Raw genomic sequence first — 57,671 nt, 5'->3', positions numbered from 1 at the left:
TGTTCCAGCAGCAGCCGACGCCGCGCGAGATCCTCGTGCAGCGCGTCGCCTTTCAGCGCAACGCCGAAGCCGAGCACCGCTTCGACGCGGCCGTGACGACCTTAAACGAGGCCGCTCTCAAGGCTCGCGCGGCGCAACGCTGAGGCCTGCCGCTCGCTCCGTATTCGTCGCGCTTCAATTGGGAGAAAGCCGATGCCGTTTGCCAACTTCAAGATCCCGCAAGGCATGATGGATGCTGCGCAGAAGGCGGACCTGATTCACCGCACGACGGATCTGCTGGTCTCGTATTTCGGTGAGGGCGCGCGCCTTCACACGATGATTCTGGTCGATGAGGTCGTGGATGGCGGCTACGGGCGCGCGGACGCGGTGTTCGACCTTGAGGCCCTCCGACGGATGCAGGCGCGATTGGAGCCGCGTTCGCGCTGACGGGGCACGTCTTCACGCGTCACGGAGAGTGGGCGGCAACGGCCGAGCGCCGCCGGCCCACTCCGGAGAGGAGCCGACGCATTGTCCCCGGAAGGCCCGGCTCATTTCGCCATCGCGGCCCGGGCGGCCTGGATCTTCGCCTTCACGGCATCAAGGTTGAAGCTCGCGCCCTTCTGCATCGGCGGGAACTCGACGGCGGTCATCGCCAGCTTCTCCACCTCCTGCTGGACGAAGGTGAAGCGCCAGAACTCGTACAGGAACCAGTTCATGTAGTTCTGCGTGCCGGTCTTGGTCCCATTGTCCGGCCAGCCCGTCCGCTCGAACGGGTCGAGCCGCAGGTTCGTGATGTAGGGGACATCAGGTTTGGTCTTGTCGCCGAGCCAGCCGGCAGGCTGGTCGATGAAACGATATTTGTAATCCCCGATCCGCACGGCTCCGAGCTCGCTCTCGCCAAAATACCAGATCTCGTTACGCCGTGACGGGCCCTTGCCGGTGATCAGGTCCATCTGATTGTAGCCGTCGAGGTGGACCTTGTAGAACTCGTCGCCGATCTTCTTGCCCGTCTTCAGTTCCGCGCCGATATCGGCGTTGCCCGCTGCGGCGACCAGCGTCGGGAACCAGTCGAGGCCGGAAATGACGCCGTTCTCGACCTTGCCGGCGGGCACTTTGCCCGGCCAGCGGATCATCGCCGGAGCCCGGAAGCCGCCTTCCATGACCGTGCCCTTCGACTGGGCGAACGGGGTCTGGCCGCCATCCGGCCAAGTAAAAACCTCGGTGCCGTTGTCGGTGTTGAAGACGACGATGGTGTTATCGTCCACGCCCAGTTCCGCCAGCTTCTTCATCACAGCCCCGACGACGTCGCCGAGCTGCGCCATGCCGGCCTCGTGGATGGTCCAGCCGTTCTTGGAATTGCGCAGGGCTTGATACTTCGGCGACAGGTGGGTGGTGACGTGCATCCGGGTCGGATTGAGCCACACGAAGAACGGCTTGCCGTCGGACTTGGCCTTCTCGATGAAGCCGAGCGCCAGGTCGCGGATCTCGTCGTCGACCGTCTCCATCCGCTTGGGATAGAGCGGTCCCGCATCCTCGATCCTCTGCTTGCCGACGACGCCCCAGCGCGGTTCGTCGGTAGGATCGGCCACGCTCGTCGCCCAGGAATGGATCATGTTGCGCGGGCCGACCTGACCCAGAAGCTCCTGCGGATAGCCGGGATGGGCCGGGTCCTCCATCGCGTCGAGATGGTAGAGGTAGCCGAAGAACTCGTCGAAGCCGTGCACGGTCGGCAGGAACTCGTTCTTGTCTCCCAAGTGGTTCTTGCCGAATTGCCCGGTGGCGTAGCCCATGCCTTTCAACACGGTGGCGATGGTGACAGCCTGCGCGGGCAAGCCGATGGGGGCGCCGGCACGGCCGACCGTCGTCATGCCGGTGCGGATCGGCAACTCGCCGGTGATGAAGGCCGCGCGCCCGGCCGTGCAGCTGGCCTCGGCGTAATAGTCGGTGAACAGCATCCCCTCGGACGCCAGCCGGTCGAGGTTGGGCGTCCGTCCTGCCATCATGCCGCGATGGTAGGCCCCGATGTTCCAGATGCCGATGTCGTCTCCCGTGATGACGATGATGTTCGGCTTCTGCCCCGACGACGCCGGCTGCGGAGCCTGCGCGACCGCCGTCGGTGTTTCCGCCATCAGTCCGGCGGTCGCCAGGAGCGAGGTGCCGGCGAGCAGCATGGTCCGGCGGCTGGGTGCGCGCTCCGGCCTGCAGCCCGTCTGATCCTCTTGGTGCGCGTCATCGTGCGTCATGACCGATCCCCCTCTCTCAGGATGCACCGGAAGCCGACATGGCTCATGGACGTGTCGACAGGCTGCGCGTGCCGGGCCGCCGGCCGATAGCGGCGGCAGTAATTCGGCGCGCACAGGTGCGAGCCGCCCTTCACGACCTTGCAGGGGATCGGAACCTGCGGATTGCGCGGGTCGACGCTGTCCTCCTCACGCCCGCCCTGCGGGTTTCGGGGGATGCAGCAGGCCTTCGCGGCCTCGGCCGGATGCGTCGCGCTGTACCAATCGGACGTCCATTCCCAGACATTGCCGATCATGTCGAACAGCCCGTAGCCGTTCGGGGGGAACGCGCCGACCGGCGTCGTGCGCTTGTCGGGCCCGGCGGCGGTGTTGAGGTGCGGGAAGTCGCCTTGCCACGTATTGGCCATCCGGCGTCCCGCGGGCGCGAACGCGTCACCCCAGGCGTACTCCGCGCCCTCGAGCCCCCCTCGGGCCGCGAACTCCCACTCCGCCTCGGTCGGAAGGGCCTTGCCGGCCCAGGCGACGTAGGCCTCAGCGTCGCGAAGCGCGACGTGCACGACGGGATGATCGTCGAGGCCCTTGATCGAGCTCCCCGGACCGTAGGGATGCCGCCAGTTCGCCCCCCGCAGAAACGTCCACCATCGCGTCCAGTCGCGCGTGTCGCCAGGCTCACGCGGCGGATGGAAGGTGAGTGAGCCGGCATAGAGCATCTCTGGCTGCGCGCCCGGATAGTTCGTCGGATCCGGGGGGCTCTCCGCGACCGTCCGGTAGCCGGTCGCGCGGACGAAATCCTTGAACCGACGGTTGGTGACCGGGACCGGGTCGATCCAGAAGCTGTCGACGCTGACACGATGCGCCGGCGCTTCCTCGGGATAGTGATCGTTCGACCCCATGCGGAAGGTTCCGCCGGGGATACGGATCATCCCTCCACCGGACTTCGAGGACGAGTCGGGAACACGTCGCGCCAGCGCGGAGAGCGAAGCACCCGCCATCGCATGCTCCTCATCCAAATGCCCCCCGTGCTTCCGATGGAGCAACGGAACCCTAGATTTATGCAGTCAATCGACTGTCAATACAGCCGCATCGATCCATGCGGACGCACCAAAGATCTACATCTGAAGACATGTCAGCAACGCTACGTAGCTCGGCGGCCCACCGATGCTCACTTCCTGAACGCAGGCGTTGCGGCGGTTCGTCTTGAAGCCTGGCCATTGCTGTTCAAGCTGTGTGCGAGCCTGAGTCTCGTCATGGATGCAGCCCCGATCGGTCGCCTGGGCGCTCTGCCCGATCGACGGTGCCGCGCCGCAGATTGCCTTGATGTCGAAGCGCGGCACCTCCTCGGCATACGCAGCCGTTGCGGCGGGAAGTGCCAGGACCAGCAGGCTCAACGGCTTCAACATCGACTGCCCCCTTCGCTGGACTTCGATGCAATGCGCGTTCTCATTCAACGCGGGATGGATCAGGCGGCCCGGCTCGGGTCCGGGCAAAATCAGGCTCCGCGTCAAGCAGTAGGTCGCCGCGCCACGTCTGTAATCGGCAGCCGACTCGCTGTTGAATCACCGATACAATAAACATTTGCTATCTAAATGTGTCAAGCGGACTCGTCGAAATGAATCGCCATGAAGAGCGACATCTAAGGGGTAGCGACCAGGCGATTTGAGACCAGAGCGAAGATCCGGAGCACGCCGCAGTCGATTTACACTGGTCATGTATGATTTTTATAAAATCAATATGAAATTTCGAATGAAAACGAACCGCAGTGTGCTTGCCGAACACTCAACATAATAAATGGTTCGCAGGATTGCTACGTGAAGGGTTGGAGTAGATCGCCGGCCCATATTCGGTGCACCGCTCGGTCCTAGCGCCGCTCCCGGTCACGTTGTGACGGCCGACGACACGGCACGGATCATTGCGCCGGATCGAGTCATCTCCACCGCGACCTCATCCTGAGGTGCCCGCGATAGCGGGCCTCGAAGAAGCGTCCCGCTGCGTTCCGGCGCCGCAAATGTTTTCCCGGCGGGCGCGCGTCTTGCGCCAGGACGTATAAGAAGCAGTTCCGGCACGCGTGACTTCACGATCCCCGATCCCAGCCGATCGCCATCGCGAGATGCCGAAACACAGTGTCACGGAATTCTGGTCCGTATCCAACACATCGAAATCGCCGTCATCCACAGAGAGTGTCGCAAAATTACATCAAACAGCCAGCATCTAGATATTTCGATCCGCTCGAACGCTTGTTTGCCGGCACATGTTGTGACAGCGTTGCTTCAAGTCTCAGCGATTCCCCTCGCCAAACCTTGGGAGCTGAAGATATGCAACGCCTCGGCACGCCCATCCGTTGGGCTGCGGCAGCTCTCCTAAGCGTATCGAGCCTGATGGTGGCCGAGGAGGCCCGAGCGGCTGAATATGCGCAGGGCGTCTACGTGCTCGGCAATCGCGGCCCGCTCGCGGGCGTAACGCCGCCGCCGGGCTTCTACTTCGAGAGCGAGACGTACTTCTATCAGGGCGACCTGGGGGCGAACCGTGTCTTCCAGGGCGGCGGTGTCGTGGCCGCGGGGGTCAAGAATTCCACCGTGGCGAACTTTGCGTCGCCGATCTGGGTGACGCCGGTCGAGATCCTGGGCGGCAATCTCGGCTTCTCCATCACAATCCCGTTCGGGACGCCGGATGTCAGCGCGGCCGCAGTCCTGTCCTCACCGCGCATCGACCGCATCGTCGCCGGCCGCGAGCACGATGCCGTCTTCAACGTCGGCGATATCTATCTCGCGTCCTTCGTGGGCTGGCATGCCGGCAATTTCCACTGGACCGCGACGGCGCTCGGCGTCGTCCCCTCCGGCTCATTCGAGAACGGCCAGCTATCCAACATCGCACTGAACCGCCCGGCCCTCGATCTCAGCGGCGCGCTTACCTACCTCGACCCGGTTCTCGGCTACGAGCTCTCGGTCGTGCCCGGCATCACGTTCAACTGGATCAACCCCGCGACGCGGTACCTGACCGGCACCGAGCTCCACCTGGAATGGTCGGCATCGAAGTACCTGAGCAAGGACTTGTCGATCGGCCTCGTCGGCTATTTCTACGACCAGCTGACGGGTGACAGCGGGTCCGGCGACCGGATCGGCCCGTTCAAGGGCCGGGTCGTGTCGCTGGGCGGCCAGGTCAGCTACACCTTTCACGCCGGTGAGATCCCCATCTCCACGAGCGTCAGGGTCTATCGCGAATTCGACGTCCGGAACCGGTTCCAGGGCACCGCGACGTACCTGACCATCTCGGCCCCGCTCTGGGTCGCGCCGCCGAAGGCCACCGCGGAGGCGAAGCCGGTTGTCGTGAAATATTGAGGAACGCGGGAACCGCCCTGCGCGCTGCCCGCGGCGGACCACCCGCCTCTGGCGCGCGGCCCGTTGGCGCCGGCAAAAGCCGGCCGGAAGCGGCGGGTCCGATTCGGACCTTACAGGCGTCCGGTATGGGCCCGGAGCCGCCGGCACGCGCTCCGGGCGTGATCGCGCTGGAGCCTGCAGCCGCAGGTATGCCCGACACACACCGACGCCGCGATGGGGCGCATCGCGCCCAATCCTGCGCCGCCGTCACCGGTGTATCGCGGCCGCGACACACGCGATCTTGTTCGCCGCCGCACCCGCCGGGGACACGCGCGTGCTTGCCTGATTGCTAGGCAGTCTGCTTGAGAGCGCGGCTGTTCCCAAGGGTGCCCCTCATGTTGTCGCTCTCCACGCGGGGCCTGTCCGGCCTCGCGCTCCTGGTCCTTTCCGCCACGCCCAGCACGGCGGCATCCCCCGCGCCCGACAGCGGCAGCACGGCCTGGATCCTGACAGCCTCCGCGCTCGTCCTGTTCATGACGCTGCCGGGCCTCGCCCTCTTCTACGGCGGGCTCGTTCACGCGCGGAACGTCCTGTCCGTGCTGATGCAGTGCTTCGCGATCTGCTGCATCGCCTCGGTGCTCTGGGCGATCTGCGGCTACAGCCTCGTGTTCGACGGGGACGGCGCGCTCATCGGGACGCTCCACAAGGCGTTCCTGGCTCATCTCGAGCCGCTGCGGACCGGAACGCTCCTGCCTGAGCCCGTCTTCGCGCTCTATCAGATGACCTTCGCGGTGATCACGCCGGCCCTCATCATCGGCGCCATCCCGGAGCGCGTGGCCTTTCCCTTCGTCGCCCTGTTCTCGGCCCTATGGCTGCTGCTCGTCTACGTCCCGGTGGCGCACTGGATCTGGGGCGGCGGCTGGCTGGCCGCGCTCGGAACCCTCGACTTCGCCGGCGGCATCGTGGTCCACACCACGGCGGGAATCTCGGCCCTGCTCCTCGCCATCCTCGTGGGCCGCCGTCGCGGCTTCCCGACGACGCTGACGCCGCCACACAGCCCCGGAATGACCATGATGGGCGCCGGCATGCTCTGGGTCGGCTGGTTCGGCTTCAACGGCGGCTCTGCCCTTGCCGCCGACGCGAGCGCGGCGAATGCCATCCTGGTCACGCATCTGTCGGCCGCTGCGGGCGCCATGGCGTGGACGGCGGCGGAATGGGTGAAGATCCGCAAGCCCACCTCGATCGGGATCGTCACCGGCTGCGTGGCGGGTCTGGCCACGATCACGCCGGGCGCGGGCTACGTCTCGCCGGCCGCGGCCCTGCTGATCGGGGCCGCCGGCGGTCTCGTCTGCTTCTTCGTCACCCTGTACGTGAAGCATCGCCTCGTCATCGACGATTCCCTCGACGTCTTCGCCGTGCACGGCGTGGGCGGCATTCTCGGTTCGCTCCTGCTCGCACTGTTCCTGCTGCCGGACCTCGGCGGCGTCGGCCTCAGCGAAGGCCGCACGGTCCTGGGGCAGCTCGCGGTTCAGGCGCTTGCCGTCGGGGTGACCGCCCTGTGGTCGGGGCTCCTCACATTCGGCCTGGCGCGGCTTCTCGGCGTCGTGACCCCGCTGCGCGTGGACCAAGAGGCCGAGCATGACGGGCTGGACACGGCGAGCCATGGCGAGCGCGCCTACGAGTACACCACCTGATCGGACGCCCCGCCTCCGACCCGCGACGGTGCGAGCGAACGGGATCGGCACTGCAACGTTAACGGCGGCGTGACGTTCACCCGCGGCGCGCGGTGCAAGGAGGCCTGGTGCCGGACTGGATCCAACACACTGTCTGGTGGCAGGTCTTCCCACTCGGCTTCGTCGGAGCCGAGCCCGAGGCTGCGCCCGCCGCGCCGGTCGTGCAGCGTTTGCCCCACCTGCACGGCTGGCTCGACTATGCCGTCGAACTCGGCGCTTCGGGATTGGCGCTGGGGCCGATCTTCGCGGCCTCGACTCACGGCTACGATACCGTCGACCCCTTCCGGATCGATCCGCGTCTCGGGGACGATGCCGATTTCGATGCGCTGATCGAGGCCGCGCATGCGCGCGGCCTGCGCATCCTCCTCGACGGGGTGTTCAACCACGTCGGCCGCAGGCATCCGGCTTTCCAGGAGGTCCTGCATCGCGGCCCGCAGGCAGAGCGGGCGAATTGGTTCAAGCTGTCCTGGCCGCGTGGCACCGCGCCCGGGTCCGAGCCGGACTATGCCTGCTTCGAGGGGCATCGGCAGCTTGTCACGCTCAATCACGACGCGCCGCAGGTGGCGGATTACGTCGCGGCGATCATGGACCACTGGCTCAACCGCGGCGCCGATGGCTGGCGCCTGGATGCGGCCTACGCGGTCCCGCGGCGGTTCTGGGCCCAGGTGCTGTCCCAGGTCCGCTCCGCGCACCCGGACGCCTACATCGTCGGCGAGGTGATCCACGGCGACTACGCCGGCATCGTGCGGGATACCGGCATGGATGCCGTGACCCAATACGAGCTCTGGAAGGCGATCTGGAGTGGCCTCAACGACCGCAATCTGTTCGAGCTCGCCCACGCGCTGGAGCGCCACAACGGCTACCTGGATGCCTTCGTGCCGCTGACCTTCGTGGGCAATCACGATGTGACGCGCATCGCCAGCCGCCTTACGGACGAGCGGCTCCTGCCCCACGCGCTCGCGATCCTGTTCACCTGCGGCGGCACGCCCTCGATCTACGCCGGCGACGAGCAGGCCTTCCGCGGCGTCAAGGAGGAACGGGTGGGTGGGGATGATGCGATCCGCCCACCGTTCCCGCCGACGCCGGCAGAACTCGCTCCCTATGGCTGGCCGATCTACCGGTTGCACCAGAGCCTCATCGCCCTGCGCCGCCGTCATCCCTGGCTGCATCGCGCCCGCACGCGGCAGGTCCATCTGGCCAACGCGCAGCTCGTGCTCGCGATGACAGAGGCGCCCCAGACGCTGTTCGTCGCGCTGAACCTCGCCGATGAGGCGGTCTCGCTGCCCGTACCGGAGGCTCGGCGCATCGAGGTGGGAGAGGGTCAACTCGTCAGCGAGGCGGGTGGCGTGCGGGTGAGCCTCGGCCCACAGGGCTGGGCGATCCTGACCGCCTGACCTGCGGTCCGAAGGAACCCCGCTCCGGCCCGGTCAACCGAGCGGGGCGTCGATCACGCCCAGATGATGCGGTGGCTGGACGCTGAGCGCGCCGCCTACGAAGCGGGTTGACCTTGCCACGATGGCAAGGTGCAGCGTTGCAGCTCGGACCGCTGAGCCGAGAGGAGACGTCCTGTGAAAAGCCTGTTCGCGACCACTGCCGCCCTGCTGATGCTCAGCGCGGCCCCCGCCTTGGCCATGAGCTGCTGTGGCGGAGGCAAGGGCGCGATGATGTGCGGAAAGAACAGCATGGCGACGAGCCATACCGCCAAGGCCAAGAAGGGCAGCTGTTGTTGTGAGGGCATGAATGGCCGCAACATGAGCAGGCGCATCTAAACGACGCCACGGCCCTCTGTATCCACGCCGGCCTGACCAGCGGTCTGCTTCACGGTGCGAGAGGCGGGTGGAATGAGCTGTGCCTCTCGCCCCTCATCCCCTCTCGGCCTCGTCGATACGCATGCTTCAACGTCCGGGGATGGTCGGGAACGGTCGCCACAGCGGCGTCCGCTTCATCCAGCACGCGCCGGGAAGCCGACAGGTGCACCACCACCTTCAACGGGTGGCAGCAGAACGCCGAACGCGTATGCGCAACTAGCCATACAGCAAACCTCTATCGTATACTCGCTGTACGATTTTGCATGGTGAGATCAGGATCAATCACCCCATGCCGCTCCATCCGGATACCCGTTCACGGCCCTGCGCTGATGAAAGCGGAACGGCGCCGCATCCGAAGGTCGAAGGCCGGCCGGACTCGCCGCGCGTCCAAACCTGCACCGCGGACCTTCGCCTGCACAGCCTGCACGGGCAGATCGATCGGGCGGATGCGGAGTCGTCGCAGGCGCCTGACCCGGACCTGTTTCGCGATGACCTTCTGCGGTTGCTGCCCGAACTGAGGCACTTTGCGAGATCGGTGACGCAGGCGGCAGAGCAGGCGGAGGACCTCGTCCAAGAGACGCTTCTCAGGGCTTGGCAGAGCCAGGATCAATACCGCCCGAGCAGCGACTTGAAGGCATGGGCCTTCGCGGTGATGCGGAACAGCATCTTGTCCCACAGGCGCGACACGGACCGCGAACTCCCCGATCTGGGCATGGCCGCTGCAGGGCGACCGGCCGGCTCCGTTGATTGAGGGTCCACATCCAGCCGGCCCTGAAGCTCCCGAGCGGTCGCGTGTTCGACCGCGCCATCAATGGTGCAGATCGATGTGGTGCGCGTTCGTGCCCTGATCCGAAAGCCCGATCAGCTCGACGTTGCCATGCGACCCAACCTCGGCCGGTGTGTGGCTCGGCGCGGCAGCATGCCCGCGCTGGCCATCGGATGAGAACACGAGATTTCCGGCTGGGTCGACCTGCGCTGCCGGCGGCTGCGCCTGACTCTGCCCACCGGCATGGGATGTCTGGCTGACGGAGGACGGCTGACCACCGCTCATGGCGGGCGATGCGCCCGAGCCTGGCGGATCAACCGGCTGCCCGGAGCTTATATGCGGCCCAGGATCTGCCGGCGCAGGAGTGTTGGCGTGAGGCGCGCCCTGAGCCTCGGTGCCGGGTTGGACGTGCCCTGGATCCGCGCCGTTCGCCTCAGCCTGCGATGCTCCGGACTGATGGCCCGCATTCGTGCCGTTGACGGCGCCCTGACCCTCGGCGCCCTGCGTGGCTGATCCGGCCTCCTTGAGCTGACCCGGTGCCTCGGCGCTGTTGCCGGGTGCCTCGCTGGCTTGAGCAGAGCCTGGTTCCGCGCCGCTCGCCTCGGCCTGCGATGCGCCGGACTGGTGGCCCGCGTTCGTGCTGGTGGCGGCGCCTTGACCCTCGGCGCCGTGCGTAGCCGATCCGGCTTCCTTGAGCTGACCCGGCGCCTCGCCGCTCTTGCCGGGTGCCTCGCTGGCCTGAGCAGGGCCTGGATCCGTGCCGGTCGCCTCAGCCTGCGACGCGCCGGACTGGTGGCCCACGTTCGTGCTGGTGGCGGCGCCTTGACCCTCGGCGCCGTGCGTAGCCGATCCGGCTTCCTTGAGCTGACCCGGCGCCTCGCCGCTCTTGCCGGATGCCTCGCTGGCCTGAGCGGGGCCTGGATCCATGCCGGTCGCCTCAGCCTGCGACGCGCCGGACTGGTGGCCCACGTTCGTGCTGGTGGCGGCGCCTTGACCCTCGGCGCCGTGCGTAGCCGATCCGGCTTCCTTGAGCTGACCCGGCGCCTCGCCGCTCTTGCCGGATGCCTCGCTGGCCTGAGCAGGGCCTGGATCCGCGCCGCTCGCCTCAGCCTGCGACGCGCCGGACTGGTGGCCCACGTTCGTGCTGGTGGCGGCGCCGTGACCCTCGGCACCGTGGGTGGCTGATCCGGCTCCCTTGAGCTGACCCGGTGCCTCGCCGCTCCTGCCGGATGCCTCGCCCGCCTGAGCAGGGCCTGGATCCGCGCCGCTCGCCTCGGCCTGCGATGCGCCGGACTGGTGGCCCGCGTTCGTGCTGGTGGCGGCGCCTTGACCCTCGGCGCCGTGCGTAGCCGATCCGGCTTCCTTGAGCTGACCCGGCGCCTCGCCGCTCTTGCCGGGTGCCTCGCTGGCCTGAGCAGGGCCTGGATCCGTGCCGGTCGCCTCAGCCTGCGACGCGCCGGACTGGTGGCCCACGTTCGTGCTGGTGGCGGCGCCTTGACCCTCGGCGCCGTGCGTAGCCGATCCGGCTTCCTTGAGCTGACCCGGCGCCTCGCCGCTCTTGCCGGATGCCTCGCTGGCCTGAGCGGGGCCTGGATCCATGCCGGTCGCCTCAGCCTGCGACGCGCCGGACTGGTGGCCCACGTTCGTGCTGGTGGCGGCGCCTTGACCCTCGGCGCCGTGCGTAGCCGATCCGGCTTCCTTGAGCTGACCCGGCGCCTCGCCGCTCTTGCCGGATGCCTCGCTGGCCTGAGCAGGGCCTGGATCCGCGCCGCTCGCCTCAGCCTGCGACGCGCCGGACTGGTGGCCCACGTTCGTGCTGGTGGCGGCGCCGTGACCCTCGGCACCGTGGGTGGCTGATCCGGCTCCCTTGAGCTGACCCGGTGCCTCGCCGCTCCTGCCGGATGCCTCGCCCGCCTGAGCAGGGCCTGGATCCGCGCCGCTCGCCTCGGCCTGCGATGCGCCGGACTGATGGCCCGCATTCGTGCCGTTGGCCGCACCGTGACCCTCGGCGCCGGGCCGGTTTTGATCCAGCTCGCTTCTGCCGGAATGAGCCGGATCACCAACCGCGTTCGGGGCACGCAAGGCCTCTCCCTCTGGAACGGGGCCGCCCCGCGCGGCGTGCTCCTGTCCCCCGGTCCCCTCCTCCCTCCGCGCAGGCGCCAAACGAGTCAGGTCGGCCTGCGTCGTCGCAGTGACCCCGTCGATCGGCGATGACGGCGTCTCGGGCGCTGAATGCCCGATTGTCTGCGTTGCGCTCTGATGCTGGGACACGGTCTCGCCATTTGTGGCGGGCGACGGGCCCGCCTGCCCCGCACCGTCGGCGCTGCCCGATGCGGCCGCACCGGCGTCCGACCGGGCCTCCGGCGTCGTCGACGACCCTGCGGTTCGGGGTGTGCCCGCCTCTGCCGCTTGGGCCGAAGCCTGATATGCGGGCTCCAGGCCTGCCCAGGCAGGAGCGTGCACGAGCGTCGGATGTCCGGGACCGATGGCTCTGACATCGGTGCTGCCCGGTTGGGAGGACGCGGCCGAAATCGGCTCGGCCGTCGTGGAACCGGCAGTCCCGTTCGCAGCCGGCCGCTCGCGCCGGACGTGAGCGGCACCCCCGCGCTCGCGGTGCGGATCGCCTCGCCTGCGGGCACCGGGACGCTGCCCTGCTCCCACATGGCGGCAGCGTTGCCGCCCGCTGAGCCGAAGGACAGGCCCGGCTCCGTCGCCGGCTCGCCATGGTCGGCCGCGAAGGCATCGGCCGCGAAGACCATCGCGGAGAACACGATGACGCCGAACTGCTTGCGATGGCTGTCGCGCTCATCGGCATCGCCGGAGTCTCCGCTGCCCGCCGCCCGGTGCTGGAGCGTCTGGCCCGATGGACCGGCCGGAACCGGGCCGTCGCCCGCGTGCTCTTGGTCAGCCGCGAGCGCGTCTTGGGGTGACAGGCTCAAAGCCGCAGCCGCGACGAGAGCGGCGAGCAGGGCGGCCGGATGGACCGAGAGCTTCGTTCCGTCGGCGCCTTGCGGGATCGGAAGGAGTTCCGGGTAGCGCTGGGCGAGCTGGTTGATCAGGGCACGGAAGTCGCTGCCCCGCATCGGGCTGTCCAGGACTTCCGAGGCAATGACGTAGCTGCCGTCGATCCGGGCGAAATGCATGATCGCGTCGCCGTCGGGCCGGCAGAAGACGAACCAGGGCTCCGCCTCGTCGCTCAGCCCCTGCTCGCTGCCGATCTGCAGGCCGGCCCGGATCAGCGCGGCCTCGACGCGGTAGAACTCCGCGAGCTCCTGCTGCGACCAGCCGCCCTGGCTGGTCGATGCGGGCCGGAAGAAGGAGATGACCGCACCCATCGGGACCTCACTTCCGCAAATGGACTGACGAACAGGCTTTATCGTTCATGGAAACCGTGTCCGAGGGCTTCGAAGAACGGCGCAACCAGATAGTCGAGCGCCGTGCGCTCGCCGGCCGACACGACGATTTCGGCCGGCAGGCCCGCCAGGAGACGGGGCCGTACGTCGTCCGGCAATTGGTGATCGTCGATCTCGACCGTGCCGGCGAAATAAGGCTGTTTCGTCCCCTCATCGAGCAGGCGATCACGCGAGACCAGGGTCAGCGTTCCGAAGATGGCGGGCGTGCGGCGCGTCTGGAAGGCCGGGAACTTGACCTCGGCGCGCATGCCGGCATGGACGGCCTCCAGATCGTTCGGCGCGAACTGGACGCTGATCACGAGCCGATCGTTGGTCGGGACGATCTCCATCAGCGGCTCGCCGGAGCGGATCACCTGCCCGATCGTGTAGACCTTCAATCCCTGGATGACGCCCTGATGCGAGGCCCGGACCTCGTGCCGCCGGAGAACATCCTGGGCAACGATGAGCTTCTCGCGCAGTTCGGAACTCTTCTGACGGACGTCCAGAAGCTGTGCCGTCAGTGTCTCTTGGAGCTTCTGCTTGAGTTGCGCCGCCTGCATCCCCGCCTCGTTGATGCCGTTCTGCGCCTTGGCGGTCTCGGCCACGGACCGCCCGATCACACCCGCGAGGCGTGCGTGCTCCCGCTCCATCATCAGGACGCGGGAGAGCGGGATGAGGTTCTTCTCGCGCAGGCCGCGCAGGCCTTCCAGCTCCTGCTGGATCAGGGCGACCTGTTGCTCGACCGAGGCCTTCTCGACCGCGAGTCCGGCGATCTCGGTCTTCAGCTGCGTGACGCGCGCCTGAATGAGCCCAAGCTGTGCCTGAAACGACGCGCGCCGCTCCGACAGCTGACTGGCCTGGTCGTCGATCATGCGGGCCACGGCCCGGTCATCCCGTCGCGCTGCGATCTCCGGCGGCAGGACCAGATCCGCCGCCTGCTCCTGCTCGGCGCGCAGCCGCGCCTCGAGGATCAGGGCCGCGTCGAGCTGACCGCGGAGCAAATCGTTGCTGGCGCGCGATTGCACGGGATCGATGCGGAGCAGGACGTCGCCCGCATGGACGGTCTGCCCGTCCCGCACCAGCACCTCCTGCACGATGCCGCCTTCGAGATGCTGCACCACCTTGCGGCTGCCTTCCGCGACGATGATGCCGGGACTGATGACCGCCCGGTCGAGGCGCGCAGTGGCGGCCCAGCTCCCGACGACGCCGAACGTCGCGACGATGACGGCGTAGCCGGCGACGGCGTACACGCGCCAGTTGGTCGGACCGCCGCCCGCCCGTTCCACGTCAGGCGTGCGCTGCGGGGGCGACAGGCTCGGCATCGCGGCTCGCGAGAGGGTCATCGCCTATCCCGCGCTCCGCTGCGCCTCGGAATCCCGGTGGCCCTGGGACGCCGGGGAGCGGCGGGCGGCACCAGGGTCGGGACCGGGCGCGGGCCGGTGATCTGTGACAGAACCTGCTCCGCGGTGCCGTCGCTCTGCAAGGTGCCCCCGCTCATGAGCAGGACGCGGTCGGCCTCGGCCAGCAGGCTCACCTTGTGGGTCACGATCACCACCGTCGTGCCCGACTGCCTCAGCTCCGCCACGGCCCGCATCAGCGCGGCCTCGCCGACCTGGTCGAGACTCGCATTCGGCTCGTCCAGGACCACCAAGCTCGGCTCGCCGTAGAGGGCGCGGGCCAGCGCGATGCGCTGACGCTGACCGCCGGACAATCCGTGCCCGTCCCCCCCGATCACCGTATTATACCCGTCCGGAAGAGACTGGATCAGCTCGTGACAACCCGCCCTCCGGGCCACCGCGATCACGCGCGCGTCGTCCTCGGCGGCGAACCGCGCGATGTTCTGCGCCACCGTGCCGTCGAACAGCTCCACGTCCTGGGGTAGGTAGCCGACGTGCTGGCCGAGCGCCTGCTTGTCCCAGTGACGCAGGTCGGAGCCGTCGATGCGCACGGTGCCGTCGAGCAGGGGCCAGACTCCGGTCAGGGCGCGCACGAGGGTCGACTTGCCGGCCGCGCTCGGGCCGATGATGCCCACGAGGCTGCCGGGCTCGAGCCGGAAGCTCACCGCGCTGAGGATCGGCCGCGTCGAGCCGGGTGCCGCCACGGAGATGTTCTCGACCTGGATCGAGCCCTGCGGGCGCGGCAGCATCAGGCGGCGGGTCTCCGGCCCGGCGACGTCGATGAGATCCGTCAGCCGCCGGTAGCTGGCGCGGGCGGCCGTGAAGCCCTTCCAGTTGCCCACGACGGCCTCGATCGGCGCGAGCGTGCGGCCGATGATGATCGACGCGGCGATCATCGACCCGGCGGAGATCTCGCGGCGGATGGCGAGATACGCGCCCGCCCCCAGAACCAGGGTCTGCAGGAGCATGCGGACGAACTTCGTCCCGGCGACGATCAGGCCGGCGCGATCGCTCGCACGGGCCTGAAGGACCAGGACGTCGTCGTGGCGCCGACGCCAGAGACCGCGCAGGGACGCCAGCATGCCCATGGCCTGCAGCACTTCCCCGTTCCGGAAGACGGTGGCGGCCTGCTGCCCCGCCTCGCGCGAGGCCTGACTGGCGGCGTCGAGCGTCCAGCGCGTCGCGATCTCGGTGAGCAACGTCAGCCCGAGGATCGTGCCGCCGCCCACGAGCGCCATCCAGCCGAACCAAGGATGCAGCACGAAACAGGCGAGCAGAAAGATCGGGATCCAGGGCAGGTCGCAGAACGCCAGCATCCCGCTGCCGGTCAGGAACTCGCGCAGGACATCCACGTCGCGCAGCGCCGTGTCGTGGCGCGCGCCGGGCCGGATCAGCATGCCGCGGTGGGCGGCATCGAAGATCGGATCGGCGATCTCCCGGTCGAAGATCACGCCGCCACGCACCAGAAGGCGCGAGCGCAGCATGTCCAAGGTCGCGTAAACGGCAAGGCCGAACGCGGCGATCAGCGTGATCCCAATGAGCGTCGTTTCACTGCGGCTCGGGATGACGCGATCGTAGATCTGAAGCATATACAGCGGGCTGACGAAGAGCAGCAGATTGATGAACAATCCGAAGATCACAGCCGTCGCCAGAACCGGTCGAAGCGCGCGCAGGCCGGTGGTCAAGGTCGACGGCAGTGAGTGATCGCCCATACCGCTTTCGTCCTGCAATCGACCGGCGCAATCAGCGGCCTTCAAAACCCCACGTCGCGAAGTCATCGCGCCGACGACCACCGGACGCCGACCTCCGCACCCTTGAGCCAAGGGTCCGATCGTCGCCATGCCCGAGCGGCCGATCGGGAACACCATATGGCAGGCTGGCCATCGGCACCCTCTTCCATGTTGGTCCCCGTAATCGACATGATAGGGCCATTCGGAGGCATGCCAAGCATCTCGTCGCGGGAGCGACGACGTTCATCGGCCCGTGTCTGGACAGGGCATGGCCGTCGCAGCTATATGGCTTTTACTGTATAAGCACCGCGTGCAGACGCGATCGCACGCAGGAAGGCAAACCCTCGTGTATGCGCATTACCAACGCCTGGACTCGGAGGAGGTGCTGGAGCTGCGTCGCGAAGGTGGGCGGTATCTGAAGGAATTGCGGGAGGCGCAGGGCCTGTCGCAACGGCAGCTCGCCGCTCTCGTGGGTGCGGAATACTATACGTTCATCTCGCAACTCGAGACGGGGCGCGGCCGCATCCCTCCGGATCGCTACCGGGCCTGGGCGGAGGCGCTGAAAATCGAGCCTCGGGAGTTCGTCCGGAACGTGATGCGCTTCTACGATCCGATGACGTACGAGATCCTGTTCGGCGATCTCACCGCCCGGGCCGAGGACGACGAAGCCTAGGCCGTTAATCGCCTTTGGGCGCGTGGAAGAGCAGGCTCCGAAGGCGGACGGAGGCAGGTCCTACGCTCAAGACGTGGTTTGATCGGCATCGTGCGCCGTCTGCGATCCGAGGCGCGACGCCTCCTGCGACGCGTCGTCGGCCGACGATACGGGCGCACCGACCGCCGCCATCAGGACCCGTAATCCGTCGATCCAAGCATCGACCTCGGCCCGCGTGACGCATCCAGAACGCTTGAAGACCTTGCCGGATGCGAGCGTCACGACAACATCGAAACGGCCGTCCGACCTGTCTTCGATTCGATAGACTACACTTTGTGGCATCGTCGCTGCCCAGCGGTTCCTTTTCGAACGACAACGGGAGCGATCCAAACCCGGTCCCCGGCAGCGCCCCGATCGAGCGCCGTTCCCGACCAGCCCCCTCGTTTGGCACGGCCCGAGGTCCGGGCATCGCTGAACGCGACGATCCTCGCAGCTCCTGCTCGTCTCACCAACCTCCGCTGCGGACCGAACGGAGCCACCACAAACGCACAAGCCTCACAGAACGATCCTCGGCTTGCAGGGTTAGATGTTCACTGTACAGTCAGGTGGCGGGGCCTATGGCAGAGGGTGGACGCTTGAAGACGCGCATTTCCGGGACGCCATCGCTGGATGGCCCATCGTTCCGCGCCGTCACGTCGGACGACGTGCACGATGGACCGGAGCTCGGCAGTACGGCGGATGTCTTGAGAGGACATGTCTTGACAGACAGGTTGATGAGCGAAGGGCCGACATCTGGCCGGCCGAAACCACCCGACCGCCCGGATACGGCCTCACTCCCTCCCGGTGTGCGGGATCATCTCGGCGCCCATCTGCGCGGCGCCTACGAAGCGCTGACGCGGGCGCAGACACCGCAGCGTCTGCTTGATCTCGTGGCGCAGCTCGATGCCACCCTGGAGGGGCAGAGCCGCGAGAGGGCTTTGTTCTTTCGCGCGGAGCTGACCAAAGCGCTTCCTGGGCTGCGCGCGTTCGCCTTGTCGCTCATCGCCGACGCCTCGCGCGCCGACGACCTGGTGCAGGAGACCGTCCTGCGGGCCTGGGCTCACCAGAACCTGTTCGCAACAGGCTCGAACCTGAAGGCGTGGCTCTGCACCATCCTACGCAACCAGTTCTACACCGAGTGCCGCAAGCGGAAGCGCGAGGTCGAGGATGTGGATGGCGCTGCTGCGGCGCAACTCACGGCTCCGGCGGCCCAGGAGCACGGTTCCGACCTGCAGACCGTCTGGTCCCATATCGGCAAGCTGCCTGAGCTTCAGCGCGAGGCCTTGTTGCTCGTGGGTGCACAAGGCCTCACGTATGAGGCGGCCGCCGAGGTGATGGGATGTCAGACGGGCACTGTGAAGAGCCGGGTGAGCCGCGCCCGAGCCCTGCTCGTCGCCGAGCTCGCGTAGGGCTTGCAACGCCCTCGTCGGAGACCCCGACATCGACGCGCTCGCGACCAGGATGACGGCCGCGAGTGGGGATGGTTGAACGGCCGCGGTGGCAGCCGAGAAGCGAGGGCGATCCGCGCCCGGAAGCTCGGGCCCGGTCTCAGGCGAGATCGAGTTCGAGGACCAGATCCGTCAGGTAGAAGGCGATGCGGCGGCTCGCCTCGCGATCCGCGCACTCGACGCTGAAGCCGACCGTGAGAGGCTCGCCCGCGTAGCGGCGCAGGACAGATTCGGCCATCAATGCGGCCTCGCGCTCCGCGGCCGCGGTGAGGACGCGTCGGCCGTCGCGGGTTTCCAGCGTCACCCGGAACTGGTTGTGAGGCATCTCAGGGCGCTCCCCCAGCCAAAGCAGGCAGCCCCATCGGACCGGTGCATGGGCCCTCTAACGTCCCTAGCGGCCAAACCGATCCAGCGCCGTACAGCAAAACTGCTACTCAATCGGGCGGGAGGTGCCGGGCCGAGACCGGACATGGCTTCAGCAGCACCTTGGCGCCGCGCGGCGGGCGAGTTGCGGCCGGCGAGAGCCGCGAAGCGGCCAGCATCGGGCTGGCAAGAACGCAGATGGGGCGCCCGGCAGGGCGCCCCCGAGAGGCTCCGAACGGGGCGGCCGCTCAGTCGTCCCAGTCGTGATGGCGGTGGAAGCCGCCGTCACGACGCTCGATCACGCGCACGCCCGGGCGATCCCAGTCGCGATACCGGGAGCCGACGCCACGGTAGCCGTCGCGATAGCCCTCCCGCACGATGACGCGGGAGTGACCGTAACCAGGACCATATCCGTAGCCGCCACCCCACTCATGCGCCTGGGCAGTCGAGGCGGCGCCCACGAGAGCGGCACCGGCGGCGAGGGTCAAAGCGATTGTCTTCAAGCTGTGTCTCCGTTTCGATGATGGCTCCAAGAACGTCGTCGCCTCGAAAACCGTTCCCACAAAGTACGACATCTGGTTTGTGGCAGCCGCTAACCTTGATCCGGCCCAGCGTCTCCGGCCGTCTACCTGCGATCACGCGCAACGCGCCCGAGGCGGAACGGTTTAGGTTGTTCGAACGTCTCTGGTGACCTGTCTTCGCGCACCAAGCGCGGGCTGCGACGCCCTTCTTCCGGGAGGTCGTGGCACACCGGCCTGAGACCATGCTCGCCACCACGCACCTTGCGCTCATCAACGTCTTCACCGGCGACATCCAGGGCGGCCTCGGTCCCTTCCTGGGAACGTGGCTCGCCGAGACGGGAGGATGGTCCCCGGCGCGGGTCGGGTTCGTGACGACGCTCGTGGGCGTCGGCGCGCTGTGCCTGAGCGGGCCGGCCGGCGCCCTTGTCGACCGGATCGGGCGACCCCGTCTCCTCATCGCCGCCGCCTGCGCCGCCATCCTGGCCGGCACGCTGCTGATCATGCCGGCCAAGTCCTTCCCGGCCGTGTTCGCCGCCCAGATGCTGGCGGCCGCCGGCGGCGTGCTGCTTCTGCCCGCCGTCACCGAGTTGACGCTCGGCATTGTCGGCAAGGACCGCTTCCCGAAGCAGCAGGGCCGCAATCAGGCCTACAACCACCTCGGCATCCTCATCGCGGCGGGCCTCATCAGCTTCGGCACCGTCCAGTTCGGACCCGCCGTGGCCTTCTGGGTGCTCGGGGCCATGGCCGTGCTGGCCATCGCGGCCAGCGTGACGACGCCCGGTCACTGCTACAACGGACGCCGCGCGGTCGGCTGGAAGGAGGACGATCCGGACGACAAGCCGGAACGGGCGACCACCCGCAGCGTGCTTTCGAACCGCAAGCTGATGGTGCTGGCGGTGGCGCTCGCGCTGTTCAACCTCGGCAACGGCGGCATGCTGAGCCTGCTCGGGCAGAAGCTCGTGGCGGCCGGCACGGACGCCACGGCCTGGACGGCCCGGTACGTCATGGTCGCGCAGCTGGTCATGATCCCGGTGGCCCTCTTCGCCGGCTCCCTCGCCGACAAGCGCGGGCGCCGCAAGCTCCTGCTGGTCGCCCTCGCCGTGCTGCCGGTGCGCGCAGCCCTGTCCGCCTTCATCGACGACCCGGTCTGGCTCATCTCGGCCGAGATCTTCGACGGCGTGGCCTCAGGCATTGTCGGCGTGGCCGTGCCCGTGGTGGTGGCGGATCTCACCTGGGGCTCGGGCCGCACCCAGACGGCGCTCGGCACCGTCAACGCCGTGCAGGGCATCGGCGGCGCGCTCTCGGCCTGGTACGGCGGCCTGGCGCAGTCCGTGCTCGGCTGGACCGGCTCGTTCCTGGCGCTCGGCGCGCCCGCGCTGATCGCCCTCGCCTTGGTCATCTGGCTCGACGCGACCTCCGAGCCGGGACGCCGGACACGTCGGCGCGAGCGTCTGGCCGCCAGCATGCAGCCTGCCTGACCGGGGGCGCCACCGGCCCGCATCCTCGGTTGCGGGGCTGCCTGCGCGGGCACCTTCGGCGCGTGGCGAGCAGGATTGCCTAGAGAAGCTGGCGCTCACCGAACAGGCGGCAACCAGCTGACTCTCGGGCGGCCGCGGATCCAGGCCGATCGAACGATTTGGGGCCTTCGCGCCCAGCCGCCCCGGGGCAATGTCCCATTCGATCAAGACGTCCGGCCTTATCTTATGTCAACTGCACTGCTTGGACCGACTCAGGGTTGAAACAGGGGTGGCCATGTCCTCTTCTGTCACAGCAGGAGCGCCGGGACCCGCGATGCGGCCCATGAGACCCGGCAGCGCCGGTGCGAACGGGCAGCTGCTCCCTGTCGCGTTGAGCCGTCCGGGGGTCAAACAGGCGATCTACGCCGCCCTTGTCGAACTCGGAGCCGATCCGGGCGACCTCCTTGCCGAGTTGAAGCTTGACCCCGGTCTCTTCGACGGCGGCACGCGCGTCCCCTATGCAGACCTCAACCGGCTCATCACGCTCGGGGCCGACCGGACGAATTGTCCGCATCTCGGGCTGCTCATCGGCCAGCGCGCGTCCCTGGGGTCGCTGCGACAGCTCGGCGTGCTGATGCGGCACTCGGAGACCGTGGGCGACGCCCTGCGTGCGCTCGTCTTGCACGTCGGCGTTCAGAACTGGGGGGCGGTGGTCGGGCTTGGCATCGATTGCGACATCGCCGTCCTCAGCTACGCTCCGTATGGTCCGGAAGCCGATTGGGCGGCGATCCATTCGGAGCGGGCGCTCGCCACGATGGCCAACGTCCTCCGGGCGCTGTGCAGGGCTGATTGGGCTCTGCAGGAGGTCCTGCTGCCGCGCTCAAAGCCGCGCGACGCCAGTCCCTATGACCGCTTCTTCCAAGCGCCCGTCCGGTTCGATCAGGAAGTGGCCGCCCTGGTCTTCTCGGCCAAGCTTATGGAACAGCGTGTCGCCGGGGCAAAACCGGTTGTCTGCCGCATGGCAGAGGGCCGTATCCGCCGGCTCGAGGCCGAACAAGCGTCGAACTTGACGGATGAGCTTCGTCAATATCTCCGGATCCAGGTGACCCGGCAGCGCTGCAAGGCGGAGCGCGTGGCGCGCTTGCGGCTCGTGGACCGCCGCACCTTGAGCCGTCGCCTGCGGGCTGAGGGAACGACCTTCCGGCAGCTCGCCAACGAGGCGAAGTTCCGGGTCGCCAAGCAACTCCTCGCCGACACCACTATGAGCGTGACGCAGATCTCGGAGGTCCTGGGGTTTTCCGAACTCGCCGCCTTCACACATGCGTTCCGGCGCTGGTCGGGCACGACGCCGAGCGGGTGGCGGCGCGAGAACAAGCCGGCGGACACCGTTCAGCCCATGAACGCTCGGAACGCGACCGAAAGGCCCAACCCCTCATTCCGAGCCCGCTATCTCAGAGGTCCGATCTTCTTCTGTCATCTGCCCGCTTCGATCGACCCTGCATGAGCGCGCGCATCAGGCGCAGCGGCGGCTGTTCGGCCCCGAAACACGGTGCGGCGGCCAAGAACGAAGACGTGCCGTTATGAATCCCAAGCTCCTGTTGTCCCTGATTGTTGCTCTGCCGGCATGCTCGTCAGCGACGTCGGCCCCGGGCCACATCGAGGCGCTGGGCAAGTTCTACTATCAGCCCGATTCCGGATACCGTCAGAAACGATGCGAGCGGGTGAGCGCCTTGCTGGCGTCTCGACTGTCGACTCATTACACGTGCAGCAAGCCGGATTCGTCTCGTAGTTTCGGGAAGAGCTGCCTGAGCGCGAAAGGCCCAGAATTTGTGCTGTTCGACACCATGGCGGCGTGCGAGTACAGGAAGAACGGCAAAGCCAACCTGAAATAATGCGACTTCTACTCCGGAGGTCGAAATCGCGCGGAGGCGGGTCCCGCGTAGAGCTGACTGTCAGGACCGACCGCACCGGCGAAGGCCTGACTCCCGGTTGTTTCCGCGCAGACGAGATCCTGCTCGGAATCCTCCGTCACCGCGCGCCCCGAATTTGCCGCCAGCGCGCCCGGGATGAGCCGGAAGTCGCCGCGTTCGGGCGCCGCGAAGCCTGGATCGCCGGCACGTCCGTGAGGCTCGATCCCGTGCTCATCCGCTCCCCTCCCGCCCGACCGTGATGGGTCGTCAGATCGCGAACGCCGTGAGCGATGACGCATGATCATCGACAGCCGCCTGTCCCGTACGCACGCGTAGCAGGGTAGCAGCTCGGCCCTGCCGAGCGACCGTATGCGACGGGATCTCCAACTATATTCCAAAACTCTCAGTCCAAGAATGCGTTTCTGCTTCACCTATAAAAATCAATCCGAAGCAATCCGGTCCGCATTGAATGAACCGGCCGTCATATCCGGCATGAGGCGTCATTCAGTCCTGCCTCCGACCGACGGGGCGGCCCGGGCCTGGAACCATCTCGGCTGTCCCTTTCGATCAAGCGGATCGAGCCGGCTCAGAATAGAGTTCGCGCCGATCTGCTCGAATGGTGGAATGTTCAAATCTCCACTTTGGCATGCGGCCTGGCTGTGCCTGCCGTTCCATCAACAAGGAGGGGCCGATCTCATGAAGTGCTTCATCATTGCTGTTTCCGCCGTCACCGCCCTGATCCTCACCAGCGCTGCTGCGGAGGCACGCGGCTTTGGGGCTGGCGGCTTCCGGGGTGGCGGCTTCCGGGGCGGCGGCTTTCACGCGGGCGGCTTCCGAGCCGGCGGTTTTCATGGCGGAGCGATAGGAGGCTATCGCGGCGGATACCGCAGTGCGTATGCCTACCGCGGCGGCGTCGGCCGTTACGGCCGTGCCTATGCCTATCGCAGCGGCTATGGCCGTTACGTTCGCCCCGGATACGGAGCCTACGGCTATCGCTATCGGCCGTATGGCTATGGGCTGGCCGCCGCCGGCGTCAGTGCCGCCGCGGCGGCGGGCTACTACGGAGCGACGTCCGGCGGATGCGGTCCGTACCAATATTGGGACGCCTATGCCGGCGTCTGCCGCCCGAACTGAGGTCAGCCACAGGGACGGCATTACCGCGCCGGGAACGCCGACCTCCGGCGTTCCGCATCACTCCATCACCTGATCCGATGAGGCGTCCGTCATGCGAACCAGAATTGCTGCCTTCTGTCTCGCCGCGGCCGGATTGTCGTCCCCACAGGCGCAGGCGCAGGAACTCTCGAGCACGCCGCCGCTCCTCGTGCACGGCAATTACTGCGGCCTTGGCAACCGCGCGCCGCTTCCCCCCGTCGACGCGCTGGATCGCGCCTGCGCGCGCCATGATGCGTGTACGCCCGCGGGCGGCCTGCCGTCTCGGCTCTGCAATCTCCGCTTGTCGCGGGAGGCAGACCTGATCGCTCGGGATCCCCGTCGGCCCGACGACGTTCGGGCGGCGGCCGGGTTCATCGCCTTCAGCGCCGCGACGATGCCGTTCGACCCGGCGCCGCGGGCCGTGATGGTCGTGGCGCCCGGTGCCGCCGGCCCTTACGTCCGTCAACGTGCGCACGTCGGGTACGACTACTAGGCACCGGAGGCGTCAGCTAGGCGCGGTTGGCGGGCGCCGTCCGCGTTGCAGTCAGGGTTTCGTCGGTGCCGTGGCTATCCGGAGTGCTCCAGGGCGCCCGATGGCAGACGCGCGTTGATCAGGAGGTGATCCGGGCCGAGTTCCCGGTCCAGGCCCACGCGCCGCACCATCCGGGTTGCACCCCACGAACCAGACGGTCACGGCACTGCGCCGTACGCCCCGCTGCATCATCTGCAGCGCGGCTGAGGCTGCGGGCGACGACACCCGGCCTATGCTCAGCCGGCAGCGCTCAGATCCGGTCCCCAACGTTCCGGGCATTTTCGAAGGACAGGCGGCCGTCCGGACGGAGGATCAGAGGCTGGTCGAAGGGCTCGTTCCCGGCATATCGAGCCCAGTTTTCGTGCGCACGCAAAGTCTAGCAGATCGGATCCCGCAGGTGCCATGCGCACCGCCCCGTCGATCGCACCCCGGCGGAGAGCCCAACCCTGTGCGCCGCCGACGACATGATGCGCCACGGCGCAAGGCTACTCTGAACCGCGTATGCCGCCACGCGCACGAACCGCCTTGCGCATGAGGATCGATGAACGCGCGGATCGTGATGCTGCAAACGCCACCGGTCGCCCCGAGCGTGAGTTGCGCCGGCTAGTCAGTCCCCCGTAATCCATCAGCCTTGAGCACGCGCCAGGACAACAGTCGATCATGATGGCATGCCATCGCGGTCCGGGGCCGCTCGCCCGGCAGAGCGCAACGGACACGTCGAGCGTTTGAGGGCCGGGAGTAGGCATGCGCAAATCGGCATTTCCAGTCGGTCGTGAGGCATGGCTCACCCTCGGATTGGTGCTCGTGCTCGTCGCCACCGCGGTGGCGGGATTCTATTTTACCCGCGCCACGACCCTGACCCTTGCAGTCGCCCCGAATGGCGGAACCGAGCCGGACTTGCTCCGGGCCTACGCGGGCGAACTCGCTCGCAGGAAAACCGGTGTCCAGCTCAGGATCGTGGACTTCCCGGGGGTCCGCGAGAGCGCGGAGGCGCTCAGGACCGGCAAGGCGGATCTGGCGGTGGTCCGACCGGACGTCGCCATGCCCGGGAACGGCTTGACCCTGGCGATCCTGCGCGAGCTCGCGGCCTTCGCGGCGGCGCCGGCTGGATCCGGCATCGGGAGCATCCCGGATCTGGCGGGCAAGCGGCTGGGCATGCTGGCGAGCCGGGACGCGGACAGGACGCTTCTGCGCGACCTGCTGACCCGCGACGGGCTGGAACCGCTCACCGAGGCCCCGAACGGCACCGTTCCGCCGCAGGCCGTTCTCCTCGTGCCGCTCGAGGAAGCCGACGTGACGGCCGCATTCGGCGACGGGCGCATCGACGCGATGGCGCTTGTGACGACGCCCACGCTTCCGGCGGCGCGGCGCTTGGTCGGCTTCGTCCGCGCGGCGAGCGAGGACGGCACGGTCGCGCTGGTCGGCGTGCCGGACACCGCCGCGGTGCTGGCGCGCTGGCCGCGCCTCCAGTCGGTCACGGTGCCGGCCGGCCTGTTCAGCGGCAACCCACGCCTGCCGGCCGAGGATGTCGCGACCGTCGGCTCGTCCTACCGGTTGATGGCGCGCGCCAGCCTGTCGCGCAGCGTCGCCGCCGAGGTCACGCAGCATCTGTTCGAGATGCGCGCGGCGCTGGCCGAGACCGTCCCGGCCGCCGAGGCGCTCACCTATCCGGCCTATGAGGACACGGCGGATGCCACCACCGCCCGCCTGCCCATTCACCCGGGCGCCATCGACTATTACGAGCGTGAGCAGGAGACCTTCATCGAGCGCTACGAGAGCTGGATCTATCTCGTGGCCATCTTGGGCGGCGGCGTCTGCTCGACCATCGCTTGGCTGCGGCAGCGCCTCGGGCGCATCCGTCGGCAGCGGATCGAGGTCGCGACGACACGCCTGCTCGCCCTCCGCTCGACCGCCCGGCGGGAGACCGACCGGGACCGTCTGGACGCCATCGCGGCTGAGGTCGACGACCTCGCGGCGAGCATCGCCCGTCACGCCCTGAACAGACCGACGGAGCCGCGGCTGCTCGGCGCCGCCACGGTGGCGATTGAGGCCGCGCGCTCGACGGTCCGTCGCGCCGCGACGCGCCCCGATCAACCAGCCTGCTGATGGAAGTTCGACAGAAGCTGTCCACGCGTCGGTGATCCACGGGCGATGAGGCCTATCGCCCAGGCCATCCGCACGATGCGGGTGCTGGTCCTCGAACGCTGCGGCGAAAGCGAGAGAGCGCAATCGGCAAGAACCGCCTGATCTCTGCCGATCGTGTCGGTGAACATGATCGCCCGGCGGCAGCGACAGGGTAAAAATCCTCGATCCCCCGCGATGGAAAAGGCACGGTGGTCGGGTCGAACGAGCCTGCAATACGCAGGGCATCAACCATGCGGCTTCCGTCCAGAACTCCAGCTTGCTGGTGGGACAAAAGGTGGGGCGAGCCCCGCGTCAGCCGAACAAGCGCTGCCACTCAAAGTTACGTGGCGGAGAGGGGACCCGCCGGAAAAGCTGACGATCTCCTTCTGACCCATATCAGGCGTGCCAACGGTCGGCAGGACCTTCCGAAAGCAGCTGTAGGTCGGCCGCCATTCCCGGTCAGCGCAGGGTGAGTACCAGTCGGTTCTAGTGCCGTCCCTCGTTGCTGCCCTACATCGCACCAGACGACATCGACCGAGGCACGATGACTGACGAGCACCCTGCTCCACACTGGCGCACGAAGCTGGTGCATCCCGGGGTGACGGCCCCTCAGGACTTCCGGGCGCTCGTTCCCGCGGTCCACCGCGGCTCCACGGTGCTGTTCGATCGTGTAGCCGATGCTCGCGATGACTGGCGTGGCGACGGCTACACCTACGGCCTCTACGGCACGCCTACCACGCGCGAACTCGCTCTGCGCGTCGCCGATCTGGAGGGCGCGAAAGCCAGCTTCGTCGTGCCGGGTGGGCAGGCTGCCATCGCCCTCGTCTACCTTGCCCATTGTCGCGCGGGCGACCACGCCCTTGTGCCAGAGAGCGCCTACCGCCCCAACCGCGAACTGGCCGACAAGCTGCTCGCCGGGCTCGGTATCGAGGTGCAAGCCTACGACCCGCTGCTCGGCGCTGAGATTACGACACTGATCCGCCCGAACACACGCCTGATCTGGTGTGAGAGCCCCGGTACAATCACGATGGAGGTGCAGGACGTACCCGCCATCGTCGCGACCGCGCACGAGAGAGGCGTGCCGGTGGCGCTCGACAACACCTACGCGGCGGGTGTCCTGTTCGACGCCTTCGCCCATGGCGTGGACGTGAGCATGCAGGCGCTCACCAAGTACGTGGGCGGCCACTCCGACCTCCTGCTCGGCACCGTATCGGTGGGTACGGTCGAGGCGCACGAGCGGGTGGGTGCAACGCATGGCCTTCTCGGGCTGGCGGTGTCGCCGGACGATTGCGCGCTGGCGCTGCGCGGGTTGGAGACGCTGGCGGTACGCTTAGACCGCCTGCAAGCGACAGCGCTAAACGTGGCGCACTGGCTAAAGACGCGCCCAGAGGTCGAGTTAGTGCTTCACCCAGCGCTGCCAGACTGTCCCGGCCACGATGTCTGGCGGCGCGACTTCACAGGTTCGGCGAGCGTGTTCTCAGTGGTGTTCCGGCCCGAGTGGGATGCCGAGCGGATCACGCGCTTCGTGGAGGGACTACGGCTGTTCCGGCTAGGGTTCAGTTGGGGTGGCACGCACAGCCTTGTCATGGCCTACCCGCCATTGCCGCGCATGCAGCGGGGCTACGAAGGTCGTGTCGTGCGGCTCAACGTTGGGCTAGAGGAGCCTGCCGACCTCATAGCCGATCTGCGTCACTCCCTGTCACTGGTCTCCTGACGGTTTGCTAGGTGCCGAGAAGGAGCGGAATGTCCACGTCCGCTCTGGTGCGTTTGCCTCTCGGAAGCGGACCACTGCAATTCCACCCATCCCAGACGCTCGGAGGATCATCGGCGGCATCCGGATCTGGCCGATAGCGGCACGGCAGCTTTTGGGTGCGTTGCTGGCCACAGCAGACGGTGAATGCCTCCTCTCCTCGGCGGTGTTTCCCTTAGAGGAGAGGTCTGTATCTCTCGTTCTATGCGGATCGTCCAATCAGGCTCCCGACCTAGCCGCAGGTCGCCTGTCGAGAAAGGCCCGAACACCTTCGGCGAAGTCTCGGCTGCCGTAGCAAGTGCGGATGCCGTCGCCCCCGTCGGTATTGGGGTCGACGGCGAGCGCGGCCGGCATCTCCCGGGTGACGCGCATGGTCACTGGCGCATGGCCGAGCAGGCGCTGGCAGATCTGCGCCACCGTGGCATCCAGCGTCTCGGGGCTGGCGATCGCGGCGCGGTAGCCGAGCGGCTCTCGGCCGTCGGCATGTCGGCTAGGAGGAGCATGCGTTTGACGCTGCTCAGGCCCAACGTCGCCGTGAGACGACGCAAGTTCGCGGACGACAGGCAGTTGCCGAGGGTCCGGGCGATCGGAACGCCAAACCGCGCTCCGGCCGCGGCGATGCGCAAATTGCAGGCATTGGCGATCGCGAGACCGCCCCCGACCGCCAGCCCCTCGACGACAGCGATCATCGGAACACGCACGCGTTTCAGCGCGGCGACATAGGTATCGATCTGCGCCTCGTAGGCCACTCCGTCATCCCCGGAGAAGCCCACGAACTGCTCGATATCGGTACCGGCAACGAAGGCCTTACCACCAGCCCCGCACAGGACAGCGACGCGGATCGCCAGGTCGGCCTCGATGCGGGCGAGCCCGGCAGCCTGCTCTTCGTACACACGGTAGCCGCGGCCTCGGCACGGCCACCCAACCAGACTTCCTGAAGCTTAGTCCCCAAAGGAAACAGCGTGATTCCGAGTTCATCACGCCAAAGGCCGACCTAGCGGGTCTATGGCTTACTCACGGCCTTCTTTGACGGCTCGGCCGGTTTGATGCTTCCCGTCTCGGATACGCGATCACGAGCTTGATCGAAGCGCTTCTTCGAAGCGATAAGCTCGCGCTGTGAACCGGCTAGCTGCCCCTTCGCTGCGTCACGAGCCGCAACAGCTTGGCCGAGTTCCGCGCGGGCAGAGGCGAGTTTGCCCTGCCACTCACGAACGAGGTCGATGTTCGCCTGCTCCAACTCTTTCTGGCGGCTCACTAACCCGTCTCGCTCCGTCTGAAGGAGGCTGACCTGAGTGGTGAGATCGCGGTTGGCTGAAGCTTTATTCGCATAGGCGCCCCAACCCGCTAGGGTGTAAACCCCCAGGATCAGGGGCAGCAACTGAGCACGTGTTGGCTTCCATGCAAAAAGCACCTGAAGTTTCCAGCGCAACAGTTCGAGCAGGCGAGGCATGGACCGGCTGTCTCCCGTCTCGAGTTGGCGGATCCCGTTGATCCGAACGGCTCATCGATCAGGCCCAGAACGATGCCCGCGCAAAGTTAATGCCTGATTACGGCACACATCATCGGGCGATTTGAGGATGTATCGCGAGTTGCAGAAGTCGGCACGCCGCCGATTTGCGCCTGGTCAGTCGCACCGCTGCGCCTCAAGCCGCACTCATCGAACTCGCAGCATCGATTCAGCCGTTCGCCCTCTCTGCTCCGCGTGTCTGCGCCGGATAGACTTAGCGGTTATGCTGCGGCGCGATCTCAACGCGTGGATGTGGCGAGAAGCTTCTGCCCTTTGGCCGAGGCCGAACGCCCAGCAAGGTAGCCGATACCGGCCGCAGCAGCGCAGACGGCGCAGGCCCGTGCAATTCTGGCCAACGTCAGTTTATCGGATCTGCGACCATGCCGTGCCTTCAAAGTTTGCATCTTCGCACGAACGAAGGCGTGTGCGGCGGCATCGACTTGCGCCGGAGAGAGAAGCTCCTGAGCCGCCGGTATCAGCTCCTGAGTGTAACGGCGGAGGTGCTGACCAATCAGAGCGACGTCGAGGATCATACCCGTCTTAGAGGAAAAGCCGCCCCGCCGCGATCTCGCGATAGCATCAAGTTGCCCGAGGAACTGCGCATGCTCATGGTGCAGGTCCTCGGCGAGCTGGCGTGTCCGATCCAGGTGGCGCAGCGGCGCATAGAGACTGGCCTCCAACGCCTCGGCATGAGCGGCAAGCTCATCGATTAAGCCGCCCAGCACCTCCTCACGGTCGTGGATCGCCGGCCCACCGAAAGTGTACCGACTCTCTGCGATCAGGTGCGCGAGGTAGGCGTGATCGTGGGCGATGAGCTGCCAGACGTTCATGCGCCGGATCGTCTCTGCGGGTGGCCTTGGCCAACCCGGAGGAGGTCGGCTCGTTTCCCACGGGCGATCGGTTGATCTGGCGTCGTAGTACCCATCGAGGTCTGCGGCCTGACTATGCGAGGATGTTGACGGCGCGTGCGGCGACAAGGGCCACAGTAAGCAGGGAGATCAACGCCTCAGCCATCATCAGCAATTTCGCACGCGGCGTCAGCGGCAGCGTGTCAGTGGGTGAGAAGGCGGTGGCGTTGGTGAAGGCCAGAAACAGATAGTCTACGAAGCCCGGCACGAACGGGGGCTGCCGCATCCTGCTGCGGAAGCGTCATTTGTGGGAACAGAAAATCCGGATCCCGCGCACTCAGATGGCCGCGCAAAGCCGCACCGCCGCGATCTGTCGTCCAGAACCACAGGGCGAAGATCACGACATGAGTGCCCCAGATGTTGAGGGCATCGATCAGCAAGGACGGGCCGCCGGCTGCCTTGCCGTTCAGGAGGGCGTGGACCAGGGCCGCGAGGGCGGCGGTGTTGGTCACGGTGACCAGCGCAGTCATGAAGAGTGCCATCCTGCGGATCAGGCGATGGTGGCGGTAGACCTCGGCCCAGTGTGCGTCTGTCGTGGCGCGCCGCGCCCGGCCCTGGTTCCAGGCCGTGGCGGCCGAGAGTGGCACCAGCAGTGCGAGTTCGAGCGTCGGGGCAAGCCAGCGCGGTCCGAGCGAGAAGTCGTTCACAACGAGCAGTTGGAGGGCGGCGATGCAGGCGACGGCGCTTCGGGCCAACCAGAAATCCAGGGCGCTGGTCCGAACACGATCAGGGTGCGGCCTATCCATCGACGACGTCCCCTGAGGAGCTACCCTGTTGTGGCGAGCGCGCCCCTAACGCTTTTTGCCCAACTCGGCGGCGATATCCTTGGTCATTCGACCGACCTTCCGATGTGCTGCCGTAAGCTGGTCCTGCGTGACGCCCCAGCGCTTCATCCAAAACTCGACAGCCTTGCGTTCCGACAGATCAAGCCGGTCCTTGTCGATGAAGCCACGTTTGTCTTTGAGTCCGGCCATGGGGAATCCTATTGGTTTGGTTTCACGTGATCTGGGAAGGGTCTCAAGCGACCTGACAGTGAGGCGTGCAAAGGGATGCGAGGAACCGCAACGGCAGCCTAGCCTAACTGGTGCTTCGGCTTCCGGTTGAGGCGGCCGAAACGGCGCTTAATGATGTCGGCTGAGCTAGAGAATGAGCGCGGCTACAGCGGCTGTGGAATCATACGAGCCTACGCGGAGCTTGATGCCTCGACGCTCAGAGGGCGAGTTCCCGATATGGGCTGCCGCTCACTTGATGTCATGATGCAGACCGACACGACAGCCAAAATCGGCGTTTGCTCGATGTGCGGGATACCGGTCATGTTCGATGTGACGAAGATGCTGGCCGACGCGCTCGGCGAGCACCTCGCTCTAACCTATCAGCGCACCTTCGGCAGTCGCGAGCCACGTTTTGCCGAGGTGATCGAGGCGTCCGCACGTCTGACCATCGAGCGGATCGTCGGCAGCGATGCGCTCTACCATGACGGCGACCACACGGCTCTCGTCACCCTCGTCGCTCAGGACATCCTGCGCGGCCGGTTCCTCGACAAGGGCATCACGCCGGAGGATTGGCTGCACATGATCCTGGCGGCCCTGTACCATGACATCGGCTACGTGCGTGGTGTCTGCTCAGGCGACCGGGCGAACGCCTTCGTCATCGACGCGCAGGGCACCACCATCGGTCTGCCACGAGGCGCGTCCGATGCAGCGCTGGCACCTTACCACATCGAGCGCTCGAAGCTGGCAGTGCAGGAGCGCTTCGGCACGAATGACCTCGCCGATGCGCAGCGGGTGATCCGCGCCATCGAGTTGACCCGTTTCCCCGTGCCTGCGGACGACGAGCACCGGGAAACCGGGACCGAAGCCGGCTTGATGCGTGCGGCTGACCTGATCGGGCAACTTGGCGATCCGCTCTACCCTCGTAAACTGAATGCGCTGTTCCACGAGTTCGCCGAGGTCGGCCTGGCTGACCAGCTCGGCTATGCCAACCCGGCGGACCTTGCGGAGCGGTACCCGGCGTTCTTCTGGGGCAAGATCGAACCGGTCATCGGGGACGCGATTCGCTTTCTTGATCTCACGGTTGAGGGGAGGAGCTGGGTGGCGAACCTCTACAGTCATGTGTTCGCCATCGAGCATGACCGCCGCCGGATGGGACCGCACCCGGGCTGAGCCACGCAAAAGCAATCCTCGCAACTCCTCGGGAAAGCTACACCAAGCGCCAAGACAAACCCGCTGTGTTGGCAAAATCGGATGGCGATCAATTTTATACGATGGCGGACCAACACACAGCGAGAGAAATTACTCTCCGGGCACTTTCCGCTCGTCTTGATATTTGAGCCAAATCGCGCGATCCGCTTCAGCGCGCTTGAGGCGGTCGGACTCTTTCTCGTGCGTCAGCCATAGGACAACGGCGACCATCGTCGCCAGGACGAGCGGGCCGAGAAAAAGAACAACCATCTGTGCGAGCGTCAGGCTCACGCGCGCAGGGCTCCGAGCAGGCGTCTAGCCACCAGATGTAGTATACCTGCCAGGAGACTCCAACCAACCAGGAGAGCGCTGGCTGTAAGCGCGCTGGCGGTGCCCGAGAAGATTGCCACTGACGGGGAGATGCCGCCGACAGCCACGGAGGCGACTGCGACCCCGTTGACCCACATCGCCGTCAGCTTTGCCCGCTCATTGCGGATCAGCTTGGCGTCGTCGGGGCTGAGTGGCGGGATTTCGGTATCGGCCATGACACGGGGTAGCTCGGAGCAACCGAGGGGTTGAACAGGGGCTCGATCCGTGAGGCCATTTAGAACAAAACAGGAACAAAATCCAGGGTCGATCCTGCCTTTTCGCCGGTTTTGGCGCCACCATCCCCAATATACGAGCGCTCGGCTGTCGGCGGTTATCGACAGCGAAAGGGCAGATTGTGAGCGTACGCCGCTTCTTGGATGAGGTCGGCAGGCGCCTCGAAGCGCTTAATATGCGCTGTGGGGACGGCGGCTAGGCCAATCCCAGCTTCCCATGCGCCTCGGCGGGCGTCATCTGCCGAATGGCTTCTTCGGAAAAGCCAAGCTCACGAAGCGCCGCCCGCTGACGGTTCGTGATCATCAACGACACGGCAGGAGACGTCGCAGGCGCGGTGCCCGTCGCGTTCAGCTCGGCGTCCTCGGTGAGGCCGACACGGTCGAGGAACGCTTCCACTGCCGCGGCCTGGTTGAGGAGCGGCCGAAGGCTGTCGCCAGTTCCCGCCATTCATGACCTCATTGCTCGTCGGCCGGCCTCGGGAGTGCGCCGGATCAGCGACGGGACGGCGGTACGGCCCGCTCTGACGAAGCAGCAGGATAGGTCCGTCAGGGCCGTTCCGTCAGGGCGGATCTTGCCTACCGTCGCCCCGAGTGGAAGCGGTGACGCCAGCCCTCATTGAGCCTGCGCTCCTCAGCGCTCTCCTCCGGGACAGCGTCCAGACGCAGCAGGATCATCGCAAAGCCGTTCTGCTGACGGTACACCTGCTCATAGAGGTCCGGCGCGCGGAGGTCGCGCTTCACGTCGATCCAGAGATCGGGACTGCACGCGGCAGTGTCGCTCACGATGTTCGGCCGATGTGGACTGCTGTGAAAGAGCGAGCCTGTCGGGACCGGGCCGCCGACCGCGCAGGTGATGGCGGGAAAGGAGAGGCTCCGGTAGCATCGCTGCACCCGGCCGTTACCCGCCACGACGATGGCGATCCGCTCGGGATGGTATTGTACGTAGGCCCGAGCCGCCGCCTCCTTGCCGACCGCGAAGTCGCGCGCGAGCACAAGAACGTGCTCCAGATCCGGCTCGCGAAAGGCCGCCATGGCTCCCCGCAGCAGGTGCGGGGGCATCAGCATGAGGGTGGCGAAGCGGTTGGCCTCGACCTCCCTGCGTTGCCGCTGATCGCCCTCCTTCGCTGTGACGCGGAGCGGGTCAGAGCTCTTGCACAGGAACCGCCCGGGCTGATCCGGGATGTGGTGCGCCATCAGGAAGTGGCCGAGTTCATGTGCGATCGTGAAGCGGCGACGCGGTTCGCCCCCGCGCCTGGCGAGGATGGTGCCTTCAGATCGCTTCGCGTCGGTAACGAGGCCACCCTCGAACTCGTCGGTGTCGAGGTCCTCGATCCGGAGGATGCCGAGTCGTGCACACAGCTCTTGGATCGGCACGGGCACCGGAAGGTTCGGCTCGGCCTGTAGGATGCGTTTGACGAGCGCCTCCGGCGAGCCCGCGTCCACGAGGTCCACCCTGCTGACCGACATCCGCGCAGCCCCTTCTCATCCCGGAGCCGATCCATCAGGCCGCCCCGTACCCGCGATCCGACTCAGACCGCGTGCAGGCGGCCTGAAGCACACCGCGCAGCGCTATTGGCTGATCGTAGCCTGCAACGTCCGCTTACGGGAAGTCGCCACAGTCAGCTGAATCGCCGGCATGGGCGCATTGCAGTACGTCGGCTTTCAGCCGGAAGCTCCATGGCAGATCGGCATCCGTCCGAGACGCTCACACGAGTCCGCGCGATGATCGAGGCTGGCCATTCTCGGGCTTTCGGAAGCTCACCGACAGTCCGCTACGGGTTGACGCACCGGCTTCGCTATCCCTCCGCCTGCGCCAGCAGCACAGCTGCGTGCATCGACAGACGCGACGGGTTTTGCAGGCGGGTCTGCTAGCCAGCCGTCGCGGGGCGCGCCTGGATGATGGGCGCGGCCGCTGCCAGAATTGCGGCGCCATCGCGTGAGGGTGGTGGGTAGATGCGGCTGCCATTGATCAGACGCTTGGTCGCCTTCGCCGCTGCGCCGTCCGCAACGAGGCGGTCGCGATCCCAGCCCGACGTGTAGACGGCTCCCCACGCGCCGAGATCAAGCACTGTCACGTAATCCGGTGCCGCGAACCGCAGGCAGAGATCTGGCCGCCCGACGAGGTCGCAGACCGCGTTGTAGCCCGCGAACCGACCCATCGGGCGCGCGTGCTGGCAAGACATGACCGTCTGGTGTCCGGCCTCGTCGGCTGTAGCCACCGCCACGTCGCCCGCCGCGAACACGGCCGGAACGCCGGTGACACGCATCAGCGCGTCCACGGGCAACCGACCGCGTGCATCGCGCGCTACGCCAAGTTCTTCGGCAAGAGGGTTCGCCCGCATACCCGTGGCACAGACGACCGTCAGCGCCGGGATGTAAGTTCCGTCGCTGAGCGTCGCGCCCCTAGGGTCGATCGCTGCTAGGCCGGCCCCGCCGATGCATGCCACCCCCGCCGCGGCGAGAGCCTGTCGAATGGCCGGCATTGCAGCGCCGCCGATCGTGGATCCAATTTCAGCAGAGCGGTCGACCAGCACCGTATGGACGGGACCTGTTCCCCCGGCTTGGTCACGGGCCGCAGCGAGGCGAGCCGGCAGCTCGCAGGCGAGTTCTATTCCGACAAGTCCGCCGCCAACCACGATGGCGGTCCAGCGTCCGGTCTGGTCCGGGCCGACCACGTCGCGACCCAGGTCTTCAAGGTGGCGGGCGAGCCGGCGTGCGCCGCCGAGCGTGTCGATATCGAAAGCCAAGTCGATGCCCGGCACGGGCGGGCGGGACAGGAGGCTGCCGACGGCGAGGATAAGTCTGTCGTATTCCAGCGTGAGCGAGCCGGGTCTTTCCGGGCAATGCACCGCGAGATGGCACCCGCTGGCATCGATCTTAGTCACGGTGCCTTCGATCCGCCCGACCTTTATGGGACCGAGCACTTCGTCCAGTGGCACGGCGACGGGCGTGAGGTCGGCCTCATAGCACCGCACCCGAATAGCGTGGAACGGGTCTGGACTAATGAGGGTGATGACAATCTCGTCGATCAGCCCGAGTTCATCGCGCGCGCGCGCAGCTGCTGCCGCGCTCCACAGGCCGGAGAAGCCGCCGCCTACCACCAAGATTCGTTTGGTCATCGAGAGCCGCCCCTGAGCCCGGACCGATCAGCGTGATCTTAGCGGACCAACGCGGATTCTCGAGTGACCTGCTCTCAGGTGACAAGCAGCCGGCTCAGCGATCAGCCCCAGATATGCACGTGTGGCGCGAACAAAACTCGAGCGTCCGCTGACGGAGCGTTCGCTTCCGGGTGGCCCCCGGGTACAGCATTGGGCGCTCTGGGCACCAATCAGTCAGCTGTATATCTGGCCGAGAGCTGCTGGTCCGCTTCGAAGTCGGTGATTTGAGATACCGAATGTGCTCCCACCGATCCATGACAGCCTTTTCGGACAAACGGCGGGATATTTCAGGAGCAGATTCGCTTCAGACTTTCGAACGGAGCGCTCGCCACCGGTAGTCGGTCGGCGCAAGCTCGTAGCGATCCTTGAAGCGTCGACTGAAATGGCTTTGATTGCTGAAGCCGCAGCCATATGCCAGCGCTCCAATAGCGACGTGGGCGAAACCGGGATCCGCCAGCCGTTGTGCTGCGACTTCCAGGCGCCGCCGCCATATCCAATCGGAAATGTTGCGGTCCTGCGCGTGGAACAATTCTTGAAGATAGCGCAGCGATACGCCTATCGCAGATGCAAGCCTCGTAGGATCCAAATCTAAATCAACGAGATTTCCTTCGATGTACGCGCTGGCGCGCTGCACGATGAGCGTCGCTTGCAGGTTCTCAGGTGGGTCCTGCGACAGGCGTTCCGCGATGCTTGCAACCAGGAGATCGATGCCGATTGAAGCCATGCGAGCCGCCATCTCTGGCGTTAGGTGACCATATGTGCGCACCAGCTCGTCGAAGAAGGTTGTCACCAGTGAGGTGCCGGGCTGGTCCGCACCGATCGTCAGTGCCGTGTAACGGCGCGTCGATCCTAGCGGGCGTTCCAAGCTTGCGCGAGGGACCTCAAGGAACAGCGTCTGTGTCTCCGCTGCCGACGCCATAGTAGTCGGTCTTCGATCCAGCACTACGATATCGCCCGGGCGCTGAACAGAGATGCGATCGTCCTGAGAACTGGAGATCTCACCTCTCAGTACAATCGCCACGTTCAATGTGTCATGTTTGCCGTGCCGACGGATCGTGTCTCGCGTCGCCTCTGTGGTGACGGCACTCTGGGTGATACGGGTGATCAGCAGCGGGCCGACTTCAGCCGCTTCCAACGTTCCCCTGAATGGCCGATCGCCGGCTGGCGTCAGCTCGACAGGCACCAATCGCTCGAAGATCGTTTCCTGCCAGCGGCGGAAACTGTCCTTCGGCTTCTCGTCCGCGGTCGAGAACAAAGTCCTCATGCTGATTGCTTGAATGAATTCTTTCTACCGCGCGCTCAGGCGAACGGTAGCACGCGCTCAGGCAAGCGCAACGCGACGGATTATCTTATGTGCTGATTCCGATCTCAGGAGTCACTCGTGTATACTCAAATTTCAGCCAACTCCTCGGCTCATACCGAGCTGGCAGCAGGCATCGTCGCCGCCTATGTGTCGAACAATCCGGTGCCGGTTGCCGAGCTGCCGGCCCTGATCACGCGCGTGCACGGCCGCGCCGGCCTCGTCTCCGGCACCCTGACCGCCGACGCCGGCGCGGCCGTGCAGGCCGATGTCGAGAAGCCGAGCGCCGCCCAGATCCGCAAGTCGGTCCGCCCCGATGGGATCGTCAGCTTCATCGACGGCAAGACCTACAAGACGCTCAAGCGTCACCTGACCAGCCACGGCCTCGATCCGCGCAGCTACCGCGACCGCTACGGCCTGCCGGCCGACTACCCGATGGTCGCCCCGAGCTACGCCGAGCAGCGCTCCGCCCTGGCCAAGGCGATCGGCCTCGGACAGCCCGGCGCCATGGCCGAGCGGCAGCGAGCCGACGGTCGAGCGCGCAAGGCTGCTTGAGCAGACCGCACGAGCAACGCGCGAGATCTCGAGCCAGATCACCCGGATCCAGGGTTCGACCGGTCAGGCCGTGTCGGCGATCGGCTCGATCACAGCCCGCATCCACGAGATCAGCGGTGTGGCGACGGGCATTGCGGCGGCCGTCGAGAAACAGGGTGCGGCCACGCAGGAGATCGTGCGCAACGTCGCCCAGGCCGCCAGCGGCACCGGCGGGGTGACGAGCAACATCGCGCGCGTGGCGGGCGGAGCCGAAGAGACCGGTGCAGCAGCGAGCCAAGTGCTGGGGGCAGCGACCGAGCTATCGCGCCAGTCCGAGCAGCTCGCGACCGGGATGAGCCGCTTCCTCGCCATTGTGCGTGCCGCCTAGTCCAGCGTCTTGCCGCGGCGATATTACGTGGGTGCGCACGTCTCATCGTGAGCCCGCACTGGAATTCAAAGCCGGCGAACACCGCGGTCCAAGTCAACGTCCGGTTTCTCGAACCCGCTTGCTAAAAGCAGACCGGCAACTTCCAGCCCGAATGGCGGAACGCGGCCACTCGGTCGCATACCTATGCCGACACAGTGTCCGATGCTCGTTCCTGATGACCGGTCCTTACCGTCGGCCCGCTGCCCTGCTCGTGCAGGTCAGTGCCGGCGGTTTCAGGCAGAAGCAGCGCCGCGCCGAAGGCGACCCCGTAGGCGCAGAGGGCGCAGGCTCCCATTGCGGTCCCGAGCGGCAGGCTCGCGGCCAGGATGCCCACCGTGGCGGGCACGACCGAGCCGAAGCCGCGACCGCCCCCGAGGCAGAAGCCCTGGCCGCTCGCCCGGATCGCGGTCGGGAACAGCTCCGCGAAGGTCGGCAGCATGCCCGAGGCCAGCGCCCCCTGGAACGCGCCCAGAAAGAAGCTCAAGACGACGGTCGTGGTGAGGCCGATCGGCGCGAGCAGGAGGATCGCGACGTTGCCGGATTGCAGCACCAGGAAGGTCATGAAGGCGGGGCGGCGGCCGATCCGGTCCGACAGCCAGCCGTAAAGAAGCGGTCCCACGAGGGAGCCGAGGATGTTCATCGCGAGATAGCCGGTGCTCGACTTGATCGAGAGGCCGAGGGCGGTGCGCAGGTAGGTCGGCAGCCACGTGATCATCACGTAGGCGCCGCCGAAGATGCCGGTCGACATGATCGCGGCGGCGGCCGTGCGGCGCAGGTGCCGGCCGGTGAAGATCGTCCAGAACGGCGGCGGCACAGCGCCGTCGCGCCGCGCAGCCCGCGCCTCGGCGTAGATGCCGGATTCCGGGACGAGCCGGCGGATGAAGAAGACGAGCCCGGCCGGGATGATGCCGATGGCGAAGAAGACGCGCCAGCCGGTCTCCTCGGAGAACAGGGATGCGATGACCGGCAGCAGGCTGACCGAGAGTGCGTAGCCGACCGCGTAGCTGCTCTGGACGGAGGCCGCGACGCGCCCGCGCAGGGCCGGCCGGATCACCTCGCTGATCAGGACGCCGCCCACCGCGGCCTCGCCCCCGTAGCCGAGGCCCTGGAGGAAGCGGACGAGGGCGAGGGACCAGAAGTCGCTCATGAACGCCGCCAGGCAGGTGAATCCCGCGACCATCAGGATCGTGAGCTGCAGGATCCGGACCCGACCGATCCGGTCCGCCAGGATGCCGGCGGCCCAGCCGCCGACCGCGGCCCCGGCGAGGGAGGCCGTGGCGAGGTATCCGGCCTCGGCCTGCGTCAGGCCGAGCGTCGCGATCAGCGCCGGGATGACGAGGGCGTAGATCGTGGTGTCCATGGCATCGAGGCCGAACCCCGCGAAGCAGGCCCAGTAGGTTCGGCGCTCGGTCTGATCGAGCGTGTGATACCAGCCGAGCTTCATCATGACGCGTCTCCTCCGGCCATACGGGATCGTGCGCCGCTCGGGCTGCCGGCCGGGCGGGCGGCACGGTTCAGCCGGTGCCGTCTCTTCGCGGACGGTCTTCCGGTCTCAGTCTTGGCGTTCGTCAGTCCAGCGGGCCGTCCACGTATTCGAGGCCGGCGGCAGCGAGCGTCCCGCGCATCGCGTAGAGGTCGAGGCCGAGTTCGCCGGCCGCGAGCCGGGCGCGCTTGGCGACCTCGTTGGCGGCCCGCGCATCCGCCTGCGCGGCGACGGCCTCGGCGTCGGCATGGGGCACGACCACGACGCCGTCATCGTCCGCCACGATCGCGTCGCCCGGCCGGACCAGGACGCCCGCGCAGACCACCGGGACGTTGACGCTGCCCAGCGTCGCCTTGACCGTGCCCTTGGCGGAGATCGCCCGCGACCAGACCGGGAAGCCCATCTCCTTGAGCGTGCGCACGTCGCGGCAGCCCGCGTCGATCACCAGGCCGACGCCGCCGCGCGCCTTCAGCGAGGTGGCGAGCAGGTCGCCGAACATGCCGTCGGTGTTGTCGGTCGTGCAGGCCACGACCAGGACGTCGCCGGGGCGGCACTGCTCGATGGCCACGTGCAGCATCCAGTTGTCACCGGGCTGTGCCAGCACGGTCACGGCGCTGCCGGCTATCGCGGCGCCCTCCCAGATCGGGCGCATGTAGGTCTTCAGAAGGCCGGTGCGCCCCTGCGCCTCGTGGACCGTGGAGACCCCGTGCCCGGCGAGCGTCGCGGCGATGGTCGGCGGGACGCGGGGGATGTTGCGGACGACGACGGTCCTCATGCCAGTTCCTCCAGCGTCATCGGGAAGAGGCGCTGATAGGCCTCCCCGTAGGTCATCGCCGTTCCGGAGTTGCGGCCGCCCTGGACGCCGCGGTTTAGGGCCACGCGGGTGTAATATTCCCAGAGGTGCTTCTGGGCGGCGAGCACCTGGAACGCGCGGAACTTGGTCTCCCACACCGCATCGATGTTCAGGATGACCTGGGGCTTGAAGTTGCACTGCTCCGGCTGGTGCGGCTCGAACAGGAACACCGGCGGCGCGGCGTAGCTGCGGTCCGGGTCAGGCTTGTGCCCGGCGGCCTGGGCGATCACCCGCCCCTCCTGCGCCACGTGGGCGGCGACCGGATGATCGAAATTGTACGGGTCTTCGAGGGCGTGGGTCAGCACGAAGGCCGGACGCTCCTCGCGGTAGACGTCGGCGAGCCGGTCGAGAACGGCCTCGCCAACGCGCAGGGGATAGTCGCCGACGTCGAGGAACTCGATTTCGGCGCCGAGAATGCCGGCCGCCTCCTCGGCCTCGACGCGGCGCTGGGCCTTCACGTCCTCGAGTCGCACGCCGGCCTTCTTCCAGGCCCACTGGCTCTCGCCGCGCTCGCCGAACGACAGGCAGACGATCTTCATCCGGTAGCCCTTGCGCGCGTGCAGGGCGATGGCGCCGCCAGCGCGCCACACGAAGTCGCCCGGATGGGCTGTCACGACGAGGCCCGATCGCGCTGCGGCCGCCATGTCTCATCTCTCCCGAAGCGTGCGTCGCTGCCCGCGCGCACTATTGTGCATGCAGAGCTATCGCCGCCCGCCTGAGCAAACAAATGATTAGATTGAGGTTATTGATGCACGTTATCGAATAATGCCAGCGGATTGGGGCATTGCGGCGCGATGCCTCCCGACTGGGCCCTGGCGGGACGCGGCGCGGTCAGAGCGCGTTGAAGTACGCCTGGATCATACGGGCCAGGCTCTCCGCCACCGGTGACAGGGTGTGATTGCGGCGCGTCACGATGCCGATCGTCCGCGCGATGCTCGGCGCCCGGAGTGGCACGGCGACGATCTTTCCCTCGTCGGCGGCCTGAAAGGCCAAGCGCGGCACGACGGTCACCCCCAAGCCTCCGCGCACCATGCCGATGGCGGTGGCGACGCGGTGCACCTCGTAGGCCCAGGTCAGGTCGGCGTAGCGTCCGCCCAACCCCGCCGCGATGAGGAGGTTGTTGCCGGTCTGCTCCCCGATCTTGATGAGGATCTCACGGTCCAGCTCGGACCACGTCACCACCTTCGCGTCGGCGAGCGCGTGATCGGCCCGGCACACCAGCACGAAGGCTTCCTGGTGGATGGGGGTAATGTCGAGGTCGTAGTGCTGCGCCGACATGATGGTGATGCCGAATTCAGCCTCGCCCGCCCGCACGCGCTCGATGATCGCGGTGGCCGATTGATCGAGGACGCGCACCAGCACGCCCGGGTGGGCGGCGCTGAAGCCCCGCAGGATGACGGGCAGATGGTGGCCGGCAATCGTCGGCAGGCAGCCGAAGCGGACGAGATCCTGGCTCTCGCGGCCTTGCCGCCGGAGTGTTCCGAAGATCTGGGAGAGTTCGTCGACGATGCGTTGCGCGCTCGGCAGAAGCTCGACGCCGGCTGGCGTCAGCGTCACCTGCCGCGTCGTGCGCGCGACGAGCCTGACGCCGAGTTCGTCCTCCAGCTTCTTGAGGCGGTGGCTCAGCGCCGCCTGCGAGAGGCTGAGGCTGGCCGCGGCCCGGTTGAAGCTCCCCCAGTTGGCGATGCTGAGGAAGGCCTGAAGGCCCAGGAAATCGATCCGCTCCATCACCCCTCACCGCCGATGACACGCGGCGCGTTCGCCGGCCACGGCGTCGGAACGCGGCGCCAGCATTCGCACGGACGAAGAGCCTGTCGAGCTTACCCGACGATCTGTCCAGTCCGCCACTGGTGAAGCGCAATCGGCCAGAGGTAGCCCGAACTCGAAGCGGCGGCATCCGCTTTCCGGCCGTAGCTTCCATCGAGGGAATGGCCGGGAGGGCGCACTGCAGCCGGGCTAGTTTCGAAGCCCCTCGACATTGAAGCCGAGGGGCCGAACGCTCAAATCTCGGTCCCTCCGGCAAGTGTCAGAGCATCCTCGACGTCGACACCGAGATACCTGACCGTGCTCTCAATCTTGGTAGGGCCGAGCAGGATCTGGACGGCACGCAGATTGCCGGTCCGCTTGTAGATCAACGACGCCTTCGTCCGGCGCTGGGAGTGGGTGCCGTAGTCCTCCTGCCGCAGCCCGATGCCTGCGACCCACTCGTCGATTAACTGCGCGTACTGTCGGGTGCTGATGTGCGTGACGCCGTCAAGCCTGCTTGGGAACGCATCGTCGCCGAGCGTTCCACCCCTGGCCTGCAACCATGCCAGGATGCTGGTACGGGCGGGTTCGAGCAACTCGAATTGCACCGGCCGGCGGGTTTTGCGCTGGATGGCAACAGCCCGGCTGCGGACGCGACCACCGCCGACAAGGTCGCCGATCTTGAGCTTGACGATGTCGCAGCCGCGCAGCTTGCTGTCGATGGCGAGGTCAAACATTGCGCGGTCGCGCACGCGCCGTTCGCGGTCGAGCCAGAACCGGATGGCCCAGCCTTGCTGAGGTTTGAGGGCGCGCTTGGCCCCGAGCTTGCGGCTAGCGTTCCAGGCCGGTCGCCCTTTCGTGGCCGAATCGTGTGCGGGGTGTCCCATCGTCTGTCTCCTCGCCGGCCCATGCCGACGAGGCGAGAGGACGCCGAACCGATGCTCCTGAGATGAGGGTAGACATATGCGGACGTTCCGCTGGAGACCCAACGCAGTCTTTCACGCGCGGCCGTGCGGCTCCCAAAAGCGGACGTATGTTCCGCCGCTACGCTGGCAGTGACGCACCCATCCCGGGCCGCCATCCTTGCCGCCCGAAGGACGACCTCCGTGATCACCAGATCACCGCGAACATCCAACTGAAGAACCTTCAGGTCGGTCGGCCCGTCCGCAGCCTACGTGCGATGTGCTCGAAATTCTTCAGCACCTCGATGACCGGCATGCACTTGGCTCGCCAGGCGGTTCACCCGAGCTACCGCGCTGCGCAGGAGCGTCGCAGCCAAAATTCCAATTGGCACCGTTACTAACTCGGCGAGCTGTTCGGTTTCGAGATTACCTGCGCAAGCTGGCGGTCGCTGTGATTTAGGCATTGTTATCGTGACCGGCAGTCCAGAGAGAAAACACGGAGCTCGGCAGAGGTGAATACATAAGCTGCAATCAGCGCGCATTCTAATCTATCAGCCGAATTGACTCACGATGTTCGGCTTTGATCGTCATTTTACGAGGCACGCCCCAGATGGAACATTAAGAATTGATCGCTATGCTGCCAGAGCATAGGTGTGTTCTACGATGCTTTCTTCTCTGCGAACCAAGGTGCGCAGCCAGTTGGGCGACGGGCTCCGGTCCATAGGACAGTCACTGGGCTGGCGGTCCGGCGCACCGATCGTGCTTTCCGCATGCCTAGTCTCTGCAACGGTGACGGTCGGGACAGCCGCCCTTGTCTGGCAGGCGCGAGATCGGGCTGAGACTGAGGCTGGCTACCAACTGCGCGGCCTCGCCCAGGTAATGGGCGATCAGGTCGACCGCTGGTTTCAATCGGTCCAACTTTTACAGCAGATCGTTGTCCAGCACGCCGAGACCGTTCAGATGGACTCGGTCGGCGCAGTCAAAGAGCGCGGTTCGAGCGAACCGTGGCACCTAAAATTGAAGGAGTGGTCCAGCTTTTTTCCCGACATTGCGGTTCTTTTTATTATCGACAGCGAAGGGAATGTTGTCAATAACTCGGCAAAGTGGCCCTTCGGGCCGATGAATCTCGCGGAGCGAGATTATTTTGCCGAGGTCAGGCGGCGCAACGATATTCCGTATTATGTCGGCCGTCCCGTTATCGACAAAATAACTGGCAAGTGGATGGTATTTATATCCCGGCGGCTGGCGAGTGCCACAGGAGATTTTATTGGCTGCGTTACCGTCGGCGTTACGATCTCTAATTTGGAGGCCTTCTATCAGGACGTGAAGATTGACGATCGGATGGCAATCGCCCTCTTCAGGCGAGATGGTGTTCTTCTAGCCAGATACCCTCAACATGAATCGGCACTCGGCGTTGTGAATGCTTCAAGCGAAGGGGTATTTAGAAGATTTTCGACGTCAAGCCTAGTAACCTCAAGAATGAAAAGCTTGATTGACGGAGAGGATCGCTACATCACGGCCAAAATCTCAAGCAGATTTCCTCTGGTCGTGTCGGTGAGTCGATCTAGTGACGCCGTCCTTGCTCCATGGAAGCATGAAGCCGCTCAGATGATTGCTGTTGCAGCCGTCATGGATCTATGTGTGGCAATCGCAACCGCTCTCAGCCTACGGCGCATTCGCGCGCGCGACCGGCTCGCCAATGCCGAAAGCTATCTGGCTCGCCACGATGCCCTCACAGGGCTGGCGAATCGGCTGAACTTCAATGAGTTCATGACACGTCAGATCACAAGACACAAAATAGATGGAGGGGACGCTATGCTCCTTCTCCTGGACTTGGATCGCTTCAAGGAAGTCAACGATACACTTGGCCACGGAGTTGGCGACCAGCTGCTGCAGGCGGTAGCGACGCGGCTCGGGAAAATGCTGTCCTCCGATATCTTTCTAGCACGTTTAGGCGGAGATGAATTCGCTTTTGTAACAGGATCAGAGCGGCATCAGGATGTAGGGGCACTTGCGTCACTCATTCTCCAAACGCTCTCGGAACCATTCTCTGTCGCCTCGAACGAGATAGTTGTTGAAGCAAGCATAGGCGTGGTTTTCATCTCGCAATGCGACGGGGATGCAGAAACCATTCTTCGGAGAGCGGATCTGGCGTTGTACGCCGCAAAGGACTCCGGAAAGAACAACTTCAAATCGTACTGCCCCGAAATGGAGCAGGGGCTTCGCTTCCGTCGGGAGCTGGAGGTTGAGTTGCGTCACGCACTCACTCGCGGCGAACTTGAGCTTGCGTTTCAGCCTCTCCTCCATCTGTCTTCCGGGCAGATCAGCGGCTGCGAGGCTCTGATCCGCTGGAAGCACCCGGTGCGGGGCTACATCCCTCCGTCCGAGTTCATCCCTGTCGCAGAAGAAACTGGGCTAATCGGGACGATTGGCGAGTGGGTCCTGAAGACGGCATGCAAGGCGGCGGTCTCTTGGCCTCCTCATATTAAGGTTGCCGTCAATCTTTCGCCTATCCAGTTTCGGACGAGAGACATCGTTTCAGAGGTAAGGGCAGCGATCGCGGAATCGGAAATAGCAGCAGACCGCATCGAGCTTGAGATCACCGAGTCGGCCCTTATCGGCGACAGCAAATTAACCGAAGTTGCCCTGTTCGAACTCCGGTCGCTTGGTGTCTCAATTGTCCTTGATGACTTCGGTACAGGGTATTCGTCCCTGAATTACCTAAGAAAATACCCGTTTCAAAAAATAAAAATAGATCGGTCATTCGTTGGGGAAATTGAGACGTCGCAAGATTGTCTGACGATTGTCGAGATCACATTGTTGCTTGCCAAAAGGCTCGATCTGCTGATCACGGCCGAAGGCGTTGAGACAGTCGAACAGCTGAACTTGCTTAAAGCCTTGGGCTGCACGCAAGCTCAGGGGTACCTGATCAGCCGCCCGCTGTCTGCTGCCTGCATTCTTGACTTTGTGCGGACCCAGAGTGGCAACGCGCAAGCTGCATGAAGCGGCCGGCGTTCAGATAATCAGAGCGGTACCCGCCGCTGATTTTAGGGCGCGGCACTGATGGCGGTGCAGCTGACGGAAGCGGGGAAGCTCGTTCGCGCCCCTCCGCCAACGCGAGCGGACGGCCTTCCTCGCGTCGTGGTTATCGGCGATTGGTGGTTGGCGTTGGTTTACAACCGCAAACTGCCGCGCTCTGATCCTATCGCGACTGACTCCATGCCAGCGGCCAGGAGACGCGGGGTTTCCCGCTCTGCTGCCAGCGACTTCCGTTCTTTCCGGAGGTGCCTGAGCACGAGGCAATCACGGAGTTGTTCCTGCCGTTGAGATAGCCCTGCGCAACGGCCACTTGTCGCGCCTCCCTTCCAAAACCGGACGGGCCGCTCTCTACCCGCAGCCGCCCTCCCGCTTTCGACCCACACCAGTCACTCAGCTAACGAGGACGACAGCCGGAGAGCGAACGCGACCGACTGCACATCCCGCCTGTGCGCCTGCCGGTACTCACGCGGGTTCATGTCGTAGCGATCTTTGAAGCGGCGGGGGAAATGCGCCTGGCTACTGAAGCCGCAGCCGTAAGCCAGCATGCCGATCGACAGGTGGGCGCAGGCTGGGTCGCTCAGGCGCTGAGCTGCCACCTCCAGACGGCGTCCCCGGATGTAGTCGGAGATGTGCCGGCCGCGCTCGTGAAACAACTCCTGCAGCCGGCGCAGCGATACGCCGACGGCGGCGGCGAGTTGCGGCGGGTCCAAGGTCGTGTCACTCAGGTGAGTCTCGATGTAGGCCATGGCGCGCTGGACGGTGGCGTTGCCGTGAATTGAGCGTGGCACCTCTCGTGCAAACCGCTCGGCGAGACTGGCCACGACTAGTTCCACTCCAATCACCGCCATGCGCGCCGCGCCGTCGAGATTTAGACGATCTCTCACTCGGATCAGCTTCTGGACGTAGGTATTTACAAGCATCGTAGAGGCAAGTTGGCGCCGACTGCGAGAGCAATAGTCAATTGAAGCGGGCCCAGCGCACTCTCAAGGCGCTTCCGCGGCAGATCGAGGATCAAAAAGCTGCCAGTCTCAATTTCGCTGACGCCCGTTCGATGATCGAGCACGACGAAATCCCCGGCTCACCGCCTCACGCTGGTTCTGCTGGACGGCATGGCAGCCGCGTTGAGTTAAGACCGCGTAGAGGCGGTCGCCCTGGCCGTTCCACCGAACTGCCTCGGGTATTACTTCGGTGTGAGTGGAGCTCTGAACGCTTCGCGTGATTTGCAAAGGGTTGCCGGATCTCGTTCGGCACCATCTGGCTGCACATCATCCCCCGCCATCGGCGGAGGGCGATTCCAAGATGACGTCCTTCGGTCGAGAATAGAGGTTACATCCGCGGCCCTGGCCCACAACCCGCCATTAACAGCGCAGATTGGAAGATCCAATCGTCTGTTGTATATATTTTGGTTGATCAAGAATCGTATGCCGAAAACTGGCCTGCCCTCTTAGAAAGTGGTCGTCCCTGAGGTATGGCTTTGTGCCATGTGGAGGATGTTTTCAGAGGGCAGGCCACACGATTAATGTCTTTAAAACTTGTACACCAAGCTTCCCTTGGCGGCGTGATCCTGGGCGCGTACCCCAAGCTGCCCGGTATAGGACAGCCCGGCGCTCAGGCCCGGCGCCAGCATAATCTTGAGCCCAACCTCACTCACCAGCGCATCCCGGTCGAGCGGAAGGCCCCGGCTCGTGAACCGTGCCCCGGTCCCCCGGAATGCCAGCGGCACGGTCGTGACCAGCTCGCCGAACGACCGCCGGTAGGCGATCATCCCGTGCACGAAGGCCGGCGCAGAACCGTCGCGGTCCAGTTGCGCCGCGCACCCGCAAGCCCATCGTGGCGCTCGGCATCGTGTGCTCCTGCCCGAAGCCGGCCAGCGTCGCCGCCCCGCCCCGCTCTCCGAATCGCTCGCGCGTGACCGACACTACCGCCCCGCCCGCGAACGGCTCCAGCTCCACCGCCTCGCTCAGGCCGATCCGGTAGCCGGCCTCGCCGAAGCCCTGGACGCTGTGCCCACTCAGCCGCGCCATGGCGCTGTCCGACAGGCCCGGGAACGCGACCACGCGCCGGAGCTGGGCCGGATCGTCCGCCGCCAGCGCACCGAACCGCAGCACGGCCGATCCCGCCTCCAGGCTGCCGTAGATGCCCCCGAACGTGCTGGCCAGCGCGCCGGTCTGCACCTGGGCAGGGCTGGCAAAGCTGGACTCCAGGTTGCCACCGACCGCGCCCATGCGCAGGGCACCGAGCGGTGTGTCGACCCGCGCGTCCAGGCCCAGCAGGAAACCCGCGCTGGAATGCGACAGCCCGGCGGCGTTGCCGTCCGTTCGCACGTGCCCGACGCTGCCGAGCCCCTGTCCCCACAGGCTCACGGCCGGCTCCGGCAGGTCGCCCGGCCGCGCCGCCGGTGCCGTGTCCCACCGCAGGCGGTCGAGCACCGCCTCGCGCAGAAGGCCGGCATTGGCGAACACCATCGAAGCGAGGGTGGCATGCCCGTCGCCCGACAGCGCCGCGAAGGCCGCCCGCGCCTGGGGCGCCGAGAGCACCGCCACCGCATCGTAGAGCGGTGAGCCGACCGCCCCCGCCTGCACGGCCCCCGCCACCGCGCTCTGGTTGCGCGTCTGCGCCGCGGCGGAAAAGTCGAGGTCATTGCGCGCCAGCGTCAGCGTGACCACGTCGGGGGCGTAGCCCAGGAACGGGGTCAGGAAGGCGAAGTTGCTGCTCACCCCGGCAAACCGCCCCTGCACGCCGCCCGCCGCGGTCAGAATCGTGTAGCGGGTGCGTGGGGCATATTGACCGGTGCCGGCGACCGCCTGGACGGTGGCACCCGCCACCGTGGCGCTGCCGCCGACGTCGATCCGGTCGGCGCGTCCGTCCGCGGTGGCATCGACCCGGTAGAGCGCCCCCGGCGCCAGGCTGAGATTGCCGGCCACGCTGATCCGGCCCAGCGCCCCCGCGCCGATGCCCGGGGCGAGCGTCGCGCCGGTGCCGAGGCTCACGCTGCCGAACCGGGCCTCGCCGGTGAGTAGGCTGCCGGGCCCGATCGCGAGGGCGGCGTTGGGCAGGGCCCCAGTGACGGCGAGTTCACCGCCGAGCACACGGACCGGCCCGGACAGGGCGTTGAACCCCGACAGGGTCAGGGTTCCGGGCCCGACCTTGGTCAGGCTGGTCTGCATGGCGCCGTCGGCGATCCGGCCGGCATAGAGGGTGGAGGCGCCGTCGCCGCCGACGGTGAGCTGACCGTTGCCCAGCACAGCCCCAGGCGTCGAGCCGGCCAGCGAGCCGATCGCGAGGTCGGTGCGGCCGAGGTCGACGCTGCCGTCATTGGTGAGCCGGGTGATGCCGGTGGTCGGTCCGGTGACCGCGATCGTGGCGCCGGGGGCGTTGCTCACCGCGCCCGCGAGCACGCCCGAGGCCTGGACGATGCCGGTATTGGCCAGCCCACCCGTGAGGGTGCCAGAGCTGATCAGGGTGCCGGAATTGGCGAAGGGCGTGGAGACGGTGGTGAAGGTGCCAGTGTTGACGAGCGTTGCACCGGCGGCGTTGACGGCATCGGCGGTGTAGCTGCCGGCGTTGACGAGGCGGCCGGTGTTGAGCAGATCGTCGACGACGCTGGCGTTCTGCGCCACGGTGAGCAGGCCGGCATTGGCGATGCCGGCCGCCAGGAATCGGCCGCCGTCGGTGACCGCGACGGTGCCGGCATTGGTCAGCTGTCCGGCGAGGCTGTAGGTGCCGGTGACCGCGAGGGTGGCACCGGCGGCGTTGGCGAGGGTGCCGTCGCTGGCCACCGCCCCGGTGACGGCGAGGGTGCCGGCGTCGTTGCGGATGGCGCCGTCGATCCGGCCGGCGCTGGCCGTGACGATGCCGGTGTTGGTCAGCCCGCCCGCGAGGATGCCGCTGTTGAACAGGCTGCCGGCATTGCCGAGGCCGGCGCGCGCCGTGAGGCTGCCGGTCGGGGCGACCGTCACGGTGCCGGTGCTGGTGAGCCGCCCACTGAGACTGTAGGTGCCGGCGACCGCCAGCGTCGCGCCGGCGGCGTTGGCGAGGGTGCCGTCGCTGGTCACCGTGCCGGAGACCGTAAAGAGCCCGGCCTCGTTGCGGATGGCGCCGTCGATGCGGCCGGCGGAGGCCGTCACCGTGCCCGCGTTGGTTAGCCCGCCCGTGATGGTGCCGCTGTTGGTCGCCTGACCGGCATTAGCGAGGCTACCGGTGATCGTCCCGGCGTTCGTGAGGCTGCCGGCATTGCTCAGCCCCGCGGGCGCCGTGAGGCTGCCGGTCGGGGCGAACGCGACGATGCCGGTGTTGGTGAGCGACCCGCTGAGTCTGTAGGTGCCGGTGACCGCGAGGGTCGCGCCGGCGGCGTTGGCTAGGGTGCCGTCGCTGACGACCGGCCCGGAAATCGTCAGGATCCCGGCCGCGTTGCGGATTGCGCCGTCGATCCGGCCGGCGCTGGCGAGCACGGTGCCGGTGTTGGTCAGCCCGCCCACGATCGTGCCGGAGGTGGTCAGGCTGCCGAGATTGGCGACGCCGCCTGCGATCGCGCCGGTGTTGAGCGCGGTGCCGGCATTGGTGAGGCCGCCGGCCAGGGTTCCGGCGTTGAGCAGGGTGGTGCCGGGCCGGGTGAGCACCGGGGCGGCGAGGCTGGCGGTGGCGGTGAGGCTGAGGCCGCCGACCGTCAGGGTGGCCGGGCCGGTGAAGCTGTGGGCGGCCGTCAGCGTCAGGGTTCCGGCCCCGGCCTTGGTCAGGCCTCCGGTCCCGTCGAGGGTGCCGGCGAAGGTGGTGGAGGTGCCGTCCCCTCCGACGGTGAGACGGGCGGCGCCGAGCGCGACGCGGCCCTGTCCGGCCAGGGATCCGACGGTCTCGCTGTCGGCAAGCGCCAGGGTGGCGCCGGCCGCGACGGTGACCGCGCTGAGGTCGCCGATGGCCTGCCCGCCCCGAGCCAGGAGAGTGCCGGCCGCGAGAGTGGTGGGGCCGGTGTAGGTGTTGGTGCCCGCCAGGGTGAGGGTACCTGGGCCGAGCTTGGTCAGGCTGCCGGGTCCGGAGAGGGCCTGGGCGAGGGTGAAGGTGTTGGCCGGGTCGGCGATGTCGAGGCCGCCGCCGTTCTGGCCCCAGGTGATCGGGCGGGTGGTGGCGGTGAAGGCGGTTCCGGTGACCTGGAGGGTTCCGCCGTCGAAGGCGAGGGGACCGCGGGCGGCGCCGAGGTTGGCGTCGCGCGCGACCGAGAGGGTGCCGCCCGCCAGGACGACGCCGCCCGAGAAGGTGTTGGTCCCGCTCAGCATCAGCGTGCCCAGCCCGAGCTTGAACAAAATTCCCGGACCGGACACGACGTTCGACACCGTCAGGGTCTGAGCCGGGTCGATGGCCAGACCCGAGACACCTTGCAGGGTGAATGGGCGCGCGGACGTGAAGCTCGCCGTCGCCTCCAGGGCGGCGCCGTCGCCGATCGTGACTGCACCGTAGGCTTGGCCGAGATTCGCCTCCCGCGATACCGAAACGGTGCCCGCCAGGATCTGTGTGCTGCCCGTATAGGTGTTGTCGGCCAGAAGGCTCAATCGGCCCAGGCCCGTCTTGGACAGGCCGCCATTGCCGGACACGACCGCATCTTCCGTGAGCGTCGCGCCGGCGAGTACCCCGAGGGTACCGCCATCGCGCAGGATGATGGGCCGTCCGAGCACGAAGCTCCGGGCGGCGATCAGCGCGCTCTTGTTTTCCAGCGTCACGGTGTTGCTGGGGTCGCCGAGCGCCTCGGTCTTGTCGACGGCAAGGCCGCCCCGCCAAACGAAGACCCCGCCGGTGAAGTCGCTCGTCCCGGTCAGGAGCTGAATGCCGGCCCCGTCCTTGATCAAGCCGCCATTGCCGGAGATGCGCCCGTCGAAGTGCGGCGCCGTGGTCGCTCCGGTGACGTCGAGCACCAGCGGCGCCATCTCGGTTGTCAGCAGATGGGCCTTGGTGGCGCGGCCATGGTCGTCGAGGTTCTTGAGGACGAGCGGCAGGAGCGGCCCGGAATCGTCCGGCTGATCGTTGCCATACCCGGTTGCAGGGGGATTGGGCGCCACGGCTTGGTATTGCCGGAACGCATCGGAGCCCAGTTGCTGCTGGAGGGCTTGGCCGATCCTCAACAGCGTCTGCTCCTGATAGGGATTGGCGTCGATGAGGATGTTCGCCTGCGCCCCGCCCACCTGAAAGGGCACGTTGAGCTGGGGCGACGTGGACGTCTGTTCCGTCGAGAAGCTGAACAGGCCGAGGCCGTCGTTGGTGTCGTCGTCCGTGCCGAGGAAGCCGACCACCGCATCGATACCGAGGACATTGCGGACATTCGACATCAGCGCCGTCGAGATCCGGATCCAGTTCGCGTAGGCGCGATTGAATTCGTCGATGGAGACGTAGGAGGGGCCGACCTTCTGCGAGGCCAGGAAAGCCAGGGCCGAATCGCCACTGAGGCCGGGGTTCTTCTGGGCGAAGGCCACGAGATCGTCGATCGTGCGGGCGAAAACCTTCGGGTCCACGTTAAGCCGCGAGAACTTGTCTCCGAGCAGCCGGACAAGTGCGCTCTTGTAATCGTCTGGCGAAGAGACACGAGAGGCAAGGTAGCTCGAAATCGAAACGTAGGCATCGTAGAAGTAGAATGGTGAGGCCCCGGTCGTCGCGGCTTCGACCCACCTCGCCCCGTCGCCGAAGGATTGCCGGAAATCGTTCAGAACCGCGGCCCTGGCGGCCGGATCGGTCGGGATCTGCACGGACGAATCGGCAAGCTTCACGAACTGGACGAGATCGTCGTCCGACATTGCCAGGACCGCCGTCTTGACCGCCGCGTCGACGCTAGCGCGCGATCGAGCGACACGACGGCGGCGTGCGCGGCCGTCAGCATCCCGCCGACGAGGGAATCAAATTGCGCGGGTCGCTGAGGATCCTCGGTAGACGTGGCGCTGTAGATGCCGACCTTCAGGCCGGTCAGGTCACCGGTCAGGCCGGCATTGTAGTCGGCAGGCCGGACGAAGTCCTTGCTGCGCGTGTCGGTCGTGTCGAGCTTGACCATCCCGTTGAGGACGAGGGCGAGGTCATGGATGCTGTTGCCCATGGGGCCGGCCGTGTCGATCTGCCGGGAATAGGGTGCGATGCCGGTCGTGCTGATCAGGCCCGCAGTCGGTTTGAGGGCGTAGAGACCCTGCTGCTGGGCTGGATAGATGATCGAGTCGGAGGTTTGTGATCCGACGGTGAGCGGCGCGAAGCGCATGGCGGCCGCGATGCTCGGCCCGCTGCTGGATCCGGCCACCGCGATCGACGGATCGACCGGGCTGATCGTCTGGCCGCCCGTGTCGCTGCGATTGTTGCTCGATAACCCGGCCCACTGGCCCATATTGGCCTTGCCCATAATGAGCAGGCCCTGCTCCCGCATCCCGATCACGAGTGTCGCGTCGGCGGCTGGACCGGATCCGATCAGGGCGGCCGAGCCCGCGGTGGTGCGTAGATCGTCGGCGGTGCCGATATTCATCTTGAGCAGCACGGGCACGCCGAAGAGCGGCGGCAGCGTCCGGCCCTGGCGCTGCGCCTCCATCCGCTGCGCGTCCGCCTGATCGGCGAGCGCCAGGATATCCGGATTGATCTGCTCGACGGACCGCAAGGCCGGGCCCGCATGGTCGAGTTGCTGGATCTTGTACATGTACTGCAACACGATCTCGCGCGACGTCGTCTCGCCCCGTTGCAGCATGCCGGCAAGGTCCACGGCCGTCCGTCCGGTCAGGTCGACGCCGCCGTAAGCGGGCAGCGAATCGCTCGAGAGGGTTCGCATCAGCGCGACGGGGGCCGGCGACTTCGGCAGCGAAGCATCCGTGAACCCGAGCCGGCCCACGAGACCGACGATGTCGGCTTCCGTCGCGGCGCGCGGATTGAAGGTCATCAGCGGCCGGGCGGAGACCGTTAAGGCATCGATCTCTGCGTCGGTCTTCGGCTGGCCGGCGCGGATATAGGCAGCGCGGACGACGTCACGCAGGGCGAGCTGGTCCTGGGGATCGGTTGCCTGCGCGGAGGCTGGCACGGTCAGCCAGACGGCGCCGAGAAGGGCCCCGGAAACGCGCAGTCGCCCCCGTGATGCGGGCAGGCCAAGGAACATGGTCGATCTCCGGAACTGTGATTTCGACAAGCGTTTTCGACGGGCCAGGGCGCGGCATCCGAGCCGCGGACGGACTCACCTGGGCCTTCGCCCTCGGTGACGGGACCCGTGTTCCGGCCGGTGCGGCGTCTCGGTGGGAGCGGCCCGATGCGGCCGCCGGAAAGTTCCGGAAACGGATGGCCGCAATCGCATTGGCCCCGCCGCCATCGACGGCCGAGCCCGGGCATCCGCCAGGAGGGATCGCGATCCCGGTGCCGTCACGGTCTCGATCGGCCGGACAGACTGGGAAGAGACGGATGGCCGGAGCGCGACCAAGCTCCGCCTGTCGGCAGGGCGGGAACCGGAACCGCGGCCGGGCGTCCGGTGCGCGGGCACCATGCGATGGATCGGCCCACCGCCGGTCACTTGGTTCCCCCGATCGAACCTGTCGTTGCAGATAGATTGGCGGCGATTGCGAGCGTTAGTTTCACGCAGGCGAAACGTTTCTGCCGGGCTTCCAAGTCACGACACTGCAGAGTGGCGGTGAATTTTGCGACGGTCATGCCGATGAGATTAAGAAACAACTCTGAAATTGTTCAAGTGCCGTCAATAATAACTGTATCAATCATGCAAATTGGCGACTTGAAGGATTTTCAATTTGTTATGCCAGAATTTATCTGGCTTCCTATTGCGGCAGATCCGGCCATTCTGCAGTTTTGGCATAATAATTGCCTCCGGCGATCCAGAGGCCTTCGTGCGGACGGAGTGCAAATCACGCCAACCGTGACCGTTTAGTCGGATCTGTGGTCCGATAGACACAGTTCCGCCGGAGCGACCCTTTTGCACGAGAGGGCGCGGTCGAAAACTGCAGACCAATTCGTGTGAAGGTCGATCCGGAGCGGCCGGGCGGGCCCATCAACCGGCTGGACGCGCTCATCAGGCGCGAACGCGAGCTTCTTCAGGCAGGGCGGGAGCGCATCGAGCGCCTCCCGAGAGTGGCCGCCGGCTTCGAGAGGCCTTCGGTCAACCTATGACTTGTCCGGACGAAGCGTCGGTCCGTCCACGCACGCCAGCTTGGAAGCTTCCTGGGGTGTGCTGTCGCTGCGCCGAACCGCCGTCCATCTCGACGGCGGACCGCCTCATGTTTGCGGCTCGCGGCCGTCCGTCACGATGAGTGCGGCTTCAGGCGCCGGGTCGAGACTCCCTGCTCGCTCATGGCGCGTCTGGGCAACCCGTTCGACCAAAGACGGGCCAACTTGGCACCGGCAGACGGCGAAAGTGTGGCAAAAATACAGCGCTCTGGAGTATTGACGCCTCACCTCGATTTCAAGGCCGAGCAATTTTTATGCCAATACGAAGAACGACCAATGTAATCGATTAGCTGGCACCCGATCAACACAGTCATTTCCGGCGGAATGATCCTCATGATCTCGCTGTATGTCTCATTTATATAAATACATCAAGGTTTGTAATCGCCAATTGCGCACTTACAACGTTACGATTTAGATCTTATATGCGCATGAGATCGATCTTCAAGTTTGATGTTATGTCCGACTTGACCAGATATCTTCAATTTATCTGAATTTTCCGGATCGCAGGCGGATTGAATGAACAAGAAAATCGAATCTCCATTGTTCACAGCCGCAAAGACGCGTCTTCGGAATTTGGTTCTATCGATGTCATGGCGTGCGAGCCTGGGCCTCGCGGCTTTAGGATGGTCCAGTCCGAACCTCGCCCTTGCGCAGAGCACAGTCAGCACCGATCCGGCGTCCTGGCGCACCCCGGAATATCGGGCCGACTGGGGCCTGGAGGCGATGCGCGCCGCCGACGCCTATGCGGCCGGCTACACGGGCTTGGGCGTCACGGTCGGCGTAGTCGATTCGGGCCTCTACAGCGCCCATCCCGAATTCGCCGACGGCCGCGTGAAGGCGCTCACGATCACCGGCACCTTCGGATCGGACGGCTACTACTTCATGGACGGGTCCGGGGCGCCGGACGACCGGTCTCCGCAGCCGAGTTTCTTCCGCCGGGGCGAGGCCTACAACGTTCCCGGCACTTACGATTCCGCTTTCAACGATCCGCACGGGACCCACGTGAGCGGATCAATTGCGGCCTCCCGCAACGGCGTCGGCATGCAGGGCGTGGCATTCGACGCGACTGTCTACGTGACGAATACGCATGCGACGGATGAGAGCATCTACGGAGCGAACGCCGACTACGCGTATTTCAAGAACGCCTATGGCAGTCTGGCGGCCGCCGGCGCCCGAGCGATCAACTCGTCCTGGGGTAGCCCGCCGCCTACGGACAATTACAACACCCTCCCAGGCTTACGCCAAGCCTACACGAAATTCGAAGGCCAACTCGGCTACGTCGATGCCTTGTCCGATGTGGCCAAGCAATATGGCATCATCCAAGTCTTCGCTGCGGGAAACACTGGCTGGGACAATCCGAACGTGCGCTCGTCCCTGCCATATTTCCGGCCGGAGATCGAGAAGAACTGGCTCGCGGTCGGCGCGGCCGGACGAGGCGCCAACGGAAGCACGGCCTCCGAGGATCTCGTCCTCGCCTCATACTCGAACCGCGCCGGCGCCGCCAAGTATTGGTATGTCGTCGCTCCCGGCGACGCAATCAACAGTACAGCACCG

Annotated in this window: 49 protein-coding genes and 2 pseudogenes (2 of these 51 cut by a window edge); 22 read left to right on the top strand and 29 right to left on the bottom strand. The window is 66.3% G+C overall.

The window, feature by feature from the left end; genetic code table 11:
• Both M6G65_RS27770 and M6G65_RS27765 read left to right on the top strand, forming a co-directional pair.
• Positions 1-143, top strand: the 3' portion of a protein-coding gene (locus M6G65_RS27770) for an SDR family oxidoreductase (RefSeq protein ID WP_238194513.1). 628 nt of this gene lie to the left of the window's left edge; the window shows 143 of its 771 coding nt (coding positions 629-771); the start codon falls outside the window, past its left edge; it ends in the stop codon at positions 141-143.
• A gap of 49 nt (positions 144-192) precedes the next feature.
• Complete coding sequence (locus tag M6G65_RS27765) at positions 193-426, top strand: tautomerase family protein (protein WP_238194512.1); 234 nt, start codon at positions 193-195, stop codon at positions 424-426.
• A 101-nt stretch (positions 427-527) separates the two neighbouring features.
• On the opposite strand, the gene M6G65_RS27760 is transcribed toward M6G65_RS27765, so the two are convergent.
• The 3 genes from M6G65_RS27760 to M6G65_RS27750 all read right to left on the bottom strand — a co-directional run bounded on the left by M6G65_RS27760 (position 528) and on the right by M6G65_RS27750 (position 3,706).
• Positions 528-2,108 (bottom strand): arylsulfatase, encoded by a 1,581-nt coding sequence (locus tag M6G65_RS27760; protein ID WP_250104299.1) that lies wholly within the window; start codon positions 2,106-2,108, stop codon positions 528-530.
• Between the two features lie 110 nt (positions 2,109-2,218).
• A complete protein-coding gene (locus M6G65_RS27755; protein WP_238194511.1) occupies positions 2,219-3,142 on the bottom strand; it encodes a formylglycine-generating enzyme family protein in 924 nt (307 codons plus the stop codon).
• 186 nt (positions 3,143-3,328) lie between these two features.
• Positions 3,329-3,706, bottom strand: coding sequence for a hypothetical protein (locus M6G65_RS27750; protein ID WP_238194510.1), 378 nt, complete (start codon positions 3,704-3,706; stop codon positions 3,329-3,331).
• 825 nt (positions 3,707-4,531) lie between these two features.
• Here M6G65_RS27750 and M6G65_RS27745 point away from each other — a divergent pair.
• The 5 genes from M6G65_RS27745 to M6G65_RS27725 all read left to right on the top strand — a co-directional run bounded on the left by M6G65_RS27745 (position 4,532) and on the right by M6G65_RS27725 (position 9,825).
• Positions 4,532-5,554: a SphA family protein gene (locus tag M6G65_RS27745; RefSeq protein ID WP_373323662.1), complete on the top strand. Its 1,023-nt coding sequence runs from the start codon at positions 4,532-4,534 to the stop codon at positions 5,552-5,554.
• Between the two features lie 374 nt (positions 5,555-5,928).
• Positions 5,929-7,227 carry an ammonium transporter gene (locus M6G65_RS27740; protein ID WP_250103137.1) on the top strand — a complete coding sequence of 433 codons (1,299 nt, stop codon included), beginning with the start codon at positions 5,929-5,931 and terminating at the stop codon, positions 7,225-7,227.
• 107 nt (positions 7,228-7,334) lie between these two features.
• On the top strand, positions 7,335-8,660 hold the full coding sequence (locus M6G65_RS27735) for an alpha-amylase family protein (protein WP_238194508.1): 1,326 nt from the start codon (positions 7,335-7,337) through the stop codon (positions 8,658-8,660).
• A 174-nt stretch (positions 8,661-8,834) separates the two neighbouring features.
• Entirely contained in the window at positions 8,835-9,035 is a 201-nt protein-coding gene (locus M6G65_RS27730; protein WP_238194507.1) for a hypothetical protein, read from the top strand.
• Between the two features lie 328 nt (positions 9,036-9,363).
• Positions 9,364-9,825 carry a sigma-70 family RNA polymerase sigma factor gene (locus tag M6G65_RS27725; RefSeq protein WP_238194506.1) on the top strand — a complete coding sequence of 154 codons (462 nt, stop codon included), beginning with the start codon at positions 9,364-9,366 and terminating at the stop codon, positions 9,823-9,825.
• 57 nt (positions 9,826-9,882) lie between these two features.
• On the opposite strand, the gene M6G65_RS27720 is transcribed toward M6G65_RS27725, so the two are convergent.
• The 4 genes from M6G65_RS27720 to M6G65_RS27705 form a co-directional block, all read right to left on the bottom strand.
• A complete protein-coding gene (locus M6G65_RS27720; RefSeq protein WP_250103136.1) occupies positions 9,883-11,922 on the bottom strand; it encodes a hypothetical protein in 2,040 nt (679 codons plus the stop codon).
• 86 nt (positions 11,923-12,008) lie between these two features.
• Positions 12,009-13,175 carry a hypothetical protein gene (locus M6G65_RS27715; RefSeq protein ID WP_250103135.1) on the bottom strand — a complete coding sequence of 389 codons (1,167 nt, stop codon included), beginning with the start codon at positions 13,173-13,175 and terminating at the stop codon, positions 12,009-12,011.
• 38 nt (positions 13,176-13,213) lie between these two features.
• Positions 13,214-14,575 (bottom strand): HlyD family type I secretion periplasmic adaptor subunit, encoded by a 1,362-nt coding sequence (locus tag M6G65_RS27710; protein ID WP_238199530.1) that lies wholly within the window; start codon positions 14,573-14,575, stop codon positions 13,214-13,216.
• The gene (locus M6G65_RS27705; protein ID WP_250103134.1) at positions 14,572-16,341 is read right to left on the bottom strand and encodes a type I secretion system permease/ATPase; all 1,770 of its coding nucleotides are present in this window, start codon (positions 16,339-16,341) and stop codon (positions 14,572-14,574) included. The genes M6G65_RS27710 and M6G65_RS27705 overlap by 4 nt, the downstream gene beginning before the upstream one ends.
• A gap of 364 nt (positions 16,342-16,705) precedes the next feature.
• On the opposite strand from M6G65_RS27705, the gene M6G65_RS27700 reads away from it, so the two are divergent.
• Positions 16,706-17,032 carry a helix-turn-helix domain-containing protein gene (locus M6G65_RS27700; protein WP_192706028.1) on the top strand — a complete coding sequence of 109 codons (327 nt, stop codon included), beginning with the start codon at positions 16,706-16,708 and terminating at the stop codon, positions 17,030-17,032.
• Positions 17,033-17,098: 66 nt separating this feature from the next.
• Here M6G65_RS27700 and M6G65_RS27695 read toward each other — a convergent pair whose 3' ends face one another.
• Positions 17,099-17,401 carry a hypothetical protein gene (locus M6G65_RS27695; protein WP_250103133.1) on the bottom strand — a complete coding sequence of 101 codons (303 nt, stop codon included), beginning with the start codon at positions 17,399-17,401 and terminating at the stop codon, positions 17,099-17,101.
• Positions 17,402-17,784: 383 nt separating this feature from the next.
• Here M6G65_RS27695 and M6G65_RS27690 point away from each other — a divergent pair, with 383 nt between their 5' ends.
• Complete coding sequence (locus M6G65_RS27690; protein WP_238199538.1) at positions 17,785-18,459, top strand: sigma-70 family RNA polymerase sigma factor; 675 nt, start codon at positions 17,785-17,787, stop codon at positions 18,457-18,459.
• A gap of 139 nt (positions 18,460-18,598) precedes the next feature.
• On the opposite strand, the gene M6G65_RS27685 is transcribed toward M6G65_RS27690, so the two are convergent.
• Complete coding sequence (locus M6G65_RS27685; protein ID WP_192706026.1) at positions 18,599-18,823, bottom strand: hypothetical protein; 225 nt, start codon at positions 18,821-18,823, stop codon at positions 18,599-18,601.
• Between the two features lie 286 nt (positions 18,824-19,109).
• The gene (locus M6G65_RS27680) at positions 19,110-19,364 is read right to left on the bottom strand and encodes a hypothetical protein (protein WP_238199527.1); all 255 of its coding nucleotides are present in this window, start codon (positions 19,362-19,364) and stop codon (positions 19,110-19,112) included.
• Positions 19,365-19,624: 260 nt separating this feature from the next.
• On the opposite strand from M6G65_RS27680, the gene M6G65_RS27675 reads away from it, so the two are divergent.
• From M6G65_RS27675 to M6G65_RS27645, 7 genes are all read left to right on the top strand, one after another.
• Complete coding sequence (locus M6G65_RS27675) at positions 19,625-20,860, top strand: MFS transporter (protein ID WP_238199537.1); 1,236 nt, start codon at positions 19,625-19,627, stop codon at positions 20,858-20,860.
• Positions 20,861-21,173: 313 nt separating this feature from the next.
• Positions 21,174-22,343 carry an AraC family transcriptional regulator gene (locus M6G65_RS27670; RefSeq protein ID WP_250104298.1) on the top strand — a complete coding sequence of 390 codons (1,170 nt, stop codon included), beginning with the start codon at positions 21,174-21,176 and terminating at the stop codon, positions 22,341-22,343.
• A gap of 76 nt (positions 22,344-22,419) precedes the next feature.
• Positions 22,420-22,731 (top strand): hypothetical protein, encoded by a 312-nt coding sequence (locus M6G65_RS27665; protein ID WP_238199526.1) that lies wholly within the window; start codon positions 22,420-22,422, stop codon positions 22,729-22,731.
• A gap of 714 nt (positions 22,732-23,445) precedes the next feature.
• Positions 23,446-23,883 carry a hypothetical protein gene (locus tag M6G65_RS27660; protein WP_238199534.1) on the top strand — a complete coding sequence of 146 codons (438 nt, stop codon included), beginning with the start codon at positions 23,446-23,448 and terminating at the stop codon, positions 23,881-23,883.
• Between the two features lie 91 nt (positions 23,884-23,974).
• Positions 23,975-24,394, top strand: coding sequence for a phospholipase A2 family protein (locus M6G65_RS27655; RefSeq protein WP_238199525.1), 420 nt, complete (start codon positions 23,975-23,977; stop codon positions 24,392-24,394).
• 783 nt (positions 24,395-25,177) lie between these two features.
• Positions 25,178-26,539, top strand: a complete 1,362-nt coding sequence (locus M6G65_RS27650) for a TAXI family TRAP transporter solute-binding subunit (RefSeq protein ID WP_238199524.1) — start codon at positions 25,178-25,180, stop codon at positions 26,537-26,539.
• A 562-nt stretch (positions 26,540-27,101) separates the two neighbouring features.
• Positions 27,102-28,271: a cystathionine beta-lyase gene (locus tag M6G65_RS27645; RefSeq protein ID WP_238199523.1), complete on the top strand. Its 1,170-nt coding sequence runs from the start codon at positions 27,102-27,104 to the stop codon at positions 28,269-28,271.
• A gap of 410 nt (positions 28,272-28,681) precedes the next feature.
• Here the strand turns inward: M6G65_RS27645 and M6G65_RS27640 are convergent, their stop codons facing one another.
• The 5 genes from M6G65_RS27640 to M6G65_RS27620 all read right to left on the bottom strand — a co-directional run bounded on the left by M6G65_RS27640 (position 28,682) and on the right by M6G65_RS27620 (position 31,696).
• Entirely contained in the window at positions 28,682-29,200 is a 519-nt protein-coding gene (locus tag M6G65_RS27640; RefSeq protein WP_238199522.1) for an enoyl-CoA hydratase-related protein, read from the bottom strand.
• A 110-nt stretch (positions 29,201-29,310) separates the two neighbouring features.
• On the bottom strand, positions 29,311-29,757 hold the full coding sequence (locus tag M6G65_RS27635) for a hypothetical protein (RefSeq protein ID WP_238199521.1): 447 nt from the start codon (positions 29,755-29,757) through the stop codon (positions 29,311-29,313).
• A gap of 296 nt (positions 29,758-30,053) precedes the next feature.
• Positions 30,054-30,644 (bottom strand): hemerythrin domain-containing protein, encoded by a 591-nt coding sequence (locus M6G65_RS27630; RefSeq protein ID WP_238199520.1) that lies wholly within the window; start codon positions 30,642-30,644, stop codon positions 30,054-30,056.
• 221 nt (positions 30,645-30,865) lie between these two features.
• A complete protein-coding gene (locus M6G65_RS27625; protein ID WP_238199519.1) occupies positions 30,866-31,417 on the bottom strand; it encodes a hypothetical protein in 552 nt (183 codons plus the stop codon).
• 96 nt (positions 31,418-31,513) lie between these two features.
• Positions 31,514-31,696 carry a DUF3606 domain-containing protein gene (locus M6G65_RS27620; protein WP_003600567.1) on the bottom strand — a complete coding sequence of 61 codons (183 nt, stop codon included), beginning with the start codon at positions 31,694-31,696 and terminating at the stop codon, positions 31,514-31,516.
• A gap of 339 nt (positions 31,697-32,035) precedes the next feature.
• Here M6G65_RS27620 and M6G65_RS27615 point away from each other — a divergent pair, with 339 nt between their 5' ends.
• Complete coding sequence (locus tag M6G65_RS27615; RefSeq protein WP_250104297.1) at positions 32,036-32,884, top strand: metal-dependent phosphohydrolase; 849 nt, start codon at positions 32,036-32,038, stop codon at positions 32,882-32,884.
• A gap of 129 nt (positions 32,885-33,013) precedes the next feature.
• On the opposite strand, the gene M6G65_RS27610 is transcribed toward M6G65_RS27615, so the two are convergent.
• From M6G65_RS27610 to M6G65_RS27585, 6 genes are all read right to left on the bottom strand, one after another.
• Entirely contained in the window at positions 33,014-33,193 is a 180-nt protein-coding gene (locus M6G65_RS27610; RefSeq protein ID WP_238199518.1) for a hypothetical protein, read from the bottom strand.
• Positions 33,190-33,447, bottom strand: coding sequence for a hypothetical protein (locus tag M6G65_RS27605; protein ID WP_053622063.1), 258 nt, complete (start codon positions 33,445-33,447; stop codon positions 33,190-33,192). Before M6G65_RS27605 ends, M6G65_RS27610 begins: the two co-directional genes overlap by 4 nt.
• 253 nt (positions 33,448-33,700) lie before the next feature.
• Positions 33,701-33,952 (bottom strand): hypothetical protein, encoded by a 252-nt coding sequence (locus M6G65_RS27600; protein ID WP_238199516.1) that lies wholly within the window; start codon positions 33,950-33,952, stop codon positions 33,701-33,703.
• 128 nt (positions 33,953-34,080) lie between these two features.
• A complete protein-coding gene (locus tag M6G65_RS27595; RefSeq protein WP_238199514.1) occupies positions 34,081-34,971 on the bottom strand; it encodes an ImmA/IrrE family metallo-endopeptidase in 891 nt (296 codons plus the stop codon).
• Positions 34,972-35,372: 401 nt separating this feature from the next.
• A complete protein-coding gene (locus tag M6G65_RS27590; RefSeq protein ID WP_238199513.1) occupies positions 35,373-36,623 on the bottom strand; it encodes an NAD(P)/FAD-dependent oxidoreductase in 1,251 nt (416 codons plus the stop codon).
• A 343-nt stretch (positions 36,624-36,966) separates the two neighbouring features.
• Positions 36,967-37,926, bottom strand: coding sequence for an AraC-like ligand-binding domain-containing protein (locus M6G65_RS27585; protein WP_238199511.1), 960 nt, complete (start codon positions 37,924-37,926; stop codon positions 36,967-36,969).
• A 117-nt stretch (positions 37,927-38,043) separates the two neighbouring features.
• Here M6G65_RS27585 and M6G65_RS27580 point away from each other — a divergent pair, with 117 nt between their 5' ends.
• On the top strand, positions 38,044-38,517 hold the full coding sequence (locus tag M6G65_RS27580) for a Ros/MucR family transcriptional regulator (protein ID WP_238199510.1): 474 nt from the start codon (positions 38,044-38,046) through the stop codon (positions 38,515-38,517).
• Positions 38,510-38,884: pseudogene (locus tag M6G65_RS27575) on the top strand (methyl-accepting chemotaxis protein); the annotation flags it as partial. The gene M6G65_RS27580 and the pseudogene M6G65_RS27575, both read left to right, overlap by 8 nt.
• Positions 38,885-39,065: 181 nt before the next feature.
• On the opposite strand, the gene M6G65_RS27570 reads toward M6G65_RS27575, so the two are convergent.
• From M6G65_RS27570 to M6G65_RS27550, 5 genes are all read right to left on the bottom strand, one after another.
• Positions 39,066-40,370 (bottom strand): MFS transporter, encoded by a 1,305-nt coding sequence (locus tag M6G65_RS27570; RefSeq protein WP_238199508.1) that lies wholly within the window; start codon positions 40,368-40,370, stop codon positions 39,066-39,068.
• 121 nt (positions 40,371-40,491) lie between these two features.
• Positions 40,492-41,181, bottom strand: coding sequence for a 4-carboxy-4-hydroxy-2-oxoadipate aldolase/oxaloacetate decarboxylase (locus M6G65_RS27565; RefSeq protein ID WP_238199506.1), 690 nt, complete (start codon positions 41,179-41,181; stop codon positions 40,492-40,494).
• Positions 41,178-41,903: a PIG-L deacetylase family protein gene (locus M6G65_RS27560; RefSeq protein ID WP_250103132.1), complete on the bottom strand. Its 726-nt coding sequence runs from the start codon at positions 41,901-41,903 to the stop codon at positions 41,178-41,180. The genes M6G65_RS27565 and M6G65_RS27560 overlap by 4 nt, the downstream gene beginning before the upstream one ends.
• Positions 41,904-42,090: 187 nt before the next feature.
• Positions 42,091-42,987 (bottom strand): LysR family transcriptional regulator, encoded by an 897-nt coding sequence (locus M6G65_RS27555; RefSeq protein WP_238199502.1) that lies wholly within the window; start codon positions 42,985-42,987, stop codon positions 42,091-42,093.
• Between the two features lie 272 nt (positions 42,988-43,259).
• Complete coding sequence (locus M6G65_RS27550) at positions 43,260-43,892, bottom strand: tyrosine-type recombinase/integrase (protein ID WP_238199500.1); 633 nt, start codon at positions 43,890-43,892, stop codon at positions 43,260-43,262.
• A gap of 678 nt (positions 43,893-44,570) precedes the next feature.
• Here M6G65_RS27550 and M6G65_RS27545 point away from each other — a divergent pair.
• The gene (locus M6G65_RS27545) at positions 44,571-46,910 is read left to right on the top strand and encodes a bifunctional diguanylate cyclase/phosphodiesterase (RefSeq protein ID WP_250103131.1); all 2,340 of its coding nucleotides are present in this window, start codon (positions 44,571-44,573) and stop codon (positions 46,908-46,910) included.
• A 212-nt stretch (positions 46,911-47,122) separates the two neighbouring features.
• Positions 47,123-47,239 (top strand): annotated as a pseudogene (locus M6G65_RS27540) (AraC family transcriptional regulator); the annotation flags it as partial.
• 93 nt (positions 47,240-47,332) lie between these two features.
• On the opposite strand, the gene M6G65_RS33810 reads toward M6G65_RS27540, so the two are convergent.
• The 3 genes from M6G65_RS33810 to M6G65_RS27520 all read right to left on the bottom strand — a co-directional run bounded on the left by M6G65_RS33810 (position 47,333) and on the right by M6G65_RS27520 (position 55,047).
• Entirely contained in the window at positions 47,333-47,767 is a 435-nt protein-coding gene (locus M6G65_RS33810; protein ID WP_308445234.1) for a helix-turn-helix domain-containing protein, read from the bottom strand.
• 822 nt (positions 47,768-48,589) lie between these two features.
• A complete protein-coding gene (locus M6G65_RS33590) occupies positions 48,590-53,722 on the bottom strand; it encodes an autotransporter domain-containing protein (RefSeq protein ID WP_284042363.1) in 5,133 nt (1,710 codons plus the stop codon).
• Entirely contained in the window at positions 53,692-55,047 is a 1,356-nt protein-coding gene (locus tag M6G65_RS27520) for an amidase family protein (RefSeq protein ID WP_250103130.1), read from the bottom strand. Before M6G65_RS27520 ends, M6G65_RS33590 begins: the two co-directional genes overlap by 31 nt.
• A gap of 1,655 nt (positions 55,048-56,702) precedes the next feature.
• Here M6G65_RS27520 and M6G65_RS33585 point away from each other — a divergent pair.
• Positions 56,703-57,671, top strand: partial view of a S8 family serine peptidase gene (locus tag M6G65_RS33585; protein WP_284042362.1) — the beginning only. 4,200 nt of this gene lie beyond the right edge of the window; 969 of the gene's 5,169 nt are visible here — the first part of the coding sequence; it begins with the start codon at positions 56,703-56,705; its stop codon lies off the right edge, out of view.

It is taken from the genome of Methylobacterium tardum, assembly GCF_023546765.1.
Taxonomy (GTDB): domain Bacteria; phylum Pseudomonadota; class Alphaproteobacteria; order Rhizobiales; family Beijerinckiaceae; genus Methylobacterium; species Methylobacterium tardum.
This window is presented reverse-complemented; position numbering and strand designations above follow the sequence as displayed.

Excerpts from the sequence above, each read along its gene's own strand:
- M6G65_RS27765 (WP_238194512.1), top strand. The coding sequence starts at position 193 with ATGCCGTTTGCCAACTTCAAGATCCCGCAAGGCATGATGGATGCTGCG.
- M6G65_RS27760 (WP_250104299.1), bottom strand. The coding sequence starts at position 2,108 with ATGGCGGAAACACCGACGGCGGTCGCGCAGGCTCCGCAGCCGGCGTCG.
- M6G65_RS27755 (WP_238194511.1), bottom strand. The coding sequence starts at position 3,142 with ATGATCCGTATCCCCGGCGGAACCTTCCGCATGGGGTCGAACGATCAC.
- M6G65_RS27745 (WP_373323662.1), top strand. The coding sequence starts at position 4,532 with ATGCAACGCCTCGGCACGCCCATCCGTTGGGCTGCGGCAGCTCTCCTA.
- M6G65_RS27740 (WP_250103137.1), top strand. The coding sequence starts at position 5,929 with ATGTTGTCGCTCTCCACGCGGGGCCTGTCCGGCCTCGCGCTCCTGGTC.
- M6G65_RS27725 (WP_238194506.1), top strand. The coding sequence starts at position 9,364 with ATGCCGCTCCATCCGGATACCCGTTCACGGCCCTGCGCTGATGAAAGC.
- M6G65_RS27715 (WP_250103135.1), bottom strand. The coding sequence starts at position 13,175 with ATGGGTGCGGTCATCTCCTTCTTCCGGCCCGCATCGACCAGCCAGGGC.
- M6G65_RS27710 (WP_238199530.1), bottom strand. The coding sequence starts at position 14,575 with ATGACCCTCTCGCGAGCCGCGATGCCGAGCCTGTCGCCCCCGCAGCGC.
- M6G65_RS27705 (WP_250103134.1), bottom strand. The coding sequence starts at position 16,341 with ATGGGCGATCACTCACTGCCGTCGACCTTGACCACCGGCCTGCGCGCG.
- M6G65_RS27690 (WP_238199538.1), top strand. The coding sequence starts at position 17,785 with ATGAGCGAAGGGCCGACATCTGGCCGGCCGAAACCACCCGACCGCCCG.
- M6G65_RS27685 (WP_192706026.1), bottom strand. The coding sequence starts at position 18,823 with ATGCCTCACAACCAGTTCCGGGTGACGCTGGAAACCCGCGACGGCCGA.
- M6G65_RS27675 (WP_238199537.1), top strand. The coding sequence starts at position 19,625 with ATGCTCGCCACCACGCACCTTGCGCTCATCAACGTCTTCACCGGCGAC.
- M6G65_RS27670 (WP_250104298.1), top strand. The coding sequence starts at position 21,174 with ATGCGGCCCATGAGACCCGGCAGCGCCGGTGCGAACGGGCAGCTGCTC.
- M6G65_RS27665 (WP_238199526.1), top strand. The coding sequence starts at position 22,420 with ATGAATCCCAAGCTCCTGTTGTCCCTGATTGTTGCTCTGCCGGCATGC.
- M6G65_RS27660 (WP_238199534.1), top strand. The coding sequence starts at position 23,446 with ATGAAGTGCTTCATCATTGCTGTTTCCGCCGTCACCGCCCTGATCCTC.
- M6G65_RS27655 (WP_238199525.1), top strand. The coding sequence starts at position 23,975 with ATGCGAACCAGAATTGCTGCCTTCTGTCTCGCCGCGGCCGGATTGTCG.
- M6G65_RS27650 (WP_238199524.1), top strand. The coding sequence starts at position 25,178 with ATGCGCAAATCGGCATTTCCAGTCGGTCGTGAGGCATGGCTCACCCTC.
- M6G65_RS27645 (WP_238199523.1), top strand. The coding sequence starts at position 27,102 with ATGACTGACGAGCACCCTGCTCCACACTGGCGCACGAAGCTGGTGCAT.
- M6G65_RS27635 (WP_238199521.1), bottom strand. The coding sequence starts at position 29,757 with ATGCCTCGCCTGCTCGAACTGTTGCGCTGGAAACTTCAGGTGCTTTTT.
- M6G65_RS27630 (WP_238199520.1), bottom strand. The coding sequence starts at position 30,644 with ATGAACGTCTGGCAGCTCATCGCCCACGATCACGCCTACCTCGCGCAC.
- M6G65_RS27620 (WP_003600567.1), bottom strand. The coding sequence starts at position 31,696 with ATGGCCGGACTCAAAGACAAACGTGGCTTCATCGACAAGGACCGGCTT.
- M6G65_RS27615 (WP_250104297.1), top strand. The coding sequence starts at position 32,036 with ATGTTCGATGTGACGAAGATGCTGGCCGACGCGCTCGGCGAGCACCTC.
- M6G65_RS27605 (WP_053622063.1), bottom strand. The coding sequence starts at position 33,447 with ATGGCCGATACCGAAATCCCGCCACTCAGCCCCGACGACGCCAAGCTG.
- M6G65_RS27600 (WP_238199516.1), bottom strand. The coding sequence starts at position 33,952 with ATGGCGGGAACTGGCGACAGCCTTCGGCCGCTCCTCAACCAGGCCGCG.
- M6G65_RS27595 (WP_238199514.1), bottom strand. The coding sequence starts at position 34,971 with ATGTCGGTCAGCAGGGTGGACCTCGTGGACGCGGGCTCGCCGGAGGCG.
- M6G65_RS27590 (WP_238199513.1), bottom strand. The coding sequence starts at position 36,623 with ATGACCAAACGAATCTTGGTGGTAGGCGGCGGCTTCTCCGGCCTGTGG.
- M6G65_RS27585 (WP_238199511.1), bottom strand. The coding sequence starts at position 37,926 with ATGAGGACTTTGTTCTCGACCGCGGACGAGAAGCCGAAGGACAGTTTC.
- M6G65_RS27570 (WP_238199508.1), bottom strand. The coding sequence starts at position 40,370 with ATGATGAAGCTCGGCTGGTATCACACGCTCGATCAGACCGAGCGCCGA.
- M6G65_RS27565 (WP_238199506.1), bottom strand. The coding sequence starts at position 41,181 with ATGAGGACCGTCGTCGTCCGCAACATCCCCCGCGTCCCGCCGACCATC.
- M6G65_RS27560 (WP_250103132.1), bottom strand. The coding sequence starts at position 41,903 with ATGGCGGCCGCAGCGCGATCGGGCCTCGTCGTGACAGCCCATCCGGGC.
- M6G65_RS27555 (WP_238199502.1), bottom strand. The coding sequence starts at position 42,987 with ATGGAGCGGATCGATTTCCTGGGCCTTCAGGCCTTCCTCAGCATCGCC.
- M6G65_RS27550 (WP_238199500.1), bottom strand. The coding sequence starts at position 43,892 with ATGGGACACCCCGCACACGATTCGGCCACGAAAGGGCGACCGGCCTGG.
- M6G65_RS27545 (WP_250103131.1), top strand. The coding sequence starts at position 44,571 with ATGCTTTCTTCTCTGCGAACCAAGGTGCGCAGCCAGTTGGGCGACGGG.
- M6G65_RS33590 (WP_284042363.1), bottom strand. The coding sequence starts at position 53,722 with ATGTCGGACGACGATCTCGTCCAGTTCGTGAAGCTTGCCGATTCGTCC.
- M6G65_RS27520 (WP_250103130.1), bottom strand. The coding sequence starts at position 55,047 with ATGTTCCTTGGCCTGCCCGCATCACGGGGGCGACTGCGCGTTTCCGGG.